Here is a 53,241-nt window from a genome sequence, read left to right on the forward strand (position 1 = left end):
ACCGACGAGAGAGGAGCAGCCGCCTCGAAACTCGACACGATGCACACGATCGTGCTGCCGTTCGTCGACGAGATCATCGCACCGATGATCTTCTCGCTGCCGGTCCAGCTTCTCGCCTACCACACCGCCGTCATCATGGGGACCGACGTCGACCAGCCGCGCAACCTCGCCAAATCGGTGACGGTCGAATGATCATTCGTCCGGACACCGAAGGCGACGACGAGGCGATCCGGCAGATTACCGAGGCGGCTTTCGCCGGTCAGCCCTATAGCAGCCAGACGGAGGCTCGGATCATCGATCGGTTGCGCTCCGAGGACGCGCTGACTCTGTCCCTCGTCGCCGAGGAAGAGGGCGAGATAATCGGCCACATCGCTTTCTCGCCGGTGACGATCGCCCCCTTTGCGGTCGGCTGGTATGGGCTTGGTCCGGTAGCGGTGCGGCCGGACCGGCAAGGACACGGCACAGGCAGTGCACTTGTGCGCCGCGGGCTCGATATGCTTCGCAAGGCGGGAGCCTCAGGCTGCGTGCTTGCGGGGGATCCGGCTTTCTATGGGAGATTCGGGTTCCGAAATGAACCTGCGCTGGTGTATGAGGGTTGTGCGCCGCAATATTTCATGGCTCTACCCTTGTCGGGAGCATTGGTTTCCGGCACCGTCACATATCATCCCGCCTTTGGAGCGGAATGACGGATCGATGGCAACGGCATGACGGACAGTTCCAAAAGCGGCATCATCGCGGCACGACTGCGCAATTACTTCTTCACGGGCCTCATAATCTGCGCGCCTCTGGCGATCACGGTATGGCTCGTCCGATCGTTCATCGAGTGGGCCGACGGCTGGGTGAAGCCGTATTTGCCGAAGTTTTATAACCCGGACAACTATCTGCCGATCGCGATCCCTGGATTCGGGCTGCTCGTTGCGGTGATCGTCATCACTCTGGTCGGCTTTCTGACCGCCAACCTTGTGGGCCGTTCGATCATCAATTTCGGCGAGTCGCTTCTTAATAGAACGCCGCTCGTCCGCTCCATCTACAAGTCGCTGAAGCAGATCTTCCAGACCGTGCTGCAGGACCAATCGTCGTCCTTCAAGAAGGCAGGGTTGATAGAATATCCCAGCCCCGGACTCTGGTCGCTCGTTTTCATCGCCACGGACGTCAAGGGCGAGATCGCAGCAAGATTCGACGAGCGCGGCATGGACATGGTGACGGTCTTCCTGCCTCCGACACCGATCCCCACTGCCGGCTTCCTGCTCTTCGTGCCGCGCGACAAGATCATTCCCTTGCAGATGAGCGCAGAAGATGCAGCAAAGCTGCTGATTTCCGGAGGCCTCGTCGCCCCCGATTACAGCCCTCTGGCCAACGCGCCGCAGCTTGCGATCAAACAGCAGGAGAGCGTTTGAGGGGCGCGCCGGATGATCAGCCGGCGCGGAGGAACCGGATCGCCTCGTCGCGACGGAAGAGATACAGAAGCATCCTGAGCGCCGCACCGCGTTCCGATGTCAGTTCCGGATCCCGATCGATCACATAGGCGGCATCCTTTCGCGCCATCTCCAGGAGGTCGCCATGCGCCTCGAGACTGGCGATCAGGAAGCCGGGGGTGCCGGATTGGCGCGTTCCGAGGAGCTCGCCTTCGCCACGCAGCCTGAGATCTTCCTCGGCGATCAGAAAGCCGTCTTCCGTCTCGCGCAGGACCGAGAGCCGAGCCCGCCCGGCTTCGCTGAGCGGGCTTTTGTAAAGCAGGATGCAGGTCGAGGCTTCGTCGCCGCGACCAACGCGCCCCCGAAGCTGATGCAGTTGCGCAAGGCCGAAGCGTTCGGCGTGTTCGATCACCATGATCGTGGCGTCCGGCACGTCGACCCCGACCTCGACGACGGTCGTTGCCACGAGCAACCGGATGTCGCCGGTCTTGAAGGCGAGCATGACGGCATCCTTTTCAGGCCCCGTCATGCGCCCGTGCACCAGGCCGACATCCTTGCCGAACCGTCGAGCAAGGCTCTGGTAGCGCTCATCGGCAGACATTGCGTCGGTTTCCTCGGACTCCTCGACGAGAGGGCAGATCCAATAGGCCTTCTTGCCTTGGCTCAGCGCCGCATCGAGCCTCTCCACGATCTCGTCGGTCCGTTCGTTCGGTATCGTGACGGTCTGGATCGGCTTGCGCCCGGCCGGCTTCTCCGTCAGCTTCGAAACGTCCATGTCGCCGAAGGCCGCAAGCACAAGTGTTCTCGGAATAGGTGTCGCGGTCATGACGAGCATGTGCGGCGAGACACCCTTGGCCGTCAGACGCAATCTCTGGTGCACGCCAAAACGATGCTGCTCATCGACCACGGCGAGGACGAGGTGGCGATAGCTCACTGCATCCTGAAAAAGTGCGTGCGTGCCGATCACCAACTGCGTTTCGCCGGAAGCGATGCGCTCCAGTACCGCGTCACGCTCCTTGCCCTTCGTCCTGCCGGTCAGGACGTCGATGGTGATACCCGCCGGTGCCGCCAACTTCGAAAGGGTGGCGTGGTGCTGGCGCGCGAGAATTTCCGTCGGCGCCATCAGCACCGCCTGGCCGCCGGCCTCCAGAGCCGCCAGAATCGCCATCAAGGCGACGGCCGTCTTGCCCGAACCTACATCACCCTGCAGCAATCGCAGCATGCGGTCTGTTCCGGACATGTCTTGAAGGATCTCGTCGACGGCGGTCGACTGGCTGCTCGTCAGCGAGAAGGGCAGGGCGGCGATGACTGGACTGCTCAATCGGCCCGTTGGATGAACAGGCGTGCCGGACACTTTGCGCAGTCGCTGGCGAACGAGCGAGAGCGAAAGCTGCCCCGCCAGGAATTCGTCGTAGGCTAGCCTGCGGCGCGCGGGAGCCTGCGCGTCGATGTCTGCGTCATCCCGTGGTTCGTGCAGGCGCTGAAGACTCTCCTTGACGCTTTGGAAACCCTGCTGGCGAAGTAGGGCCCCGTCCAGCCACTCCGGCAGGTCCGGGACGCGCGCCACCGCCGCCTCGATGGACTTGCGAAGCGGCCTGGAAGTCAGGCCCGCCGTCAGCCCGTAAACCGGTTCGACGAGCGTCATATTCTGCGATTCGGCCGCGCGGACCATGTAATCCGGGTGTACCATGGAGGCCCGCCCGTTGAACCAGTCGACCTTGCCGCTGACGATGACCGTCTCGTCGACCGGCAGGGCCTTTTCGAGCCAGTTGCCCTTCACGCGGAAGAAGGTCAGCGCGAGTTCGCCGGTATCGTCGTGAAGAAAGACGCGATATGGCACGTTCGACCTGCCGCTGGGGGCGGGCTGGTGCCGGTCGACGCGCCCGGTAATGGTGACGATCGAACCGGCTGGAGCATAGGCGATGCCGGGCTGGCGGCGGCGGTCGATCAGTGAATGGGGCGCATGGAACAGAAGATCCACGACGCGGCAGTCTTCGATCGTCTCGCGCCCGAGCAGACGGGCGTAAAGCTCGCCGGTCTTTGGTCCGATGCCGGGCAAAGTATCGAGAGGCGAAAACAGCGGGTCGAGCAGGGCAGGGCGCATGGCAATGAAATTGCGACGATAATTCCGCCTTTGGCAAGGCTGACAACCGGCTTTCCAGCGTTTATAGAGCCCAATGATCTCGATCGCCGAGGCGGCGGACGGCAGAAGGACATCCCATGACCGGCATTTCGCGCACGAGCGCCGATCTCGACCCGCGTCGGCGCAGGATTCTTTTCCGCGCATGGCACCGTGGCATCAGGGAAATGGACCTGATCCTCGGCCAGTTCGCGGAGGCGGAGCTCGCGACCTTGTCCGAAGCGGAGCTCGACGAGCTCGAAGCGATCATGGGCGAGGAGGACAACGACCTCGTCCGCTGGATCACTGGAGAAAAACCGCTGCCCGAGCGTTATGCGACCGAGCTTTTTCTCCGGATTGCTGCCTATCGCCCTGATTTCGACCCGGTTCGCCAAGACACGAAGCAGACATGACGATGATACCTGGCCTCGACCCTAGGAAGGTTCTTGCGGCGACGCGGGAAATGACAATCGGCCCGGTGCCAACGGGTGCCGAGGCGCTCGTACTTGCGGAGCTGGCGCGTGGCGGCGCACCCGTCGCCTATATTCTGTCTGACGGACAGAAGGTCTCAGACCTCGAACAGGTGCTCGGCTTCGTCGCTCCCGACATCCCGGTTCTGACGCTGCCCGGTTGGGACTGTCTTCCCTACGACCGCGTCTCCCCGAGCGCCGATACGTCGGCCCGGCGCCTGGCGGCCCTGAGCGCGCTGATTGCCCATCGACGGAAACCGCATCCGGCGATCGTGCTCGTCACCGTCAATGCGGTCCTGCAAAGGATCTCGCCGCAGGATGTGATCGAAAGCCTCGCCTTCACTGCTCGTCCCGGCAATCAGATCCGCATGGACGACCTTGCGGCCCGGCTCGAGCGAAACGGTTTCGAGCGGGTGCCGACGGTGCGCGAGATGGGCGAATTTGCCGTGCGAGGAGGCATCCTCGACGTCTATGTACCCGGCAGCGGCGAGCCTCTGCGCCTTGACTTCTTCGGCGACACGCTCGAGGCGATCCGCGCATTCGACCCGGCAAGCCAGCGCACGATCGGGCAGGTTCGATCCCTGGACCTCAATCCGATGAGCGAGGTGTCGCTGACGCCGGAAACGATAAGCCACTTCCGAAAGCAGTATCTTTCGCTCTTCGGAGCGGCGACGCGCGATGATGCGCTCTATCAGGCGGTGTCGGAGGGCCGGCGTTATGCGGGCATGGAGCATTGGCTGCCCCTCTTTTATGATCGGCTCGAAACCGTCTTCGACTATCTGAACGGTTTTCGCATCGTCACCGATCATCTGGCGCGAGAGGCCGCCGCGGAGCGCTCGAAGCTCATTCTCGACTATTACGACGCGCGTCTTGCCTCCGCTTCACCGGGCAAGTCCCAGGCCACGCAGGGCACGCCTTACAAGCCAGTGCCGCCGGACATGCTCTATCTCGCCGCGAAAGCGTTCGGGGATGCGCTGACGGAGCGCAATGCCGTCCGCCTGTCACCTTTCTCCGAACACGAGGGCGAAGCCCGACACGTTGTGCATATCGAAGCGCGCCAGGGTGTGCGTTGGGCCAAGTCCGCGAGCGAGGCCGAAAGTGACGGCACGCGCACCAACGTCTTCGATCAGGCAGTGAAGCATATCGCCGAAAAGCGCGCCAAAGGCGCCAGGGTCCTCGTATCCGGTTGGACGGAAGGTTCGCTCGACCGGCTGCTTCAGGTTCTAGGCGAGCATGGCCTGGCCAATATCCGCCCGGTCCAGGCGCTTTCGGACCTCAATTCGCTGAGGCCGGGTGAAGCGGCATCCACCGTTCTTAGCCTCGAAGCGGGTTTTGAAAGCGGCGACCTTGTCGTCATAGGCGAGCAGGACATTCTCGGAGACCGTCTGGTTCGCCGCTCCAAGCGCCGCAAGCGGGGCTCTGATTTCATTGCCGAAGTGACCGGCCTGGATGAGGGCAGCTACGTCGTTCACGCCGAGCACGGGATCGGGCGCTTTGTCGGCCTGCAGACAATCGAAGCCGCCGGTGCGCCGCATGACTGCCTCGAACTCGTCTATGCGGACGACGCCAAGCTCTTTTTGCCGGTGGAAAACATCGAGCTTCTGTCCCGCTACGGTTCGGAAGGAACCGACGCGGTTCTGGACAAGCTTGGCGGGGTCGCCTGGCAGGCGCGCAAGGCCAAGCTCAAGAAGCGCCTGCTGGACATGGCCGGGGGGCTCATTCGCATTGCGGCCGAAAGACACACGCGCCATGCGCCGGTCCTGGCGGCGCAGGATGGCGTCTACGACGAATTCGCAGCACGCTTCCCCTATGACGAGACCGAGGACCAGCTGAACTCGATCGATGCCGTTCGCGACGATCTCGGCAGCGGCAGGCCGATGGATCGCCTCGTATGCGGAGATGTCGGCTTCGGGAAGACGGAGGTGGCGCTGCGTGCCGCTTTCATCGCGGCGATGAACGGCGTGCAGGTGGCTGTGGTCGTACCCACGACACTGCTTGCGCGGCAGCACTTCAGGACCTTCTCCGAACGTTTCCGCGGTCTGCCGATACGGATTCAGCAAGCCTCCCGGCTCGTCGGCTCGAAGGAGCTGGCGCTCACCAAGAAGGAAGTTGCGGAAGGCAAGACGGACATCGTGGTCGGCACGCATGCATTGCTCGGCTCGTCGATCAAATTCGCCAATCTCGGCCTGCTGATCATCGACGAGGAGCAGCACTTCGGCGTGAAGCACAAGGAACGCCTGAAAGAGCTGAAGACCGATGTGCATGTTCTCACGCTCTCGGCGACGCCCATTCCGCGGACACTGCAGCTTGCCCTTACCGGCGTGCGTGAATTGTCGCTGATCACCACGCCGCCCGTCGATCGCATGGCGGTGCGGACCTTCATTTCGCCCTTCGACGCGCTGGTGATCCGAGAGACGCTGATGCGTGAGCACTATCGCGGGGGCCAGAGCTTCTATGTCTGTCCACGTGTAAGCGATCTTCCGGAGATTCACGATTTCCTGAAGTCCGACGTGCCGGAACTGAAGGTGGCCGTGGCGCATGGGCAAATGCCAGCAACCGAACTCGAAGACATCATGAACGCCTTCTACGAAGGTCGCTACGATGTCCTGCTCTCGACCACGATCGTCGAGTCCGGTCTCGACGTACCGACCGCCAATACCCTGATCGTGCATCGTGCGGACATGTTCGGTCTGGCCCAGCTCTATCAGCTGCGCGGCCGCGTAGGGCGCTCCAAGGTCCGCGCCTTCTCGCTCTTTACGCTTCCGGTAAACAAGACCCTGACCGGACCTGCGGAGCGGCGCCTCAAGGTCCTGCAGTCGCTTGATACGCTCGGAGCCGGGTTCCAGCTCGCCAGCCACGATCTCGATATCCGCGGCGCCGGCAACCTGCTGGGCGAGGAACAGTCGGGTCATATCAAGGAGGTCGGTTTTGAGCTCTACCAGCAGATGCTGGAGGAAGCGGTGGCCGAACTCAAGGGCGAGGAGGAGATCCGCGATACCGGCTGGTCGCCGCAGATATCGGTCGGCACACCGGTGATGATCCCCGAAGACTATGTGCCCGACCTCAACCTGCGGCTCGCGCTCTATCGGCGTCTGGGCGAGCTGACGGATCTCAAGGAGATCGACGGCTTCGGTGCGGAACTGATCGACCGTTTCGGGCCGCTTCCAACGGAGGTGCAGCACCTCCTCAAGATCGTCTACGTCAAGTCGCTCTGCCGCACCGCGAATGTCGAAAAACTCGATGCCGGGCCTAAGGGCGTCGTGGTGCAGTTCCGCAACAAGGAGTTCCCCAACGCGGCCGCTCTCGTCGGTTACATCGCCAAGCAGGGGACGATCGCCAAAATCCGCCCGGACCAGAGCATCTTCTTCCAGCGCGATCTTGCCACACCGGAAAAACGGCTCTCCGGTGCCGCAATGGTCATGACGCAGCTCGCAGCGCTCGCAAAAGCCGCATAGCGGAGTGCAGCCGAACGCGGCGGTACGCCGCTATGCGGGCTTCAGTGCGCGGGGTGCTCGGCTTTCATCTGTGCGATCTCGCGCAAAGCGCTGGACAGCACCTCGACCGACTGCGCACCCATGACCGCGTATTGCTGCTCGATGATGAAGCAGGGGACGCCGGTTACGCCGATTTCCCGCGCCATATCGATTTCCTGCTTCACCGCTTGCTTATCCGCGTCTGAAGCAAGGAGAGCGGCGATCACCGGCCTTTCGAGGCCACCCTGCTCGGCAATGTCGAGAAGGACGGTGTGCTCGCCGACATTGCGGCCTTCTTCGAAATATGCCTTGAAAAGCAGGTTTACCAGCTCAGCCTGCGCCGCTTCGCCGCTGGTCGCTGCCCAACGGATCAGCCGATGTGCATCGAGCGTATTCGGGCTGACTTTGACCGCATCGAAATTGAACGCGACGCCGTCTTCCATGCCGAGATTTTCGAGCATCCGGTGCGCGTCGTCGACGGCGGCCTGACCGCCGAGCTTTGCCGCCAGGTGCTGTTTATGGTCGACGCCCTCCGGCGGCAGGTCGGGATTGAGCTGGTAAGGACGCCACTGGACTGCAACGTTGATCTCGCCGGAGACATTGGCGATCGCCTGTGCCAGGCGATTCTTGCCGAGATAGCACCACGGGCAGACGACGTCCGAGACGATATCGATATTGACGGTTTCCATGGTGGCGGCCTTTCATATTGCCAAAACTGCCAGATAAGCCGCGCAGGCGCGTCTTTCAACGCGTTAACAAAAGGGCGCCGGCTTACTGGACCCGCTCGTCCCACCAGCTCGGCAACTGATAGCCATAGAGCGGCTCAGCCGTTGGCCGGCCGATACGCTTCCACCGGGCGATCCATTGCGCATCGAGGTGGTAAAGCGGAACCACATAGGAATTGTTGACCAGCAGCCGGTCGTGCGCGCGAACGGCGGCGGTGAAATCATCGGGGTTTCGTGCCTGGAGTATGTTGTTGATCAGTTTGTCGACGTCCTTGTCGGCGACCCCGGCGAAATTGTCGCTACCTTGCCTGTCCCGTGTTCGCGAGCTCCAGCGGTTGATCTGTTCGAGACCCGGGGAGAGCGACGACGGAAACGACTTTATGATGACGTCGTAATCGAAGGACTGGCTGCGCAACTGATATTGCGAATCATCGACCGTCCGAACCCTTGCAACAATGCCGAGCGGGGCCAGAAAGCGCTGGTAGGCGAGGGCGATCTTCTCCTGTCCGGCATTCTGGCTCATGATCTCGAAAGCAAGCGGCGTGCCGTTGCCATCGACCATCTTGCCGTCCTTGATCGAGTAGCCCGCTTCACGCAGCAGCGTCACTGCCTCCCGAAGCACGTTGCGATCGCGACCCGAGCCGTCCGTAACGGGGAGCCTATAGCTGCCGTCGAGGATCGCCGGATTGATGCGCTCCCTGACATCTCCCATGAGGTCAAGTTCACGATTGTCGGCTGCTACGCCCAGGAAGGAAAGCGACGAATTCTGCCAGTAGCTTTGCGTGCGGGTATAGGCACCGTCGAAGAGGTTCTTGTTGACCCACTCGAAGTCGAAGACGAGAGCCAGGCCCTGTCTGAGCTTGATGTTGTCGAATACAGGCCTGCGCGTGTTGAAGACAAAGCCGAGCATTCCGGAGGGCGTCTTCGGCTTGAATGTTTCCTTGATCACGTCGCCGCTGCGGACCGCGGGGAAATCATAGGCGCGAGCCCATTTGGTGGCGCTTCCTTCCGGATAGATGTCTACGACGCCCTTCTTGAAGGCTTCGAAAAGCGTGTTCTCCTGAAGAAAGTACTCAACCGAGATCTCGTCGAAATTGTCGAGACCGACCTTGGACGGCAGATCCTTGGCCCAATAATCGGGATTGCGGCGATAGACGATTCGTTCTCCGGGCCTGACTTCCGCGACGCGGTAAGGGCCGGAGCCGAGCGGCGGTTTGAGGCTCGTTCGATCGAACGCCTCGACGTCGACCGCATGTTTCGGCAGCACGGGTGAAAGCCCAAGCAAAAGCGGAACCTCTCGGTCGGCATCCTCGGTGAAAGTGAAGCGCACGCTTCGCTCCCCGACCTTTTCCATCTTCGCCACCTTGGAGAGGCGGTTGCTGAAGGGTGCGCGACCTTTGTCGCGCATCAATTCGAAGGTGAAGATCACGTCTTCTGCGGTTACCGGCTGACCGTCGGCCCAGCGCGCCTTGGGATTGAGGTTGAACTGGATGAAAGTACGGTCATCGTCCCATTCGACGGTCTCGGCGAGCAGGCCATACATGGTGAAGGGCTCGTCCTGCGAGCGCTGCATCAGGGACTCGTGGACCAGATTGCCGAAACCGGGATCCCACATGCCGCGCGCAGTCGTGCGCATGCTCTTCAGGATGAAGGGGTTGAGGTTGTCGAACGTGCCGACGACGCCATAGGCAATCCTCCCGCCTTTCTTCACCTCCGGGTTGACGTAAGGGAAGTGCTTGAAGTCGGCTGGCAAGGCTGGTTCGCCATACATGGCGATCGCATGCACGGGCGCGGCCAAAGCACCGTTGGCAAATATGCTGGCTGCCACGAGCATCACCAGGCCGGAAAGAACTGCGCGCAACTTCACCTCCCGTAGGATTCTGCAGGCCGATTCCGGGCAAGTTATCAATGCGGGCGCGCATTTCCAACCGCGGCGGGCCGGGAAAAGAACAAAGCAGGCTCCTGCCACATCGCGCAACGATACGAAAGGGCCGTTCAAAGCAAATGGTTGCAAAAAGTTGCAACAAACACTGGATAAACCGGCCAAGCCAATGTAACAGATGTTTCCGGAATCGGGGCCATTCAAATGCCTCATTTGGCCAACAGGACAACGGCGGCTGACGATACTCACTCTGCGGAACTTAAGTTCCGTGACCGGATTTCAGGAGACGGAATCACAATGATCTTCAAGTCGAACTTCACCACACGCGCGGGATTGGCAGCGCTGGCGCTTTCGTTCGCAGCCGCCGGCGCGCCGAGCGTCGCTTCCGCGCAGCAGGCGGGAGGCAAGCCGCCGCAGGGTTGGTTCAAGGTCTGCACCAAGCAGGAAGATAACGATGTCTGCATCGTCCAGAACCTGCTCACCGCCAATAACGGACAGCTTGTTACGGCAGTCGGACTCATTTCCGTCTCGGGCAAGGTAAACCGCAAGGTCATGCAGGTTTCGGTGCCGTCGGCGCGCATGATTCCGCCAGGCATCCAATTGCAGATCGACGGTGGTAAGGGCGTCAAGCTCGACTACGCGATCTGCATGCCCGACAAGTGCGTTGCCGAGGCGCCACTCTCCGACGCGCTTATCGCGCAGTTGAAGAAGGGCAATGAGGTCGTCTTCACCTCCGTCAACTTTCAGCGCGCTCCAAACCCGATCAAGATGACGCTCGAAGGCTTCACTGGCGTTTTCGACGGCGAACCGATCGAACAGTCCCAGCTCGAAGAGCGCCAGCGCCTGCTGCAGGAAGAGATGCAGAAGAAGGCCGAAGACGCCCGCAAAAAGCTGGAAGAGGCGCAGAAAGCTGCCAAGCAGCAGTAACCGTCAACTCCCTCAATGAAAAGGGCGTCCGAGTCATCGATCCGGGCGCCCTTTTTTTGTACGGGCGCCGGATCACGGTCATGCAAGTGTCGGCAAATCCCACCGCGACAACCATTCGAAAAAGCCTTGCGGCAGGCGAGCGCTCTGTGCTTTTGCGATCTCATAAGCGCCGACGATCGGCGCCAACGTTGGAGACAGAGCGAGAAGCTGCCCGCTGCGAAGCTCCCGCTCGACGAATGAGGGATTGGCCTGGCCGACGCCCAGGCCAGAGATGCAAGCGTCGATAGCGGCCTCATCCGTATCGAAAACTAGGGTCCCGCCGCGCGGCTCGAATGCAAAGCCGGCGCATTCGCACCAGCGATGCCAGGACCAGCCGTCTGCCGTGTCCAGAAGCAGAGGCAGATCAAGAACCTGCCCCGGCTCGCGACCTGCGCTGAGGCTGGAGAACAGTTGCGGCGAGGAAACAGCAATGGTCCTGTCGACCAGCGATCCTCGCGCGAATGTTTCGATCTGCGTACCACGCCGATAGGTCACCGTCACATCGGCCGTTTCTCCGGAACCAAGCGCCAGCGAGTGAATGGAAATGTCGACGGCCGGATTTTCCTGTAGATAGGAACCCAGACGCGGAATAAGCCAGCGTCGCGCCAGCGTAATCGGTGCCTGGATCACCAGTCGAGAGCGATCAGGCAATATCGCCCGGGCCCCTGTTTCGAGCGTTGAAAGAGCACTGTTGACGTGGACCAGGAAGTGACGCCCGGCCTCAGTCAATTCTATAGCATTGTGCCGGCGGCGAAACAGCATCACGCCCAACGCATGTTCGAGCGACTTGACCTGGCGGCTTACAGCTCCCGGAGTCACATGCATCTCGGCTGCCGCCGAAGTCAGACTTCCAGCCTTCGCAGCAGCGGCGAAAGCCGGCAATGCACCAAGCGGGGGAAGACGCATGTTCCTGGTTTGAGTTTTATTCATGCTGGCGTGAAAACCTTTCGCTTGCAATGGAAATGTCTATCGACTTCATAAGTCAAATTCATTTCGGGGAATATAGCGTCCACATGAGTCCTTGTTTCGAATGATTCTAAATGAGGCTTCGAGAATTACGAAGCTTTGGATCTATATAACTCACATCGTTCTCCGGTTTATGAACGAGAACTCGATGGTCATTGGCCATTCGAGCGATTTTCTGTTTTCGGCTCCAACTATTCTCGGGAGCGCTCCGGAATTTCTTGAGTGTACTAAAAAATAAACTTGAATATATTTATCATGTATGCAATTCAATCCACATAACGACGCAGGGACTGGCGGATGCGGGCAAGGAAAGTCGATGGACGCAGCGAAGACGCGCTTTGCGAGGAGGGTGGCTTGCGGCTTTCTCACGCAGAGCGCCTGCGTCCGAGCACGCATAGCAGCCACTTTTGTCCCGACGCGCCCATCATCTGCTGTCGGCGCAGTCGCGCCAGGATCCACGGATACCATCAGGAGGCTTCCCATGTTTTCCGGCCATAACCGAAATTCTCTCCGGTGGACGTGGCGCATTTGCGCAGCCGGCATAGCGGCGCTCGCGATTACGGCAAGTTCGGCCCATGCAGACGAGATCAAGACGTTGAGCGTCATCGACGATCGCGGCGTCGCGGTCGCGGTTCCGGCTCCGCCCAAAAGGATCGCCTCCGTTTCCTATTTCGCGGCAGACGTCGCACTCGCCCTCGGCATAAAGCCGGTCGCCAGCACCTACATGGTCCAGGGCCGGAATCCCGACTTCCTCGCCGACTACCTCAAGGACGTAAAGGAAATCGGCCAACGAGCCACTCCCAATCTCGAGCTGCTCGCCGAGGCAAAGCCAGACGTGACGATAGCGATCCGACGCTACACCGAAGGCAATGCCGACCAGATTGCAAATGTGGCACCCTATCTCGCCTACAATCTGGAACTCTATGCCGACAGCGACAGGACCATAAGCCAGCTCGCGGCAATCCTGGGCCAGGCAAAGCGCGGACAGGAACTGAACGCGCGCTTCAAGGCAGCGATGGAGGAATTCTCCGCCAAGGCCCCGAAGGACCGGCATCCACGCTTCGTCGTCATGTGGGGTGGCGATACGCCCTGGGTGTTTCGCTCCGAGAACATGACGGCGGCGATCCTGGTGGCGCTGGGCGGGGACAATATCGCCGGACAAAACCCGACGCCCTATCTGCCCGACAACTGGGGGATGGAGATGAGCCTTGAGACCATGCTGGAAAAGGACCCGGAAATCATCTTCGTCTATGACTACGGCCCGGACCGGCCGCATGAAAACAATCCGATCTGGCAGCAGCTTTCCGCGGTGAAGAACGGGCGTGTTCACTATGTCGGCGATCACTGGGTCGAGACTCACGGACCGATTGCCCGGGAGATCGTCCTGCGTGAAGCGGCACATCTGCTTTACCCGGAGACTTTTCCTGCGGTTGATGTCAAGGCCGAAGCGCGAAAACTCATACCGGCCTCGGTCGAGTAGCGGCAAAATCGGGAAAAGCAATGACGCCGCGTGGCCGTTGTATCGCTGCAATCCTTCTGGCAGTTTCGACGGCTGCGCTGATCGGCTTTGCGGCTCTGCTCGTCGGTGCTAAGCCCATGAGTTTGGAGGCGGCCATTCGTGCGGTTCTCGCACCCAACCAGGGTGTCGACGGAATTATCGTATGGACGCTCCGGATGCCTCGCAGCATCGCGGCTTTCCTCGCCGGTGCCGCGCTGGCGGTCGCCGGCCTGCTTTTGCAGATCATCACCCGCAATCCGCTCGCTGCACCGGACCTCACGGGCGTTTCTGCGGGCGCGGTACTGCTGATTGTCTTCACATTCGTGGCCTTCCCGGCGGTCTCCTCGGTATTCTATCCCTTCATAGGAATGTCCGGTGGGCTGCTAGCGGTTGCGCTGACGATCTGGGCAGCGCGGAGCGGGCGTGGACCAGCGCTTCATCTCGCACTCAGCGGCATCACGGTCTCGCTGTTCCTCAATGCGCTGACGGCCTACATCCTCATTCGCGGCGCGCCGCAGTCGCCTTCCATGCTGTTCTGGCTGTCGGGGGGCTTTCAGGGACGCTCGTGGCCTCAGGTAAGCTATATGCTGCCGTGGGTCGCCATCGGAATAGGTGCCGCACTTGCGTGCCACCGCGTCATCGGACTGCTCTCGCTCGGCGACGAGGCGGCCGCCGGCATGGGGCTGAACGCTGCACGGTGGAAGCTCGCGCTGCTCCTTTGTGCGGCGGGGCTGGTCGCCGGGGTCACTCCCATTGCCGGGCCGATTGCCTTTATCGGGCTTACCGTGCCGCACCTCGTTCGTCTCCTGCGGCCCGTGGATGCAGCTACGGCGATACTGCTGAATGCGTCGACCGGCGGCGCTCTGCTGCTGACAGCCGACGCGCTCGCACGTTCCGTCGCGGCGCCGAGGGAGATCCCGGTCAGCATCTTCACCGCGCTGATCGGCGGGCCGGTCTTTCTTTATCTCGTGCAGCGCCGCCAGTCTTTGCCCGGCAGGGGAACGGTGTGATGAGCCTGGCCACGCCAAGATCGGCCCGAAGGAAAGGGGTTCTGATCCTGCCGCTGACGATCTCGGCGTTGTTGCTCATTGCTTCCGTTTTTCTCGGTGTCGTCGATCTGCCGGCCAAGGATATACTGGCGGTCCTCGTCGGTGGCGGGTCGGACGATGCGGATCTCATCATCGGCACCATCCGGATACCGCGCATCGTGACCGGCATGCTCGCCGGAGCTCATTTCGCGGTTGCCGGGCTCCTGCTGCAGGCGATCACGCGCAACCCACTCGCGGATCCAACGATCCTGGGCATATCACAGGGCGCGACACTGACGGTGGCGATTTTCCTGCTTTTCACGGTCTATGGGGCGAGCGCCGACGCCCACACGCTGTACAGTCTGCCGCTACGCTGGCTGCCACTCGTGGCCAGTGTCGGCGGTATGGCGACCGGGTTTCTGGTTTTCTGGATCGCGATACGCAATCGCTTGAGCCTATTGAGGCTGACGCTTTCCGGCATTGCCATCGGAGCGACATTGCACGCGCTGGCCATGGGGATGATCGCCGGATGGGGCAGCGCCCGCTTCGAGATCGTCATGCAATGGCTGTCGGGCAGCCTTTACGCACGCAGCTGGGAGCATGTGATTTTCCTGCTGCCGTTCACGGTCGCGGCGGTGATCGCTCTACCGCTGCTGCACCGTTCGCTCGATATGCTCCGCTTCGAAGAGGACGTAGCGCGGTCCTTCGGCCTGTCCTACCGGCTGCATTTCAGCCTGGTTCTCCTTACAGCCTGCGGCCTCGCCGCAAGCGCCGTCGGAACGGTCGGGCCGCTGATCTTCGTCGGCCTCGTCGTGCCGCACCTGGCGCATTTTCTCGCCGGCCGGCGCTTCGGCATGGTCATGCCGCTCACCGTGGTCCTCGGCGCATCTCTCGTCACCGGAGCCGACCTGGCCGGACGTCTGCTCGGCCAGGCGGAGGAGATCCCAATCGGGGTGATCACCGCTCTGGCAGGTGCCCCAGCGCTCCTCATCCTTCTGCGCCGTCGTTCCTGAGGCAAGCCGATGATCCTGAAAGCAACAAATGTCGGCGTCAGATACGGTGCGCACCGCGCGCTCGATGCCTTTTCGCTTGGCTTCTCGCAGGGCGAGATCGTGGCGCTGATCGGGCCGAACGGGTCCGGCAAAAGCACGGCACTGCACGCGCTCGCGGGACTGACGAGCCCGGACGAAGGAGAAGTCGTCCTTGACGGGAGGGAGATGAGGGCGTGGAAAAGGCGGAACCTGGCCAAGCGCCTCTCGTTTCTGCCGCAAGCACCTTACGCGCCCGACGACATGAGCGTGGAAGAACTGGTCCGGCAGGGACGCTTTGCCCATGTCGGACTGTTCCAAAGCTTCCGCAGCGAAGATCGCGAGGCCGTCGAGTGGGCGCTCGAAAGCACCGGGCTCGAGACCCTTGCCGATCGCGGACTGAAGGCGTTGTCGGGTGGTGAACGCCAGCGTGCCTGGATTGCTGCCGCGCTTGCCCAGGAAAGCGGCATCCTCATTCTCGATGAACCGACGTCGTTTCTCGACATCGGCCATCAAGTCGAAATACTGGAGCTGATTTCCCGGCTCAGCCGTAAACGCGGCGTCACCGTGATCATCGCAATCCACGACCTCAATCATGCCATGGCAATTGCAGACAGGATCGCCCTTCTTTCCGCGGGAAGGCTTGTTTTTGAAGGTTCGCCCACGGCCCTAAGCGGCACCGGCCTTCTCGAAAAGACTTTCAAGGTCGAGGGCGAGTTCATCCAATCAAGCGGCGGGGAAGCGCCCTATCTGCAGGTTCGCGTTCGCCGCTAGGGCGGGAAAGCCTGCACGCGTTTCCGTTCGCCCTCGCACCAGCGTTAGGCATGATCACGATTGCCATCCGGCAAAGCGGCAGGCCCAAGCATGAAAAAGCCCGGCTTGCGCCGGGCTCAGACCGCGCGAAAAACCGCTGCGCTTGCCTGCAATCGCCCTAATGCTGATAGACCGCCTTGGGCTTATAGTGCCCGGCATCGGCCCGTTCGAACAGGGCGTCTACCTGGGGGTGGCGGACCGGCCTGTCGCTCTCGTCGGAAACGAGATTCTGTTCCGATACATAGGCGACGTACTCGCTTTCTTCGTTTTCTGCGAACAGATGATAGAAGGGCTGGTCCTTTTCGGGCCTGATCTCCTGCGGAATCGCATTCCACCATTCATCGGTGTTCGCATATTCCGGGTCGACGTCGAAGATGACGCCGCGGAACGGGAACATCCGATGGCGAACCACCTGTCCGATCTCAAATTTGGCGTTTCTTTGTTTCATGACGCAACACATCCTTTCAGACAGTTATCTGGGTTGTCGCATATGGAACATCAAGAGGGAAGCGCCCCCCGTCAGCGAGCTTCCATCGGCATTGACTGAAAAAGGCGGGCCTCGGATGAAACCCGCCTCCGTCGTTCACCTTGCATGGGCAGAACCTTCGGCAGGCCTGCCCGTTCCGTATCAGACGGAATAATACATGTCGTACTCGACGGGGTGCGGCGTCATTTCGAAGCGCATGACTTCCTGCATCTTCAGCTCGATGAAGGAGTCGATCTGATCGTCGTCGAACACGCCGCCGGCGGTCAGGAACTTGCGGTCCTTGTCGAGACTTTCAAGCGCTTCGCGCAGGCTGCCGCACACGGTCGGAATCTTCTTCAGCTCCTTCGGGGGCAGGTCATAGAGGTCCTTGTCCATAGCCTTGCCGGGGTTGAGCTTGTTCTTGATGCCGTCGAGGCCGGCCATCAGCATGGCGGCAAAGGCGAGGTAGGGGTTCGCCGTCGGATCCGGAAAACGGACTTCGACACGCTTCGACTTCGGGTTGCTGCCGAATGGAATGCGGCAAGAGGCCGAGCGATTGCGTGCCGAATAGGCCAGCAGAACCGGTGCCTCATAGCCCGGGACCAGACGCTTGTAGGAGTTCGTCGACGGATTTGTGAAGGCGTTCAGAGCCTTGGCATGCTTGATGATGCCGCCGATGAAATAGAGGCAGGTTTCAGAAAGGCCGGCATACTCGTCGCCGGCAAAGGTCGGCTTGCCATCCTTCCAAATCGAGAGATGAACGTGCATGCCCGAGCCGTTGTCGCCGAAGATCGGCTTGGGCATGAAGGTGGCAGTCTTGCCATAGGCGTTGGCTACCTGGTGTACGACATATTTGTAGATCTGCATCTTGTCGGCGTTGCGGACGAGGGCATCGAATTTTATGCCGAGCTCATGCTGCGCCGCAGCCACTTCGTGGTGGTGCTTTTCCACCGTGACGCCCATTTCGGTGAGCACGGTCAGCATTTCCGAGCGCATGTCCTGGCTGCTGTCGACCGGCGGAACGGGGAAATAGCCGCCCTTGACGCGGGGGCGGTGGCCGAGGTTGCCGGTCTCGTAGTCCGTGTCGTCATTGGAGGGCAGTTCGGAGCTGTCGAGCTTGAAGCCGGTATTGTACGGATCAGCCTTGTACTTGACGTCGTCGAAAACGAAGAACTCTGCTTCCGGGCCCACGAAAACCGTGTCGCCGATACCCGACGCCTTGAGATAGGCCTCTGCCTTCTTGGCCGTGCCGCGCGGATCGCGGTTATAGGCTTCGCCCGAAACCGGATCGAGGATATCGCAGAAGATGACCATGGTGGACTGCGCGAAGAACGGGTCCATATGGGCTGTTTCCGGATCAGGCATCAGCACCATGTCGGACTCGTTGATAGCCTTCCAGCCGCCGATCGAGGAACCATCGAACATCACGCCATCGGCGAACATGTCTTCGTCGACGCAGACGACGTCCATCGTCACGTGCTGCAGCTTGCCTTTGGGGTCGGTAAAGCGCAGGTCCACGAACTTGACGTCGTTTTCCTTGATCTGCTTCAGAACTTCACTCGCAGTCGTCATTTGTTGCAATTCCCTGTGATGACGAGGATTGGAAACGGGGCCGGATGGCCCCGGATGTGGTAACGTCGCTTGGCGACGTGATCAGATGGCGTCGATTCCGGTTTCACCGGTGCGGATGCGGATGACCTCTTCCACGTTGGATACGAATATCTTGCCGTCGCCGATCCGGCCGGTTTGTGCGGCGTTACGGATGGCTTCGATCACGGCCTCCGCATTCTCATCGGCCAGCACAACCTCGACCTTCACCTTCGGCAGGAAGTCCACGACGTATTCTGCACCCCGGTAAAGCTCCGTATGACCTTTCTGCCGCCCGAAGCCCTTGGCTTCCGTGACGGTAATCCCCTGCAAGCCGACCTCCTGAAGGGCTTCCTTCACTTCGTCGAGCTTGAAAGGCTTAATGATCGCTTCGATCTTTTTCATGAGAAAATGTCTCTCCGCTTCTCCCTTAAAGCAGGTTCTGCCCGCTTGGTTTCCCACTATGCACGTAGCGTGCCACTTTTGTAGGGGCATGACGCGCAGATTGCGAAATTTCCAGCGGTCACGCCATGGGTGCCGAGGGCACAATGGGCTTTTGCAGCAGCAATCTGCCTATTTTTTATGAAGTTCGCAGGCTTGAGCCCGCATCCGATCCAAGAAGCGCCGCCGTTTCATGCTCGGAGCACGTAATTTAAGCACCTATAGTGTGCAAATGCATAACCTTTAATCATTCTCGTTTCCTATCGACGCTACTCTTGTTTTCTCTCCTTCCGTCGCGTTTAGATCGCTTCCATGTCCCAGACACTTTCAAATATCTTTGTGACTCCGGCCGAAATGACATCGGTCGACAAGGATGCCGCCCATTCGGGAATCGACAGCTTCTCGCTCATGCGTTCAGCCGGAACGGCCGTGTCGGCCGCCGCCTTGCGACTTTACCCGGGAGCCCTGCGGTTCGTGACGCTTTGCGGCCCCGGCAACAACGGTGGCGATGGCTATGTCGCCGCAGCCGCGCTGGCGGAAAGCGGCGCATGCGTCACGGTGTTCGCGCTTGGCGAGCCGGCGAAGTTGAAGGGCGATGCCGCAAGGGCGCGCGAACGGTGCGCGCTCGCGCCTGGACCGCTCGACGGTTACGAGCCGCAACCGGGCGACGTCGTTATCGATGCGCTTTTCGGGGCAGGGCTTGCGCGTGAGGTGCCCAAGCAGGCGAGAAACGTCATCGGCCGGGTGAACGCCAGTGGAGTACCGGTAGTCGCCGTCGACCTGCCATCCGGCATAGACGGGCGGACGGGTGAGATCCGTGGCGCAAGCTTCGTTGCGGCCCACACCGTAACGTTCATGGCTCCAAAGCCCGGCCATCTGCTGATGCCGGGTCGCGCCCGTTGCGGCACAATCGAAGTCTTCGATATCGGCATCCCGGGGAGGTTCGTTGTCGGCAGGGCCGGTGATTTGCACATCAACACCCCCACGCTCTGGGAAGAGCACCTCGGCGCGCTCGATCCGGAGGCCCATAAATACAAGCGCGGTCATCTCGCAGTATTTTGCGGCGGATCGGCCTCGACCGGGGCCGCGCGATTGTCGGCGGCAGCCGGCCTGCGCGCTGGTGCCGGGCTCGTGACGCTTGCCTCTCCAGTGGAAGCGCTCGCTACGAACGCGTCGCATCTCACGGCCGTCATGCTCAAGGAGATCGACGGCACAGCCGACCTTAGCGCCTGGCTCAAGGACAAGCGGCTGAGCACTTTCGTTCTTGGCCCCGGTTTCGGGGTTGGCAAGACGGCACGGGACTTCGTGCTCATGCTTTGCGACCGGGCGCTGGTCCTCGATGCCGACGGCATCACTTCGTTCAAAGAGGCGGAAGAGCAACTCTTCGACAGGATCGCGGAGGAGGGCGGCGAAGTGGTGATGACGCCGCACGACGGTGAGTTTGGGCGTATTTTCCCCGGCATTGCTGCGGATACGGCTTTGTCAAAGATCGAGAAGGCACAGGCGGCAGCAAAACTCAGTCATTCCGTGATCGTCTACAAGGGCCCGGATACCGTCATTGCCGCGCCTTCCGGCCGGGCGGCCGTCAATGTCAATGCGCCCCCCTGGCTTGCGACGGCAGGCTCCGGCGACGTGCTTGCCGGGATCATCGGAGCGCACCTGGCACAGGGCATGCCTTCATTCGAGGCAGCGGCGGCGGCAGTCTGGCGCCACGGCGAAGCAGGTGTCGCAGCTGGCCGTACGGCGACGGCCGAAATGCTCATCGAAAGCATGCCGCCGCTTTGAGAAAATGCTCCGATCTTTCCCCGAACGTGTTCTAACCGCGTGTGCCCTTGGCGATAGGCTCCTGGTAGGTGAAGCCCAGATCCCAAGGGAAGTAGATCCAAGTATCCTGGCTGACCTCGGTAACGAAAGTATCGACCAGCGGACGCCCTTTCGGCTTTGCGTAGACGGCGGCGAAATGCGCCTTTGGCAGCATCGCGCGAACCTCGGCGGCGGTTTTGCCGGTGTCTGTCAAATCGTCGACGATGAGAACGCCTTCGCCGCCGCTCTTGGCGATCTCCGGTGAGATGCTCTTCAGCACCTTCATCTGACCTTGCGTATCGTAGTCGTGATAGGAGGCGATGCAGACCGTTTCGATCATCCGGATGTTAAGTTCCCGGCTTACGATCGCGGCCGGAACAAGGCCGCCGCGCGTGATGCAAACCATCGCGCGCCATTCCTGTCCGTTATCCGCTAGCCGCCAGGCCAGAGCGCGGGCGTCGCGATGGAATTGATCCCAGGATACGGGAAAGGCTTTCTCGGGAAGAGACATGGCGGGCTCCGGCTTCTTTCCACTGTCCGTGGCAAGCGTTGCTGCAGGTCGGCGGCCACACGGCCGACGCTTTCGTGTCTGATGCAATAACGGCAATGAAGCCGAGAGTGCAAGGGCCAGTCCCGCCTGAGTGCCGCGATCCAGCGTTTTCGGCGAACGGGCCCCTTTAACGGCCAAGATCGGCCGACTTCAGGGCTGCTTTTCCTCACGCAAGCGGCCGATCGCCTCGATCATCGAGATCACATCCGCTTCGGCTGCCGCAATGATCGCGGCGTCCCGACCGCGGATCACAATGTCGGTCGAGAAATTCTTACCGTCGAATTTCGGATAGGAGCCAATGCTCGTCTCGGGATTTTTCTTCTGCACCTCGGTGAGCGGAGCTCCGATATCGCCCTCGCCATAGGGAGAGCGAACGGTACGGGACTGGATCGGCGTGCCGGTCTCCAGGCTCGGCAGCAGCGCGTCGAGCATCGCTTGGAACACCTGGGGCACACCGGCCATGACGTAGACGTTCTCGACGGCGAAGCCGGGCGCAGTCGACACCGGATTGGGAATATGAGTCGCGCCTGCGGGCATGCGGGCCATCCGCTTGCGCGCATCGGTGAAGTCCATGCCGCGTCGCTCGTACATCGCCCCAAGCAGGTCCATTGCCTTTGGATCGTGAATGCACTCGACGCCGAAGGCCCTGGAAATCGCATCGGCGGTGATATCGTCATGGGTTGGACCTATGCCGCCCGATGTAAATACATGGTTGTAGCGGCTGCGCAGCGCATTGACCGCATCCACGATCGCTTCCTCGTCGTCGGCGACGATACGCACCTCGCGCAAATCTATGCCAACCAGCGTCAGCATATCGGCAAGATGGCCGATGTTCTTGTCCTTGGTCCGGCCGGAGAGAAGCTCGTCGCCGATGGCGAGCATGGCGGCGGTGACGATCGTGGGGCTGGTCATGGATTGCTCCGGTCGTATTCGGGCCGCGAACGCGACCTCGTCATTGTTGAAGAAAGCTGAACAGTCTGTCGACCATCCCTGCGCTGGCGGCTGCTCGCGTTTTGATAGATCCTCCCGTCCGCGGCGATCAAGCGGATTTGCCGGACATGAAGGAGTATCGCTTTGGCTAGAGTACTGGTTCTTTACTATTCGGCCTATGGCCATATCGAGACGATGGCGCACGCGGTCGCGGAAGGTGCGAAATCGGCGGGTGCCGAAGTGACCGTCAAGCGCGTTCCCGAACTCGTGCCCGAGGACGTGGCGAAAGCCTCCCATTTTAAGCTCGACCAGTCCGCACCGGTTGCAACGGTCGAGGAACTGGCGGATTACGACGCGATCATATTCGGCGCGGGCACGCGTTACGGTACCGTTGCTTCGCAGATGCGCAACTTCATCGACCAGACCGGCAGCCTTTGGGCCGGTGGAAAGCTCGTCGGTAAGGTGGGCTCCGCCTTCACCTCGTCGGCGACACAGCACGGCGGCCAGGAATCGACAATTCTGGGCCTCATTCCCACTATGATGCATCACGGCATGGTGGTCGTCGGCCTTCCCTATGCTTTCCAGGGCCAAATGGGCGTCGAGGAAGTCAAGGGCGGATCGCCCTATGGCGCTTCGACGATTACCGGCGGCGATGGCTCGCGCCAACCGTCTGCCGTGGAGCTGGAAGCGGCGCGCTTTCAGGGTGCCCATGTCGCCAAGATTGCCGCAAAACTCGCGGTCGGATGATCCGCCTTTCGACGTTTGCGCGCGGCTCCCCTTGGGCCGTGCGTTCCTCTTGGGGCGAGGGGTCGTGTCCCGCCCTTCCGTCGTGACCGCGAGGCGCAATCCCGCCTGCAGACGCTCGTAAATGTGTCCCCAAACGGCGATTTTGTGTTAACATCGCACCATCCGGATCAGAAATGCCCAACAGTGCCGTGCGGCTTTTGAGACCCGCAAGGTCGTTGCAGCGGTTTGAACGGCAGTCTTAGGAGGAACGCAGGGGCCGCGCGGCGTGGCCCTTCGGGGCAGTGGACTGTCCTTGAATATCCATGGGAGTGAAGGATGGTGCGGATCACTTATTCCATCGTTCCACACGATGGCGGCTGGGCCTACAAAGCAGCCAATGCATATTCAGAGCCCTTTCCCAGTCGCGAGATGGCCCTGGCGGCCGCCAAGGCTGCAGCGGCCGAACAGCAGGTCGGCGGCGACGACGAGGAAATCAGCTTTCAGGATGAGAAGGGAAACTGGCATTTCGAACATGCCGACGGCGGCGACCGGCCCGAAGCAACCGTAGAGGACGGCTGAATACTTGCGCTGAAGGAAGATTGCCCGGGCCAGTTGTCATCGCCATGGCCCGCTACTCGGCGACTGAAGCGACGGAGAATTTCCATGCATTACAATGTTCAGATCTTCACCTGGACTGCTCGCCTGGGCGTTCACCAGGTTGGCTCGGTCATCGAGATAGACGCGCCCAATCCAAAGGCGGCGGCGGTTTCGCTGCTTGGATTACGGTTAGACGAGACCGGCGAGTCGTCAAGATTGGCAGTCAGGGTGTGGAGAGGCGAGGACGCCACGAAAGCCGACTGCGATTGTTTCTACTATCATTAGGCCGGTTCACGGCGTGACGCATCGCCTTTGACGAGCTCCCGCTCATCGTTTGTCATGCCTGTCTCTTTTGCTGATGAGTCTGGCTTATGAAGGCTTGACCAGCTCGAAAGAGGTGCGTCTCGTCCTTTGTGCCAGCCTGATATTCCCGGATCAGCATCCTCCCGAACCGCTGAGCCTGCGCGCTCTCGCGAGGCCATCGCTGTTCGCGGCACAGGCTATCGAATACGCGCTGCAGCGCGTCGAGGTCCTCCGGCAGCAAGGCTATGCCGCCGAACGCTTGCAGTGAACGCACGCCCCCACCCTCCGTCATCGATCGAAACACTCTGTCAAGCCCTGCATTATCTTGCCATTGACACGCCGCGATTGAACCCCTGACGAATCAGGGGTTGATGAATTTCCTGGGCGAATGCCATTCGTCAAATGAGGAACCTTCAGAAATGTCCGGGGTTGAACTGGCGAAAGCCAGAAAGGACCGAGTCATGAGCAACCCCAAAGATGATGATCTGACCAATCAGCCCATGCCATCCCCCACATGGAAACCGACGCCGAAGAGCATGGACATGGACCCGCAGCCGCTTCCGGAGCAGGCGGCGGCGTCCGGCACGGAGGATGCCGATGTGCCCCCCGCCAGGAGCGGCAAATCCGAAAAGAAAGAGAAACCGGTCGAGGGAGCAGGAGCTGACAATCCGGTCCACCACACCGGCCGAATTCCACCTGGACGCTGACTGTCTCGCCGTTGGCGCCGGCCTTGCCCGCGTGCTTCAAAAGCGATCTAATCCCCGCGATTCACGAGTATCAGTTGCTCGGGATACAGGTATCCGTGTTCCCATGTCAGGCATTTATACTTTGCCTGCCTGGGAATCGTATCAGCGTTTGGAGGAAATGCATGTTCTACGCGATATTGGCTTATCACGAGGAAGAGATCGTCGAATCCTGGACCAGGGAAGCTGACGCAGAGTTGATGGACGAGTTGCTGCAAGTTAATGACCGCCTCGTCCGCGCGAAGCGTTTGGGCCCCGCCGCACGGCTCGGCTCGACAAAGAGCGCTGTGACGTTGCGCGGAGAGGGCGCCGGCATGGTCATCGACGGTCCCTTTGCCGAAACAAAGGAACAGTTGCTCGGGCTCTACGTCGTGGATTGCCCAAGCATTGAAGCCGCCGTCGAGACTGCGCGTGAGCTGCGGCGCGTCAATCCAACCGCAGTGTATGAAATCAGACCGATTTCTCTCTATCTGCCCGGTGCTACGCTTTCGGCACCTGCCGACGATCCAGCTTGAGCTGGTGAGGCGGGAAGGGGATAAAACCATCCTTGGCTGAAGTTTCGGGCGAGCCGCCGAACGGCGGCTCGCTTCGATGTTTATTGCTGTGCGCCCCCCGACGGTGCTGCCGTTCCCTCTCCGCCTGCGGGCGCCTGCGGCGCCTCGACAGGCACGTTCACATCGACGTTGGTATCTCCACCGCCACCTCCGGTTCCATCGAACAGATCGCCGCCAAACAGGAACAAGGCGCCGACAATCAGTAGAACCAGGATTACCGCGACGGCCCAACCGCCGCCACTGCCCCCCGTATTGACTACTGTTGGTCCTCTATCAGCCATTTAGGAAACTCCTTGATCAATCTTGCTCGAAGAAAACCGTCACGACAGAATTAAGTTCCAAGTAGACAAACAATAGATTCCGTAGGTCTGGCGGCGCCGGCCTTTATTATGAAACCTAGTATCTATAGTAAGTCGGCCGACCGTCGCGCTTGCGCTTGATCTCTTCCTTGTATTCGTCGTCGCCCCACTTGAGCTCGATTTTGCAGCGACCGCGACGATATTCTTCCTTGAAGGCTCTGCGCTCGGAGCGAGTCTCTCCAAAGTGGAAGCCTCCTCTCCAGCGACCGTGCCCGCTCTCATCCTTCCACGGATCGGCGTAGGCCGTACCGGTCATGACCCTGAGTAAAGCGCCAATGGCGGTTGCTATAATCGCACGCTCATCGTCCTGCTCCTACACATCGGGACCAAACGCATCCCGAAGGCCTTGGTTTCCGAGGGGACCGTTCTGCCAGCGGCAGGCAAAGTCCTATCGGACCTTAGTCCGACTTCGTGATCGCAATAGTCCTAGGCGAACGGCCTGGCGGATCCTTCGGCAAAATTTCGAGTTGTCACTCCGAGCGGCACCCTCGTCCGCCGCTCGGGTGAGTGAATGCCGCGGGACTGCCCGAGCCGAACCTTCCGGACAGCCCGAGGCGCACTCATCTGACAATGATCCACAGTCCGGAAGGAGCCTGGTCGATGCGCGATAAACACGATTTTGAATGGGCTGAGCAAAGGGCAGCTACCGGTCTGCCCGTAAGTGTAATGCTGTTATCTCTGCTGACGATTGTCGTTTATCTGATCGTCGGCAGTGCCTTCATGGAGAGCCCGAACCGGGTAGCCACGGCTTATGCTCCTCAGCCTGCCGAGGCAATTCCAGTCGCCAAGGAATAGGCGCCCCGACTGTTGAATCCCGGTTGATTCGTCAGAGAAGCCGGGCCACGTTCACCCGTCGCCGGCGCGTGGCTCAGCGGAAGCCGTGTTCTCGCAATACGAAAAAAGCATCGCTCAGGTCTTCCCAAAAGGAAGGCGCTAAGATACTGAAATCACTGATTGCGGACGTGGCGAAACTGGTAGACGCAAGGGACTTAAAATCCCTCGGCCTTAGGCTGTACGGGTTCGATTCCCGTCGTCCGCACCAAAAACAACTGGAATATCATCCGGGTCCAGGTCGATTGAGGCCACCGGTACACCGAAGCCCGCACTCTCTCAAGGGCCGCTGATTTTGAATGGTTGATCGACGCTTGCGCTCCTGCCGCTGTTGATATCGTTGAAGCGGTAGCGCAGCACATAGTCTCCGGATGGAGCCCCCGCGACGTCGATCCTCAACGTCGCATAGATTTCCTGATTGCGCTGATAGCCCTTGAAGGTGAAGTCGCCGAACGCCTTCTGGCTGGCGAGCACCTCTCCCTTCGGGTTGAGAATGTCGAAATCCACCGTGAAGCGCGTCTCAAGCTTTCCCTTATCGCTCGCCTCCTTCCATGTAAGTCCCACCGGTTCGACATAGGTTACGAGGGTTTCGCCACCTTTGAAGACCGGGTCGGGCTTGGGATCGTACATCGCGAAGCCCGCCGGCGCTGCCTCGACGAACACGGCCTTTCCGATAGCGAAGGGGAGAGTCTGGGAAAAGTCGCCCACGGCCTTGCGCAATGTTTCGTGCGCCCCCGCGACGTCGCCCGAGTTCGCCTGCTGTTCGGCCCTGGCCGCGGCATCGGCGAGTGGTCCCGCCTTTGTCTGCGTAGCGGCGAAGATAATGGTGGCGCTGGCGATTGTCGCCAGCAGGAGCAGGTGTCTCGGCATCGTGCTTCCCAGAATGCCCGATTTTTGTAAGCTTTCGGCATTTGGCACACCAAGTCAAGCAAGCGCAGCGAAGCGGCCGTTACTGCCGCCAGAAGACCGGTGTGAGCACGACGAGCACAGTCAAGACTTCAAGACGGCCGAGCAGCATCAGCAGAGACAGCAGATAAAGCTCGGCGTCTTCGAAGGTCGCGAAATTCCCCGCGGGGCCGACGAGACTCCCAAGGCCGGGACCTACGTTGGAGAGGCATGTGATTACGGACGATACGGCCGTGATGAAGTCATAGCCGAGAGCACCCATGACCAGGCTGCCGAAAACCCAGAGCAGAATATAGGTAATGAAAAACAGAAGAATCGCCCGTTGCACGTCCGCGTCGACCGTATTTTTACCGTAGCGGACCGCATAGATCGCGTTCGGGTATACGAGTTTGTTCAGGGCCGACCGAATGGCGTTGAAGAGCACGACGAATCGATATGCCTTCATGCCGCCGGCAGTGGAGCCGGAGCACCCGCCGATAAAGGTGCAGATGAAGGCGACCATGACCACGAAGGGCCCCCACAGGCTATAGTCCTCGCTGGCATAACCGGTGGTCGAAAGAAGCGATGTCACATTGAAGAAGGCATGCGTCAGCGCCAGATGGAATTCGACGCCGTTTGCAAGCCTGTGATAGGTCGCGACCGCAACCGAGAACGCCGTGAGGTAGCCCAGAAAAACGATGATTTGAGGGTCGCGAAGCGCATCCAGGCGCCCGCGAACGAAGAGCACGATCAGGATGGAGAAGGGGAGGCTGCAAAGCGCCATGAAGAAGGTGCTGGCCCAGAACAGCGGGATGCTCGCGAAATAGCCGAACGAAGCGTCGTGCGTCGAGAAGCCGCCCGTGGCGACAGTCGTCATGGCATGGTTGACCGCGTCGAACCGGCTCATTCCGAGCACGCCATAACTGATCGCGCAAAGCAGGGTGATCGATACATAGATGACGAGAAAGGCGCGGCCGAAGCTTGCCAGCCGGGCAAAGGGTTTGTCGCCCGTGTCGGATGATTCCATCTTGAAAAAGGACATGCCGCCGACGCGCAAGTAGGGGATGATGAAGAGGCCGAGAACGACGATACCGATCCCGCCCAGCCAACTGAGAAGCGAGCGCCAAAGAAGAAGACCCGGCGGGGCGTCATCGAGGCCGACGATGACGGTCGACCCGGTCGTCGTCACCGCCGATACGGACTCGAAGAAGGCCTGGGCAAAATCGAGATTGACCGAGGATAGCCAAAGTGGAATGGCGCCGACGATCGAGAAAACGAGCCACAGGACATTGACCACCAGGAAGCCGAACTTCTTCGAGAATGGCGGTGGACCTGAGCGTGTCGCCATGAAAGTCGTTGACGAAATCGCGCCGGTCATGAAAGCCGTCACGGCAAAAACCTGCCAGTCCGGATGGCCGTAATAAAGATCGACGAAGGCCGGAATAAGCATCGCGCCGGAGAGATAAAGCCCCAGAATCGCAGCGAGATGGACAGCGTGCCGGATCAGATTCGCGTTCAAAGCTCTTGATATCCTGCAAGCGGTTGTCGATGGCCGGCGATCGCCCGGAGCGGCGGCGATAGTGCCGTTGCCAACCGATTCGTGTCAAATCGATGGTTTCCGGCGAGGCAATGTGCAATAGCGACTGCCAACGGCAAACTCAACGGGTGACCACACGTGATGAAGCAGGATGTTGAAAAAGCGGCAGCGGCGATGCGCGAGATCTTTCCGCCGACGCCGCTTCAACTCAATGAGCATCTGAGCGCACGCTATGGTGCAACCGTCTTCCTGAAGCGCGAGGATCTTTCGCCGGTGCGGTCCTACAAGATCCGAGGCGCATTCAATTTCTTCCGGAAATCACTCGGCTCCGGAGCGGCAGGGAAGACGTTCGTCTGCGCTTCCGCTGGCAATCACGCGCAGGGCTTTGCTTTCGTCTGCCGGCACTTCGGCGTTGCAGGCGTGGTCTTCATGCCCGTGACGACGCCCCAGCAGAAGATCGACAAGACGCGCATTTTCGGTGGCGAGTTCATCACGATCCGCCTCGTCGGTGACATCTTCGATCAATGCTACCACGCGGCGCGCGAGCACGTGGAGGCGATCGGCGGCGTCATGGTGCCACCGTTTGACCACGGCGATATCATCGAAGGCCAGGCCACGGTCGCAGCGGAAATAGCCGAGCAGATGCCGGTGGATCTTACCGCCGACCTCGTCGTCCTTCCCGTCGGCGGCGGTGGATTGGCCGCGGGCGTTACCGGCTTTCTTGGCGACCGCCTCGCGGCCGATTGCTTTCTGTTTTGCGAGCCGGAGGGCGCGCCGAGTTTGAGGCGCAGCCTGGAATTCGGCAGCGTCGTCACTCTCGATCAGGTGGACAACTTCGTCGATGGTGCCGCCGTTGCACGGATCGGGGATCTGAACTTTGCCGCGCTGCGTGAATTTTCGCCGGAACAGGTGATGCTGCTGCCGGAAAATGCAATCTGCCTGACGATCACCGAAATGCTGAATGTCGAGGGCGTGGTGCTCGAGCCAGCGGGCGCTCTTGCAATCACCGCCCTGGAAACGCTCGGACGCGGAGGCTTGGAGGGCAAAATTGTCGTGGCGGTCGTTTCCGGGGGCAATTTCGACTTCGAGCGTCTTCCGGACGTGAAGGAGCGCGCCATGCGACACGCAGGGCTCAAGAAGTACTTCATTCTGCGCATGGCGCAGCGCCCGGGTGCGCTTCGCGATTTCCTCAGCCTGCTCGGAGAAGAGGACGACATTGCCCGTTTCGAATATCTGAAGAAGTCGGCGCGAAACTTCGGCTCCGTGCTTATTGGCATCGAGACGAAGCATGCGGAGAATTTCCCCATCCTCAAACAGCGTTTCGATGCGGCGGGGCTGCGCTACCAGGACATTACCGACAACGAAATGCTCGCCAATTTCCTCATTTGACCTCTTGCCACTGTAAGCCGATTTTCGCTTTGACAGCGCCGGCGGGCACGGCTAACTGTGAGGCATGGCATCCTTCTTTTCGAAATTATTTGGCCGCTCCAGCGGTTCTGAAACGCAGACGCAGCCTGTGGAAGGCAAAGCCGAGAACTATGCGGACTGCGTGATCCGGGCGACTCCTAAGCGCGAAGGGTCGCAGTACCGGCTTGCCGGCAGCATCGAAAAGTCGACGCCGGACGGCGCAATGAAGGTGCGCAACTTCATCCGGGCCGATCTTTTCGCCTCCGAGCAGGACGCCATCGACTCGTCGCTTCGCAAGGGGCGTCAAATCATCGACGAGCAGCGCGCGGCTCTCTTTTCAGACGACGCTCAATCCCGTTCTGTTTGATTCCAATCAGCTGCAATCGCTCATTGAAAACAGAAGCGTACGGCCGTTTCTTCATCTTTCGTGATAGCTCCTGAGGCTACGCACGTCCGGGGAAGTGATCCAGGGTCGTCGCGATCAGAGCTTGATTCTCAACCGGGCAAAGCCGTCGCTTCCATCGCCCGCATCCTCGATCTTCACAGTCTTTAGCTCAGCCAGAAACTGCCGCGCCTTTGGCCCGCTCTCGAACAGTACGCTCGTGTCCTTTTGTGGCGCAAAGCTCCAGTTCGCATCCGCCGAGGGATTGATCGTGCCCTGATCCATGATGTAGCGCACGATGACGTCGCGATTGGTGTCAGGTGCGACGAAGACGACCTTGTCGCTGGCGATGCCTGGAAAATTACCGCCACCGCCGGCCCGATAATTGTTGCTCGCAACGATGAATTTCTGCGCGGGATCGATCGGCTTGCCATCGAATTCCAGGTCACGGATGCGATTGCCCCCTGGGTTCGCCAGCTTGCCGTCCCTGTCGTATTTTGCAGGCTGCGAGAGGTCGATCCGATAGGTGACACCATCGATCACGTCGAAATTGTAGGATGGGAAGTCGCCGTTGATCAGGCTTGCGTCAACCGAGCCGGGGGCGATCCGGTTAAAGATGCCGGCGGACATTTCGAGCCAGTTCCTCACGTCGTCGCCGTTGATGACCACTGCCTGCACGGTATTCGGATAGAGATACAGGTCAGCGACGTTCTTGATGGCAATGTCGCCCGCCGGTACGTCCGTATAATATTCGGCTCCACCGCGCCCGCCGGCCTTGAACGGCGCCGCCGCGGAGAGGACCGGAAGGTCCCGGTGTTCGGTGTCCTTGAGCATGTCGCGGATATACCAGATCTGAGCCTGGCTCACGATCTGAACTGATGGATCGTCGGCGACGAGCGCGAAATAGGAGTAGAGCGGAGCCGAGGTCTTGCCCACGGGGGTGCGGACATAGGCGAGCGTCGCCTCATGGTCCTTCTGCGCGGCCGATAGAACCTCCGGCTTGTCGCCCACTCCGGCGATCACCTGCTTGTCCTCCCGGCGGAAGATCGGCCGGGCTTCGCTCGCGGAACCGATCACGCGCCATTGACCAGAATCGCGTTCAAGCAGCAGATCGATGAGACCGAGATGCGAACCCCAGAACCCGCCCATGACGCCCGGCTTTCCGGAAATCAGCCCCTTGCCGTTGTCGACGCCAGGCAAGCCGTCGAATTTCGGCCCCGGGAAATCGAGATGGCTATGCCCGGTGACGATAGCGTCGATGCCATCGACCGCCGCCAGGGGAATGGACGCGTTTTCGAGATTGTCGGCATAGGCTTGTTGCCCGATGCCGGAGTGGGAAAGGGCGATGACTATTTCGGCGCCTTCCTCACGCATCTGCGGCACCCAGGCTTCCGCGGCCTTGACGATGTCGCGCGCATTCGCCTTCCCCCCGAGATTCTCAGCATCCCAGGTCATGATCTGCGGCGGGACGAAGCCGATGAGTCCGACGCGGATCGGGTGTTCCCGGCCGGCGCCATCTTTCAGTTTCCGATCGAGGATCACGTAGGGCTTGAGAAAAAGCTCGTCCTGGCGCGGCGCGGCCGCCAGGTCGCCTTTGGTCAGATTGGCGCAGACAACCGGGAAGTTTGCGCCGTTGAGCACGTTGAACATGAAGTCCAGGCCGTAATTGAACTCGTGGTTGCCCAGCGTACCGCAATCGTAGCCGAGCACGTTCATCGCTGCGATGACAGGATGCATGTCACCGTCTTTCATCCCGCGCTTGTAAGCGATGTAGTCGCCCATCGGGTTGCCCTGAAGGAAGTCGCCATTGTCGACGAGAATCGCATTCGTAGCCTCGGCGCGTATGGCATCGACGATCGAGGCCGTGCGCGCGAGCCCGAGCGTGTCGTTCGGCTTGTCGGCATAGTAGTCGTAGGGAAAGACGTGGACGTGCAGGTCGGTGGTTTCCATGATCCGCAGATGTGCCTGATTGGCAGCCGCGCGGCTCGAGAAGGGATGAAGTACGACAAGAGCCGAAGAGGCGGCAAGGCCGCCGAGCACGGTCCGGCGCGTTACGGATTGTTGAACGGTCATCGTTTGATCTCCCCTCGAAAACGCGCTTTGACTATGGCGGAATGGACCGGCGGCGCAAAGCGGCTGATTCTTGCAGGCGCCTTTGTCGCAGAGCATGGCAACTCAGCCGACTCAGATGCCGACATTCGGCCTATCGATGATTTCGCGGAGCGAAAAACTCGAGTTGATCTTCACCACATGCGGCAGCGCCGAGAGCCAGTCGCGGTGAATGCGTTCGTAGTCCTCCAGGTCCTTCGCCGCCACACGCAGAATATAATCATATTCTCCGGACATCAGATAACATACGAGCACGTTCGGGCACAGTTTCACGGCGGCTTCGAATTCGGTTAGCGTCTTGGCAAACTGCCCCGATAGCGAGATGTGCACGATGACCATGATCTTGTAATCGAGCGCCTTGTGGGCGATGCGCGCATGGTAGCCGGCAATGGTCCCGGACTTTTCGAGTATGTCGACCCGCCGCGAACAGGCGGACGGAGAAAGGCCGACCCTCGAGGCAAGGTCGGCATTCGAGATGCGGCCATCCTGCTGCAGAATGCGCAGAATCGAACGATCGATAGCATCCAAGCCACTCATTCGCATCTTCCTTCGATTAGACGGAGCTTCACGCAAGAAACACCGAAACCAATGCATCGATAAGCGCTTCTTTGCAAGGACATTCCAGACGCCATCTGTTTTGCTGAACGCCTCATCAACGCGGCGGAAAGCCCAGATAGGAGAGGAACGCAAAGATGCGTGTCGGTTGCCCGAAGGAAATCAAAAACCATGAATACCGTGTCGGCCTGACGCCCGGATCAGTACGGGAATACGTCGCCCATGGCCACGAGGTCATCGTGGAAAGCAAAGCTGGGGCGGGAATCGGGGCGGATGACGACTCCTATCGCGCGGCAGGCGCAAGGATCGTGCCGGCAGCCAGGGACGTCTTCGAGAAGGCGGACATGGTCGTCAAGGTCAAGGAGCCGCAGCCCTCCGAATGGGCGCAGCTTCGCGAAGGCCAGATCCTCTATACCTATCTTCATCTCGCACCGGATCCCGAACAGACGCAGGGGCTCCTCAAGTCCGGCGTCACCGCCATCGCCTATGAAACCGTAACGGATGAGCGCGGCGGGTTGCCGCTGCTTGCTCCCATGTCCGAGGTCGCGGGACGGCTTGCAATTCAGGCAGGGGCCACCTCCCTGCAAAAGGCAAATGGCGGCCGCGGAATCCTGCTCGGCGGAGTGCCCGGCGTTCTGCCAGCCAAGGTCGCGATCATCGGCGGCGGCGTTGTCGGCCTGCATGCCGCCAAGATGGCTGCCGGCCTCGGAGCCGACGTCTCGATCCTCGATCGATCCCTGCCGCGGCTGCGCCAGCTCGATGACATCTTCAACGGCCGCGTCCATACACGCTACTCGACGATCGACGCGCTTGAGGAGGAGGTGTTCTCCGCCGACCTGGTGATCGGGGCCGTGCTCATTCCGGGCGCGGCTGCGCCGAAGCTCGTCACGCGCGAAATGCTGTCCGCGATGAAAAAAGGCGCTGTCATTGTCGATGTCGCGATCGATCAGGGCGGTTGTTTCGAGACGTCGCATGCGACGACGCACTCCGAGCCGACCTATGAGGTCGACGGCATTGTGCATTATTGCGTCGCGAACATGCCGGGTGCCGTGCCGATCACGTCGGCTCACGCCCTCAACAATGCGACGCTCCATTACGGTCTGCAACTCGCCGATCGCGGCCTCAAGGCCATTGCCGAAGACCGGCATCTGCGTGCCGGCCTGAACGTCCACCGCGGCCGCGTGACGAATGTTGCTGTGGCCGAAGCGCTCGGCTACGACGCCCATGCGCCCGAGGTCGTCCTCAACGTCGCCTGATCCCTGTTTGCGCCAATCGGCCTGGCGCTGTCTTGCGCCGGGCTCGCGCTCAACGTGCTTCGATGCGGCACTGATAGCAATTGTATTTTGCCGAGCGGACATGCAGGAAGGCCACATCCGGCCGTGCCAGCAATTCCTCGGCGCGCTGTTCGATTTGCTCGGCGTCGACGGCACCGCCGGTGCCGTAGACGATGCGCTCATCACTCCCGTAGCCGCGTAGAAGATAGCTCTTGCTGGATGCGAGTATCGGCGGCAGCGTTCGTCCGTCGTGAACCGTACAATATTCCGCATGCATGAAGATCGGGCCCGTTTCGGAATAGGCCTGAACCGACGAAAACGGCCGGTAAGCCAAAGTGAGGTAGGGCTTGCCTTCATCGACGTTGCGTAGGCAGTGCCGGCACGGAACGCCGTCTCCGTCCGAAATGCGGCGCTCGGGCGGAGCACCGTAGGCGTCGCGGCCGCCTTGCCTTAGCCGTTCCGCCTCTTGTACAGACATTGCGATATAATGCAGATTCATGGCGCTTCTCCCGGCTGACTGAATTCAGGAGAAGAATGCGCGCTGGCCTCACGGGGTGACACCCGATACTTGCCGGGCTTGCCGCCCGCGGCGAGACTAAAATCGTGATGCGGTTCAGAGCGCTTTCGCGAAGGCGAGAAGTTCCTCGTCGCTCAGCGGCACGACCACCGCTTCATGCGTCGCGACCGGCGAGAAGCCGAACTGCTGGTAAAGCTGCAACGCCCGAGGATGATCGAGATTGTTCGTCGTGACCGTGACCTTGTGCGGGTTCAATGCCCAGACTGCGAACAATGTCTGCAGCAAGAACCATTTGCCCAGCCCAAGGCCGAGCGCGTGCTCCATCAGTCCGAAATGCATGAGGTCGATGACGTCGTCGTCTCCCTGATGGAATTCGAAGAACCCGGCCGGCGCCCCGTCGACATAGAGCACCATGACCGTGGTTCGCTTGTCGTGAAGAATAGCCGCAAGATCGTCGTCGCTCATGCGCAGACGCTCCGCCCAATGCCAGCGCTTGCCCACGCGCAGATAGAGAAAACGGTAATAGGCAAGCGGGATGTCCGATACGCGCAGGATCGCCGTATGGATATTGATAGGCATGGGAAGGCTTTGCTTTGGCGGCGACGTCATTTCGAGTTCCGTCACGTGTGCCGTGATCGCGGGAGGCTTCGACCTTTGCATGGCTCTCACTCTTTACCGGTTGCAACCGGAGTGTCGGGACGGCTGCCCCATTCCGACCAGGAGCCATCATAAAGCGTGTTGTCCTTATGTCCCAAGGACTGAAGCGCAAGCGTAATGATGGCGGCGGTTACGCCGGAGCCGCAGGTCGTGACGACCGGTTTTGACAGATCGATGCCGGCATCTGCAAAAGTCCGGCTGAGTTGATCCAGATCCTTGAACTTGCCCCCCTCCGAGAACACGCCTGAGGGCAGGCTCCTTGCACCCGGCATATGGCCGGACCGCATGCCTGCCCTGGGTTCCGGTTCCTCACCGGAGAAGCGTCCGGCGCTCCGCGCATCGGCAATCTGGGCGAGCCGGTTTTCGACGACGTCCTTCATGCGCTCGAACGAGGTAACCGCACGGCGGTCGATCGAAGCCTTGAACACACGCGGCTCGGGATTGGGTAACTGTGCCGTGACCGGCCGTCCCTCCGCTTTCCAGCCGTCCATGCCGCCATCGAGAACGAAGACATTCCTGGCACCCATGACGCGGAGCATCCACCAGACCCTCGGCGCTGTGAAAATACCCGGACCGTCATAAACGACGATGACGTCGTTCTCGCCGATTCCCATTGCACCCACAGCCTTGGCGAATGCTTCGGGAGAGGGCAGGGTGTGCGGCAGCACGCTCGTCTGATCCGCAATCGCGTCTTGATCGAAGAAGACCGCCCCGGGAATATGCGCGGCCGCATACTCGGCTTTCGGATCGCGGTTCTGCGCCGGCAGGTACCAGGAGGCGTCGACGATTCTCACTGCCGGATCGGAGAGGCGCTGCTCAAGCCAGTCTGCAGAAACGACAAAGTCGCTCCTGTTAGCGTTTTCAACGTTCATCGTTCTACTCCACTGGCATGGTCATAAAAAGCGCTCAGGCGAAGGCCCGATCCTCGGGCGCCGCGAATCGTATTCGGAAACGCCGGTTTTCTTTACCTTTCTTTTCGATTTTCGCGATGTGGATCGCGCCCACTTCCTGTGTCTCCGAAACATGCGTTCCGCCGCACGGCTGGCTGTCTACCGATGAATTCTCGCCGATGCAGACGAGACTGACGCGGCCAAGCCCCATTGGCGGGCGGACATTCTTAGACTTGACTATGGCCGGATTGGCGGCCAGCTCCTCGTCGGTGATCCACTGCACATAGACCGGATGGTTCTCATGGACGAGCTTCATCAGCGCTGCCGTGACCTGGTCCTTGTCGATCAATTCGCTCATGTCGAAGTCGACCCGGCTTTCTTCTTCTCCGACTGCTGCGCCGGTGATCGGGAAAGGGCAGACGACTGAAAGAAGATGGCAAGCCGTATGCATGCGCATCAGCCGGTAGCGGCGCGGCCAGTCTATGTGCAGCACCAGCTTTTCGCCGACATCAGGCATGCGCGCTCCTTCTGCGGGAATGTGCAAGATGATGTCCTTGGTCGCACCATGCCGCGTATCGATGATGTCTATGCGGCTCCCGTCTTCGCGCTCGAGAAAGCCCTTGTCACCCGGTTGCCCGCCGGAGGTCGCATAGAAGCAGGTCTGATCGAGCTCGATGCCGCCGTCTTCCAGGATTGCCGTCACGCTTGCTTCGCAGGTCGAAAGATAGAAATCTTCTCGGAAGAGGGCGGTGACAGATCTGGTCATGGCAATCCTATCCAGCGGGTTCGTATGGCACTGCAATGTTCGAAGCCGTCTTCAGCCAGGCCGGGACAGGCAGACCCTTGGAGGCCAGGAAGTCCGGATTGAAGAGCTTCGACTGATAGCGGTTACCATAGTCACAGAGGATCGTCACGATCGTGTGTCCCGGACCGAGCTCACGAGCAAGCCGCACGGCTCCGGCGACGTTGATGCCGGTCGATCCGCCGATGCAGATGCCTTCTTTTTCAATGAGCTCGAAGACGTAGGGAACCGCCTCGGCGTCTGGAATCTGGTAGGCGAAGTCCGGCGTGAAACCTTCGAGATTGGCGGTGATTCGCCCCTGACCGATTCCTTCGGTGATCGAGCTTCCACTCGACTTGAGCTCGCCATGGGCATAGAAATTGTAGAGTGCCGCGCCTTCCGGATCGGCGATGCCGATCTTGATCCCCGCCTTGCGGGCGCGCAAGCCTTCCGCCACACCGGCAAGAGTGCCGCCGGAGCCGACGGCGCAAATGAACCCGTCGACCTTTCCATCGGTGTCGCGCCATATCTCGGGCGCGGTCGTGTCGATATGGGCCTGCCGATTGGCGACATTGTCGAACTGGTTTGCCCAGATCGCGCCATTCGGCTCGGTTTCGGCAAGTCGGGCGGCCAGACGGCCGGAGATCTTCACGTAATTATTCGGATTCCTGTACGGTACCGCCGGAACTTCGACCAGCTCGGCGCCAAGCAGGCGCAGTGCGTCCTTCTTCTCCTGGCTCTGTGTCTCGGGGATAACGATGACGGTGCGGTATCCGAGCGCGCTGGCGACAACGGCAAGGCCAATGCCGGTATTGCCCGCGGTGCCTTCGACGATCACACCGCCCGGTCGCAATTGGCCGGCCTTTTCAGCCTGGCGGATGATCCAGAGCGCCGCCCTATCCTTTACCGACTGCCCAGGGTTGAGAAACTCCGCTTTGCCGAGGATGTTGCAGCCGGTCGCTTCGGACACGGCCTTGAGCCGGATCAGCGGCGTATTGCCGATTGCTTCGAGCACGGACGGAAGAACTGGCATATTGAGACCCTCGCACTGACGGAACGGATGCCGGCTTTAGCCAAGCATTTACCTCGGTCGATCGCAAGCCGATAAACATTTGGTTTCTTGAGCAGGATCGCCGAAATATTGGCGTGTTTTCGGCTCAGTCTGTTCTGCAGGCAAGGAATAGCGTTTCGCAGCTTTCCTGTCCCGGGCAAAAAACGTCTCTGCCGTCAATCGACGGGCGGGAAGCGGAGATTGCGGGGCAGGCGTTTGCCGTCCGGAGAGGTGTGGAGGCGGCCGCTGAGGCGGCAGCCCCGATGACAACCGCCGTCGACGCGCGAGGAAAAGATGACAGCTATATTCACCGCCCGCCCCGAAAATGGATTAGCATGGATCACCGGAGCAAGCTCCGGGATCGGTCGCGCCTTGGCGCTTCGATTGGTCGAAGAAGGGTATTCCGTGGTCGTCACCGCGCGAAGTCACGACAAGCTGGTCGACCTTCAGCACGAGGCCGCGGGAACGGGGCGTATCATTGTTCTCGATGGAGACGTCACCGATCCGCAGGACATGGAGAGGTTGCTGACCGCGATCGAATACGAGCACGGGCAGGTGGCGCTCGCAATCCTCAACGCCGGGGTTGTCCTGCCGGTCCGTGGCGACGACCTGCGCCGCGAGGCCTTCGACAGGAGCTTCGCCGTCAATCTCAACGGCGTCGTGAACTGTCTCGTACCTCTCATCGAACATATGAAGGCCAAGGGGCATGGCCAGATCGCGGTGATGTCGTCTGTGGCCGGCTACGGCGGCGTGCCTACGAGTGCGGCCTACGGCGCGAGCAAGGCCGCACTCATCAACATGGCGGAGAGCCTCAAATTCGACCTCGACCGAATCGGGATCCGCCTGCAAGTCATCTGTCCCGGATTTGTGGGCACGCCAGGCTCGGCGAAAGGTGGGTTCCCGAGACCCGCTCTGGTGAGCACCGAAGAGGCGGCAGCTCGGATTTGCGCTGGCCTTAAATCCTCGCGTTTCGAGATCACCTTCCCAAGACGGTTCACCTATCTGGTAAAATTGCTGCGAATATTGCCATATGGCATCTATTTCGCGCTTCTCGACCGGCTGGTGCCGCGGGGGGCGACCGTCGCTTCGGCCTCGAAGAGAAAACCCACGGGCTCCGACGGAAAACCGCGTCAGGCCGTGTGAAGCACCAGCACCGCGCCGAAAATCAACGACAAGCCTATCCAGCCGGTTGGTTTGAGCCTCTGGCCGAAGAAAAGACGGCCGCAGATAGCCGTACCGAAGATACCTGTTGCGCCGAGAACGGCATAGGCCACGGCGAGATCCATTTCCTCGATCGCTTCTGCCAGCAACGCGAAGGCCGCAAGCACCAGAACGATCGAAAGGGCACCCCATCCGCGACGGGCGAAGCCGTGCGATTTGGTCGAGGCGAGATTCGCGGCCACGTCGAGAACGCCCGCCGCCACCGCGAAGGCAAAAGAGAGACCCGACGCGCTCATGCGTCTGTTTCCTCACCCTTGCCCTTACCCGCATTGACGAGGAGGATTCCGGCGACGGCCATCGCGAGGCCGAGCATCTCACGGCCGGAGAGGGCGCGGCCGAAAGCGAAAACAGAAACGAGCGTTATCACAGCAACACCGGACCCTTCCCACACGGCATAGGCGACACCGACCGGAATAACCTTAACTGCTCGTGCCAGGAAGACGTAGGAGAGCGCGATCGAGGCATACATAATGATATGCCCCCAATAGGTGCCGGAACCGGACGCAGCCTTCATTACCGTCAGGCCGACGACTTCGGTCACAATCGCGAGTACCAGGAAAAACCATGCAAGGCGCATGAAAACCTACGAGAATAAGGCCGAGAAGCGGTCCAGCAGCGGTTGCACGATCGGGTCACGACGGTCGACGTGTTCGGCGCAAACTAGCAGCATCTTCTCGATGCGTTCCAGCGAAATTTCGCCACCTGGGTTGGAAGCGTTCGCCTGCTCCCCTCCATTTCCTGGCAGTCGAACTTAAGTCCGCCGTTGTGGCCGATCTTGGCGCGTTTCGACTGACGCCAGCGGCAGGACCGTCGAGAGGGTCGACAACCGGCCAGGGCGGACAGCCGCGATAAAGGCACTAGTAAGGGTGCTGTGAAGAAGCCAGAGGCATGGGGGCCCGCTCGGCGGTCTCCTGTCGGCCGCTGGCGCACTGTTCGCCGGGAACGGTCCTGTTCAGTGGGCGCTTGCCGCTGCAAGGGTCGCGGCTGTGCTCGTCGGGCTCTGGTGCTTCGTTCGCCGGGTTCGAGAGGCTGGGTGGTGCTCGTCCCCTCATCGCGGCTGCTGCAGTTCTCGCCATCGTCGTCGTCATTGTTGCCTTGATCCACCGGCAGGGCGGCGACGACGTTCGTCAATCCATAGAAAGGCAGAACAATGAAGCTGGCGCACTGCGGACGATGTCCGCTCTCGCGTTGACCTTCGCCCTAACGGGATGTGGCACTTTGGCGCCGGCAAGTGCTGACGGTCTCCGCCGCGTGGTGGGCACTGGTCGGCGCGCGCTACGCCGCCGGCGGATCAGCGGACGATCTACCGGACCGTCTTCGGCATCTGCGCCGCGGCGGTCTGGACGAAAGGGGGTGCGCTAGACACGGGGAAGGGACCTGAATGTCGCAGAGATATTTTTCTCCGATCGAAATTCTCAATGCCTACGGGCCTTCGTAGCGGGTGGCGTCGTCCTGAAACAGTTCAGGCTTTGGCAGGGCCTCGCGCTTCTTCGTGCCCGGCAGAACCTCGAACCAGTTGTCAAACATGACCATCGTCGAGCCAAGTTGTGCGAGCACCTGCGGATTGCCCTCCATTTTGGCTTTACCGGACGATACTTTATCGGAAAGTGTCGCAGTGCCGATCATGACATCCTCCAGTTCGCGGCGGTCAATCGTGACGGTCAGGTCGGCGTCTTCGGCCTGATACCCGGCGATAGTTGTCAGCGTGGCATTGCTCATTTCGAGGACAAATTTCTCGCCGTTATCTGGCGTCGAAAGATTGATCTTGAAAGTCATGCCCTCCGCCTTACCGCTTTCCATCTGGATACCAAGGTAGTTGAGGAATAGTTCGGTGCTCGTGCCGCGCACGAAGTCAGGACTGCCCGCCTTTGCAGCCTTTACGGCGACGACGCCGTCACGTAGCTCCTTCGCGCCAGCCAGGAAACTGTGACGGAGACTGGGGCTTTCGAATTGGTAGCCCATCTGCTCATAAGTATCGGCGAGCAAGTCTTTTGCCTCCTGGTTGTCCGGTTCAGCATAGACGAGCTTGTTCAGAATCTCGGTTGCAAGGCGGTATTTGCCCTCAGCATAAAGATCACGGCCTTTCGCCATCACCTTGGATCCGCCGCCCATCATTTCCACATAAAGAGGCGCAGACTCCTCCGGCGATAGCGGCACCAATGTCGCTGGATTCAAATCCCAGAACCCGAGGTATCGCTGAATGACAGCTCGGCTGTTGTGCAGATAGGAGCCGTGGTAGCCCCGTGAATGCCATTGTTGCTGCAGACTCTTCGGCGGCTCGTAAACATTATGGATCTGGTTGATGGTGACGCCTTTGTTCGCCAGGTGCAGGACCTGGTTGTTCAAGTTCGCGTACATGTCGCGTTGACCGCGCATCACTTCGGTGATCCGCTCTTTGCCCCAACGCGGCCAGCTATGGGAGGCGAACATCACGTCCGCTTGGTTGCCAAACTGGTATAGCGCGAGGTTGATGTACTGTGACCATGCGAGAGCGTCGCGTACAGGTGCCCCTCGCAGCGTCAAAATATTGTGGAGGCTGCCCACGATGTTCTCGGCCGCCCAGAATGCTTTGAAATCCGGAAACCAGGTATTCATTTCCGCTGGCGCTTCGGTGCCCGGCGTGTTCTGGAAGACCATCCTCACGCCGTCGATGGTGAGTTCCTGAATGGGCTGATCAATGCTGATGGTCGGCGGTAGAATCCCCACGTCGCCGCTGGCCACCGCCTTGCCGATCGAAGCGTCGACATGTCCATAGGGGCTGGGTGGCACGAGGTCGCCGTAGGTGTAGGACTTGCGACGGGTCATCACATTACCGGCGTAGAGGTTTTCCGCGATCGCCTCATTCAAGAAACCCTTGGGAGCAATAATCTGAACCTTTTCTGCGGCGAGCGCGGCATCATCGACGACGCCGCGAATACCGCCGAAGTGGTCGCCGTGGGAATGAGAAATGATGACGGCGACGACGGGCCGCTCGCCAAGCTTCTCATTGATGAATTTAAGCGCGGCACGTGCCGTTTCCTTGACCGTCAGTGGATCGATCACGATCCAACCTGTATCGCCCTTGATGAAGGATATGTTCGCGAGATCGAAGCCGCGAATCTGATAGATGCCCGGAACAACCTCGAACAGGCCGTACTCCATGTTGAGCAGAGCCTGACGCTGCAGGGATGGGTGGATGCTGTCGAACTCCATCCCCTTAAGCAGGAAGTCCCAGTTGTCCATGTTCCAGGCCACATCGCCTTTATCATTCATGATCTGACGGAAAGGCGGGGCAGCGATGAAGCCGCGCTTGGCTTCCTCAAAGTCCCGCTTGTCAGCGAAGGGCAGAAGCTGGCGCTGCTGTTGCTGCGCCTCGATCGTGTATTGCGAAGGCATCTTTCCCTTCGGACTGAAATGCTGTGGCTCCTGCGCGACCGCCGTGCCTCCAAGCCCTCCAGCGAAAACTGCACCAATCACGAGTGACAGTAGCTTAAGCAAACCGTTCATGGCCTGTCTCCCCCGCCAGTTTATGGGCGTGCAACGCGCCCCGGCGCGTGGAGTATGGCACGCGGGTCACTGGCTGACTATCGCCCCTTAGGGAACGTCGATTGTGGTCAAGCGGCCAGGGGCGGTGGTGGCACGTCGCTGATCGGCGCCCGAAGACTCCATCCCGGCTCAATGCAGGACAAGATCGACGAACAGTCGCAGGGCTGTGCGGCGCCTGCGCCTGGACCGAGAGCGAATGCGCCAGCCACGACGCGGCGCAGCAGTAATCAACCAAGCGAAATCGCATTGCATACGAGGAGCATCGACGGGAAGATCAAGGATGAAGCTATGGAATTGCCGAGGCGTGCTCAAAGGCTCGAATGGAACCTAAATTCAACCCTGAACCTGCTCACCCTCATCGGCTGATCGGCGGCGGCGGATGGATCTGGGCGAACACCAAAGAAAAAGCCCCGCACCGTGAGGTGCAGGGCTTTGGAAACTGGCTCCCCGGGCCGGATTCGAACCGGCGACCTATCGATTAACAGTCGAGTGCTCTACCGCTGAGCTACCAGGGATCATCTGCGCCGCAGAAGTGAGGCTGCTAATACAAATGCTTTTCCGATTTGCCAAGCGGTTTTTAAAAAAAAATGACGGCAGCCGGTTGCCCCCCTGTGGAGAAGGCACCAACTGTGGGTCATCAATACGAAAGCAGAATGATGGCGACCGAAGGCAAGAAGAAGCATTTTGGCATCGATTCCAGGACGCGCGAGATCGTTCTGGGCAAGTGGCGAATGAGACTGCCCAACTCGCCGGTACTGCGTGTGCTCATCGGCGTGCTGCTCGTTTGTGGGGGTCTGGTCGGCTTTCTACCCGTCCTCGGCTTCTGGATGGTTCCGCTCGGCCTGCTGGTCCTTTCGCATGATATTCCTTCGATGCGCAGGAGGCGCCGCAAACTGGCCGTATGGTGGGCGCGGTGGCGCAGCAAGCCGAATTCGTCCGACAAACCCTGAAACGGCTTTGGAAGCGTCACAGCGACGAGAAGGTCTCAATCGTCGGAGTGGTTCGATTTTCTCGACCGGCTCCTCTTTGGCAGGAGAGCGAAGATGACGCCGGCGAGAATCAAGGCGGTCGGCCAGAAGTCTGTCGCCTGATCCCAGCTCCATTTCCAAATTTCATAGCCTTCAAGATGCGGCGGCGGCAGCTTTGCGGCAACCTCGAAATCACGTTTCTCGCGGCCGTGGAAGTGCCCGGCGGCAAATGCGAGACCAATGATAAGCGCCAACTTTCTGGGCGCGACCGCCATGAACAGCAGAGCGACGACTGCTGCGATGCAAAAACCCTCGACCACGTGACCAAGCCAATCGAAGTGTCGCTGAATGTAACCCCAGGGAATGTCCATCACGTCGCGCCATCAGTAACGCCGACGATGCCGGCGGACGCAACCCTTACCATGACCGCCAAGCCGGATGCCACATGGCGCTCCGGTCCTTCTTCTTGCCAGGTTCCGATTTTTGCCTGTCGCGTCGCAGTCATTACAACTTTTAGTAACCCGAACTGGTGAATTTACAGCCGCATCACGTTCGGCAAGATTACCCGCTCTCAGCGGCCGTCTCCGTTTCCAGGAGGAGCATCGGCCAATTTCAGCATTGGAGAGAAAAAATGGCGCATCTGATCGGTGGCATCGTCCCTTGGCTCGGGCTCGATAACCAAATCTTCGGTACGAACGATCCGGACGTAATCTTCGGAGACCCGTTCACAACCGGCAATACACTCGATGTCCTCGAGATCGGCGGATCCCTGTCTTCGGGGCAGGGCGGCCGCGACCGCCTCGACGGCCGCGCAGGCAGCGACACCATTTTCGGGGACGCGTGGGCGATCGCCGATGAGGGGCGCGGCGGCGACGACGAGCTCTATGGCGGCATAGGTAACGACACGCTCTACGGTGATGCCTTTTCGATCGATGTGAGTGACTCCCTAGCCGTAGCGGGAGGGAATGACCGCCTCGACGGAGGCAAGGGCAACGACACGCTCTACGGCGACGGATACAATTGCCTTAGCGGGCGCGGTGGCGACGACATGCTCGACGGCGGCGCCGGAGACGACGTACTCTCTGGTGACGCCTTCTCGTTGGGCGACTTCTTCACCGGCGGAAACGATAGGCTCCAAGGCGGGGAGGGCAGCGACCACCTTTACGGCGATGGCCTGGATCAGGGTGTCGTGGAGTCCGGGATTGGCGGCAACGACCAGCTCTATGGCGGCGCCGGCAACGACTTCATCGTCGGCGATGTCCTTTTCTCACGCGGCGGCAGTGGCGGCGACGACCTTCTCGACGGCGGCAGGGGCGACGACATACTTTACGGCGATGCGGAAGTCGGCGTCGACACAGCGGGGGGAGACGACCTCTTGGTCGGCGGCGTCGGCAACGATCAGCTCTGGGGCGACGGCCGACTTACCGCAGCCTTCGCGGTGGAGACGGGTGCCGACCAGTTCCTTTTTGCACGGCACAGTGGCCGCGATGAGATCTTTGATTTCGAACTCGGCAAGGACGTCATCCATATCGCCGGCTATGGCTACGCTGATCTTGCCGACTTGCTGCCCAACATCAGTGACGATGCCAGCGGTAACGCTGTTCTGAACCTGAATGGCACGGTAGACCAGGTCACGCTGATCGGCGTCCAAACCGCCGATCTCAGCGCGCACAACTTCGTCTTCGCGAATGCGGATCTGGCGTTCGTCTGACAAGCAGCATCACGCCCGCGGCCGACGTGATAAACGGCCCGCGGGCACCGTCCCTGCCGGCTCCGTGATCACTGCAACCTTCCGCATCCCAGAGTCGGGTGCGTCCAAAGAGTAGCACGGTCGGCTGTTTCTTCAGGGGATTGAGAGCGTCCTTTGGCAAACGCTTGACACATTGTGGCTTTGGAGGCCTCGCCCGGAATTGAACCGGGGTACAAGGATTTGCAGTCCTCTGCGTCACCACTCCGCCACGAGGCCTCTACGATCTGATCTTTTCAAATCGTGGCGCGGATTTAGAATGATTGATCGGAATCCGCAAGAGGGTTCATTCGCTATGCGAACCTTTTTATTGTGAATACCTTGAACGGTCCTAGTGGTAACGCCGGATGAGGCCAACAAGCTTACCCTGGATCTTGACCCGGTCCGGACCGAAAATGCGGGTTTCATAGGCAGGATTGGCGGCCTCGAGCGCGATAGAGGCGCCCTTGCGGCGGAACCTCTTCAGGGTGGCTTCCTCGTCGTCGATCAGGGCGACGACGATATCTCCGATACTGGCGGTGCTCGCGTTGCGAATGATCACAGTATCGCCGTCGAGGATACCGGCTTCGATCATCGAGTCGCCTTTGATTTCCAGCGCGTAATGTTCGCCACTGCCGATCATTTCGATCGGCACCGAAATATCATGCATGTTGTTCTGGATCGCCGAAATGGGCACGCCCGCGGCAATGCGGCCCATGACCGGAACGACAACCGATGCGTTCTCGGCCGGTGGCGCCGGTTTCGGGGCTGGAGCCGGTGCGGCTGGTTTTCCGAGACTGCCCTCGATGACGCTTGGCGAAAAACCGCGCCGGACTTGCGGGTTGCCGGCATAGGCCTCCGGCAGCTTGATAACCTCAAGAGCCCTGGCGCGATTCGGTAGCCGGCGAATGAAGCCGCGCTCCTCCAAAGCGGTGATCAAACGATGGATCCCGGATTTTGAAGCAAGATCCAGGGCATCCTTCATCTCGTCGAAGGAAGGAGGCACCCCGGACTCCTTCATTCGTTCGTGAATGAACAAAAGCAATTCCTGTTGCTTGCGGGTCAGCATGGCGCGTCACTCCAGAATCGCGAAACAAATCAAGAACAGAGCCTATCTGTTCCATATGTGTTCCGCAAGTGCCTAAGATTCCGTGAATTTTGCCTGCTGTGGAATACTGCTCCGCTCGAAGCTGCAGCATGCCGAGGACGATCGCCCGAGGCTTCAGGCGAGGGGTCGATACAGTCGTGCCAGTCGCATGGCCCGTCGCGGCATCCGCCGTACCGGTCGCACATCGAACTCGTCAGTAGGCAAGACGTGGCCCGCCCGGCGTAAGGACATCGAATTGCGGCTCTGGATAGGGCCCGTACCACTGGGTGTAGGTTGTGTTCGTCGAACCGGTGCTTGCGCATCCGGAAAGTGCGAATAAGACGAAAAATACTGCTGTCAGCAAAGACTTAACAGGCATATTTCTTCTCCACTCGCGGAGGCACCAGACCTCGAAAGGGTCAGACAAAAACTCTCTCTCAAATCGTGCTTTATGGCAAGCGTGGGCAGAGTCAGCGGCAGGCGTTGCCGCCTTCGACTCGTGCGAACCGGTTGTCGCGCATGTCTTGATTTAGGTACGAACTGTTACCTTTGTCTCCGGGTCGGACAGGAAGAGGGTGGTGGAGTCGAAGGGAGTCGAACCCTCGACCTCCGCAGTGCGATTGCGGCGCTCTCCCAACTGAGCTACGACCCCACTACGGCCGATTTTATAAGTCTTTTCGGTCGCGCGCACCAGGGGTATTCCTTCCCGACGCGCTGCCGCTGGTCCGCGCCGGCGCTGCATTTCGCCAACCACGACGGCCTACGATCGTCGCGCTCATCTCTCAAGCTTTCAGAAAATCGAACCGTTCATCGGTACGGCCCGGCGAACTGACGAGGATTTCCGCGTCGACCACGCCCTCGGCGACGAAGGGGTCCTCCTGCACACGTACCTCGATCTCCTCTGGCGACGCATTGTGCGCAAGGATTGCACCGCCCGCATTCGGCTGGAGGCTTCCGACCAGTAGAAACACACCGTCGTCGAAACCGCGCTTGATCCAGGCATTGTGCCCGTCCATGAACTGCGGGGCTTTGGTCTTGTCGGCGAAGCGAAGGGTAATGACGAACATGATTGCTCCATCAGGCGGGTTGGCGGGATTGAGGTGGTGGTTCGACCGGGCATTGAGCCTGCAGCCACGCTTCCATGTCGGCGACTTCGGATGAAGTCCTCGTCGCGGAAGGCGTTCACGAGCGGTTGCAACGCCTTGGCTGCGCATCAGGACGTGGAGAGCCAGCGCCTCCGCATCCGTTTCGCGTCCAAGCCCGCAAACTGCCGGGCGAGCCAATCGCGGAACAGGGTGAACAGGCTCACCGCGTCATTCTTCGCCAATGAATCGAGCTTCGCCAGTTCGTTGCAGAGCGTACCGACCGAGCAGCCATGTGCCATGATCTTTGCCCCGAGGCGAGGATGACGTCATTTGACACGTCATGGCCACGCTGCCGTGCGGCTCGTACAGATCAACGCGGCGATGGACCGGAAATGCCGTCGGACGCTGCTCGCAGCAGTGCGAGCATCCGCCGCCGCCAAGTTGACGACGGTGTATTTGGCTCGTCAGCTTCATGCATTATGATCTGGGATATATCGACCTGGAGCAGAGGACTTTGCAAACCATCGACAATCCGTTCGGAACGAGATTGTCACCTATGTCTCAGGAATAAACCGTAACCTATGTGTCCAGAATGGACCAAAGGCAAATGGCGGAAGAGGTGGGATTCGAACCCACGGTACGCTTTCACGCACGCCGGTTTTCAAGACCGGTGCCTTAAACCGCTCGGCCACTCTTCCATCTATTTGATATCATTGGAGCATAGCCTTTGACATCAAAGCCCGAAATCGCCGTTTGCTACGCACTTTGCAACTATTTCGATTTCTGATTTGCGCTTATAGCGGCTTGCAGCGCTGCGTCAACTTGTTCGGCAGCATCGGCTTGCATTCCTGGCATGACATGGGAGTACAGATCGAGCGTAATGCCGATAGTCGAGTGTCCCAGACGCTCGCTCGCCACCTTCGGGTGAACGCCGGCCGCCAGCATCTGCGATGCATGAGTGTGCCGGAGGTCATGGAACCGGATGCGGGGCAGGGACGTCTTCGCTAAGAGCCTCGTCCATTCGTGGGTAAGCGATACCGGCTTCAGGGGTCGGCCATCAATCTGCGCCACTACGAACGAATCATCATCCGGCCGGATGCCGATCTTCAATTGTTCCTCAGCCTGTCGTGCACGGTGTGCTTTGAGCTCGGCGAGCATCATCGACGACAAGGCCACGGTGCGAGACTTGCCAGCCTTCGGCTCTTTGTATCGCACGCCTTCTTTCGTCTGCTCCGCGCTCTCTCTGATGGATAGCATCCGCCTATTGGCGCTCAGGTCGACGTGACGCCAGCGCAGCGCCAGTATTTCACCCCGCCTCAGGCCGCACATGACCGCCAACATCATCGGGATAAACATTCGGGTAGGGCGGAAGGCCTCTAAGAGGATCGCCGTCTGATCGGGGTCGTATGCCAGCATCTTCGTCCGCTCGATCTTTGGCGGTGTCGTTGCGGCCGCTGGGTTCTTCACAAGCCTATCCCAGGTCACAGCTTGATTGAGAGCTTTGATCAGCACTCGGCGCATGTGATGCACCGTTCGCGGCGAAAGGCCACCGCCTCTCCGATGACCTTCTGTCAGCGCTTTGGCGAACGCGGCGTCAATCTTGTCTGTCTTGAGCTTCGCAAGCGTGACGTCGCCGATTAGCGGCCCAAGATTCTTTTCACAGATCTCGGCGTATCGCTCGTGCGTCTTCGGCGTAACCGTAGGTTTGATGAAGGTCAGCCACTCGGTCAGAAACTCCGAGACCGTCTGCTTCGTCGGTTCGACGTAACCGCCGCTCTTGATCTCAGCGATCAGCCTTGCGCACTCCGATTGCGCCTGTCGCTTCGTGCCAGTGAAGGAGTGCCATTTCCGCTTCTTCTTGCCCGTCTTAGGGTCAATTTCTCCCACGTCCAGGACGATGGCCCAGTGGCCGGGTGAGCGTTCCCGAATATGCCCCTTCATCGATTTTCGTCCTTCTTCGCGCTTCGTGCCTTTTCTGCTGCTTGAGCAATCACGTCCATTGCCTCAGGAGACTTGCGCAACCCTTCGAATAGCGACTTCCCTTTGAGGTAGTCGGCGGCGCGTCCCTCCCAGTCTAGCGCTTCACTCAAGTTCGTATCACCGTTTGACAGACCATCGAGGCGAACGGTCTGCTCGACGAGTTTGTCGTAGAGGCTGTAGCAATACTTGAAGACGTCCGATGCAATCGCGCGTAGTTCGTCGAGCTCCTCCGGCGTCCTCGGCCTATCTTGAAGCGTTTCATCCCCGAGTAAAATAACTGCGTCGATCAACCCCTTCATGTTTTCGTGGAGCGACGGTGCAAGCTCTTGTTGAATCAATGCGATACGGCAAAGTCTTCTGACTGCCTCAGAACGTGAGGGCACACGGTTTGCAAAACGCCAATCATCAATAGCGGCGATTTCTGCGGTGGTGATTTTCAGCTGCATTCGTTCCGTTTCGGTTTCACCAAGCTTTGGACGGGCCATAACGTGTCTCCTTGTTTTCGTGTGTACATAACTCACAAAAAGGTTGCAAGGAGGTTAAGTCGTGATAAAGTACCAAACGTACACACTTTACTAACCAAACTGGAGCTTAAACATGACACTTGAGGAAGCACTCAGCCTGCCCACCATCTCGGTGCCTGATGCAGGAAAGCTGTTTTTTGGCCTTGCTCGCAACAGCGCGTACGAAGCGGCACACCGCGGCGACTTCGAAACGATCAAGGTGGGGGGGCGCATTGTCGTTCCGGTTGCACCGCTCGCTGCAAAGCTCGGCCTGCGCGCCAAGATCGGAACAGCGGCATGATCGACCGTCGGGTTCCTTATGAAGGAAGAAGCTCTATCAGGGTAGTCAGGGTCGATTGGAGCGGGAAAGACGCAGCCGGAGAGGACTATCGCCTTCACGCCGCCCCAGAGTTGGTCTCGCGGGGCCTCATGGTCAACGTTCCAACGTTGATCCAGTACCCCGACGGCAGGATCGAAACGGGCAATCAGGTGAAGATCACCCCTTCTGGCCTGGCATTCCTCAAGCGCGAAGCGCCCGTCGAACTCCGTGAAACGGAGGGACGAGCATGACCAATGAAGCAAAAGGCCCGGCAGAGGCGGCAACCTCTCCGAGCCATGGTTCTACCAATCCCGAGAAGGATAAGGAAATGAACGAGGTACACGCTATCACATCGGCTAACGCTGATCTAGCCCATCGCGATCTCATGTCCTGCGAAGTCGACATGACGAAATTGCGCAGCATGAGCATGAAGCAACTGCACGATTTCCGAAATGTGTTGCACACGATCGGAGAAGTCACCGCAGCATTCGCTTGCCAGCCGCGCTTCTCGAATGAGCGAAGCAACACCTACAACGCTGCCGGCGATTTGGTTGAGGACCTATGCCAATTCTTGGGCATGTACGAGCACGCTCTCGTCAGTGTCGCGCGGGAAGCGACACCTTGGCCATCAAGCGAGGTCGAATGGCGTGCCTGGACGATCTTGAGGTACGAGGCCGACTGTGCCGACGAGCTTATTCCGTTCGCGGTCCACGCAGCCGAGGCAGTGCGGGACGAGGCTGAGGCCAAGTGCATGGAGCGCTACGCTGCGATCGGAGCTGCGAAATGACGGTCAAAGTCGCCTCACACCACATCGACGCCGTATATGATGCCACCCAAATTATGAGCCTGTTCGCAGGGGTACTTGCGGACGGCGATGTCGATGACAAAAAGGCCGGCGAGATGTCTTGGCTGCTCGGCAGCGCAAAGAAGGCCCTCGACCCTATAATCGACTTGCTCGAAAAGCTTCAGGCAGAACAGAACCCCTCGCACGCGTATGCGCGTGAGGAGGTGCCGGCATGACCGTCATCAAATTCTTCGAGAAGCGGGATGTCACCGCAGAGGACGCCTGGAAGACCTATGTCAGGCTTGCCACAAAGGCCAACGAGACCATGCGCTTCGAGGATGGCATCGCCGCCGGAAAGGCGTGGGGTCGCTTCGTTACCCGCTTCGTTCATGACGACAGCCCGGGTGGGCCCGCCGCATGAAGCTGCCGTTTATCACCATCAACCTTGAAACCTGCGGGTTTGTGATCGAGCTCGAGCAGGAGGTTCTGGGGGCGCTACTCGTCTCAGGGCAACATGCTGCTGTTCGGGGCCTCGTGCGCGCCGACCATTTCATCGAGCCGATCCATCGTCGGATCTTCGAAGTGATCGAGATCGCGGCCGAGCGCTACAATTCTTCTCGTGTGGATCTGGTAGCCAAGATGTTCCCGCCGGATGAGGTCAAGGCCTGGTCCGACGGACTGAAGACGCCCCTCCACTCGTACCTGGCCGCTCTGGCCGCTAACACGGTGTATGGCGCCGGAGGCCTGAATAAGGTCAGCGTTCCGAACCTGATCCAGCAATGGGCGAGGATATCAGTAGGCGTGGAAGCAGAGCGCGTCCGCTTGGCGTCCATCGACCCGGGCGTCGATCCTTCCGAATTGATCCGTGCTGCTACTCGGTCGCTCGACGATGTTGCTACCGGACTCAGCGTAGGTGCCAGGGGGAAAACCCGGTTTTCCCTCTCTGAGGCTGCCGACGCGGCACTGGAGGAGGTGCAAGCCGCAATTGAACATGGCGGCGGTCTCACCGGGATCACCTGGGGGCTCACGGACGTGAACAACGCCACCGGCGGCATCCACCGCGGCGAGATGGTCGTTCTTGGCGCACGGCCGTCGATGGGCAAGACAGCGGTCGGCCTGGGAATTGGCATCAAGGCTGCGCAGTCCGGCGCCGGCGTAGGGTTCATCTCGCTGGAAATGGGTTCTAACCGCCTTGCCATGCGAGCGCTGACGGACATCGCCTATGACTGGAACGTCAAGGTCCCATACAGCGACTTGATCACTGGAAAGGTGGCGGAGAAGGACTTCGAAAGCATCTGCGAGGCGAAGCAGAAGCTCAACAGCCTACCGCTTTGGATAGAGGAGCAATCCGGCCTCTCGGTTTCAGACCTTCGCGTCAAGGTTGGCCGCATGCAGGACGTGGCGGATCAGTCTGGCAAGAAGATTGATCTGCTCATCGTCGACTATCTGCAGCTGATCGCGGCCTCGTCGCGATATTCGGGGAACCGGAACAGCGAGGTCTCTGAAATTTCGGCAGGACTGCGCCAGATCGCGCGCGAGAACGATCTCGCGATGATCGCTCTATCCCAGTTGAGCCGAGGAGTGGAAAGCCGCGAGGACAAGCGCCCAATGCTGTCCGACCTGCGGGACTCCGGTTCGCTTGAGCAGGATGCCGACACCGTCGTGTTCCTCTTCCGTGAGGCCTATTACCTCGAGAAGGCCAAGGGCAATGATGCGGATGCTGAG

The 53,241-nt window shown here is 60.1% G+C and carries 58 protein-coding genes, 5 tRNA genes and 3 pseudogenes (1 of these 66 only partly in view); 32 read left to right on the top strand and 34 right to left on the bottom strand.

Annotated elements, in window-relative coordinates; all coding sequences use genetic code 11:
* The 3 genes and pseudogenes from FB009_RS27195 to FB009_RS27205 form a co-directional block, all read left to right on the top strand.
* Positions 1 to 192: pseudogene (locus FB009_RS27195) on the top strand (SIS domain-containing protein); the annotation flags it as partial.
* Positions 189 to 686 (top strand): GNAT family N-acetyltransferase, encoded by a 498-nt coding sequence (locus FB009_RS27200; protein WP_011975559.1) that lies wholly within the window; start codon positions 189 to 191, stop codon positions 684 to 686. The pseudogene FB009_RS27195 and the gene FB009_RS27200, both read left to right, overlap by 4 nt.
* A gap of 18 nt (positions 687 to 704) precedes the next feature.
* Positions 705 to 1,397: a DUF502 domain-containing protein gene (locus tag FB009_RS27205; RefSeq protein WP_011975558.1), complete on the top strand. Its 693-nt coding sequence runs from the start codon at positions 705 to 707 to the stop codon at positions 1,395 to 1,397.
* A 16-nt stretch (positions 1,398 to 1,413) separates the two neighbouring features.
* On the opposite strand, the gene recG is transcribed toward FB009_RS27205, so the two are convergent.
* Positions 1,414 to 3,519, bottom strand: a complete 2,106-nt coding sequence (gene recG / locus FB009_RS27210; protein ID WP_011975557.1) for an ATP-dependent DNA helicase RecG — start codon at positions 3,517 to 3,519, stop codon at positions 1,414 to 1,416.
* Between the two features lie 116 nt (positions 3,520 to 3,635).
* Between recG and FB009_RS27215 the strand changes: the two genes are divergently transcribed.
* On the top strand, positions 3,636 to 3,947 hold the full coding sequence (locus FB009_RS27215; protein WP_011975556.1) for an FAD assembly factor SdhE: 312 nt from the start codon (positions 3,636 to 3,638) through the stop codon (positions 3,945 to 3,947).
* Positions 3,944 to 7,459 (top strand): transcription-repair coupling factor, encoded by a 3,516-nt coding sequence (mfd, locus tag FB009_RS27220; protein WP_011975555.1) that lies wholly within the window; start codon positions 3,944 to 3,946, stop codon positions 7,457 to 7,459. The genes FB009_RS27215 and mfd overlap by 4 nt, the downstream gene beginning before the upstream one ends.
* 41 nt (positions 7,460 to 7,500) lie before the next feature.
* Here mfd and FB009_RS27225 read toward each other — a convergent pair whose 3' ends face one another.
* Both FB009_RS27225 and FB009_RS27230 read right to left on the bottom strand, forming a co-directional pair.
* Positions 7,501 to 8,166: a DsbA family oxidoreductase gene (locus tag FB009_RS27225; protein ID WP_011975554.1), complete on the bottom strand. Its 666-nt coding sequence runs from the start codon at positions 8,164 to 8,166 to the stop codon at positions 7,501 to 7,503.
* A gap of 82 nt (positions 8,167 to 8,248) precedes the next feature.
* Positions 8,249 to 10,063 (bottom strand): extracellular solute-binding protein, encoded by a 1,815-nt coding sequence (locus FB009_RS27230; protein ID WP_024312260.1) that lies wholly within the window; start codon positions 10,061 to 10,063, stop codon positions 8,249 to 8,251.
* Positions 10,064 to 10,381: 318 nt separating this feature from the next.
* Between FB009_RS27230 and FB009_RS27235 the strand changes: the two genes are divergently transcribed.
* Positions 10,382 to 11,011: an invasion associated locus B family protein gene (locus FB009_RS27235; protein ID WP_011975552.1), complete on the top strand. Its 630-nt coding sequence runs from the start codon at positions 10,382 to 10,384 to the stop codon at positions 11,009 to 11,011.
* 78 nt (positions 11,012 to 11,089) lie between these two features.
* Here FB009_RS27235 and FB009_RS27240 read toward each other — a convergent pair whose 3' ends face one another.
* Positions 11,090 to 11,980, bottom strand: coding sequence for a LysR family transcriptional regulator (locus FB009_RS27240; RefSeq protein ID WP_024312259.1), 891 nt, complete (start codon positions 11,978 to 11,980; stop codon positions 11,090 to 11,092).
* A 517-nt stretch (positions 11,981 to 12,497) separates the two neighbouring features.
* On the opposite strand from FB009_RS27240, the gene FB009_RS27245 reads away from it, so the two are divergent.
* From FB009_RS27245 to FB009_RS27260, 4 genes are read left to right on the top strand one after another with little or no spacing between them, the layout of a single operon-like run.
* On the top strand, positions 12,498 to 13,496 hold the full coding sequence (locus FB009_RS27245; protein WP_011975550.1) for an ABC transporter substrate-binding protein: 999 nt from the start codon (positions 12,498 to 12,500) through the stop codon (positions 13,494 to 13,496).
* Between the two features lie 20 nt (positions 13,497 to 13,516).
* Positions 13,517 to 14,524, top strand: coding sequence for a FecCD family ABC transporter permease (locus FB009_RS27250; RefSeq protein ID WP_011975549.1), 1,008 nt, complete (start codon positions 13,517 to 13,519; stop codon positions 14,522 to 14,524).
* Positions 14,524 to 15,555: a FecCD family ABC transporter permease gene (locus tag FB009_RS27255; RefSeq protein ID WP_011975548.1), complete on the top strand. Its 1,032-nt coding sequence runs from the start codon at positions 14,524 to 14,526 to the stop codon at positions 15,553 to 15,555. The genes FB009_RS27250 and FB009_RS27255 overlap by 1 nt, the downstream gene beginning before the upstream one ends.
* Before the next feature lie 9 nt (positions 15,556 to 15,564).
* The gene (locus tag FB009_RS27260) at positions 15,565 to 16,344 is read left to right on the top strand and encodes an ABC transporter ATP-binding protein (RefSeq protein ID WP_011975547.1); all 780 of its coding nucleotides are present in this window, start codon (positions 15,565 to 15,567) and stop codon (positions 16,342 to 16,344) included.
* 157 nt (positions 16,345 to 16,501) lie between these two features.
* Here the strand turns inward: FB009_RS27260 and hspQ are convergent, their stop codons facing one another.
* The 3 genes from hspQ to FB009_RS27275 form a co-directional block, all read right to left on the bottom strand.
* Positions 16,502 to 16,831, bottom strand: coding sequence for a heat shock protein HspQ (hspQ, locus tag FB009_RS27265; protein WP_011975546.1), 330 nt, complete (start codon positions 16,829 to 16,831; stop codon positions 16,502 to 16,504).
* Positions 16,832 to 17,011: 180 nt separating this feature from the next.
* Entirely contained in the window at positions 17,012 to 18,421 is a 1,410-nt protein-coding gene (gene glnA, locus FB009_RS27270) for a type I glutamate--ammonia ligase (protein WP_011975545.1), read from the bottom strand.
* Between the two features lie 81 nt (positions 18,422 to 18,502).
* Positions 18,503 to 18,841 carry a P-II family nitrogen regulator gene (locus tag FB009_RS27275; protein WP_011975544.1) on the bottom strand — a complete coding sequence of 113 codons (339 nt, stop codon included), beginning with the start codon at positions 18,839 to 18,841 and terminating at the stop codon, positions 18,503 to 18,505.
* 348 nt (positions 18,842 to 19,189) lie between these two features.
* Between FB009_RS27275 and FB009_RS27280 the strand changes: the two genes are divergently transcribed.
* Positions 19,190 to 20,662 carry a bifunctional ADP-dependent NAD(P)H-hydrate dehydratase/NAD(P)H-hydrate epimerase gene (locus tag FB009_RS27280; protein WP_011975543.1) on the top strand — a complete coding sequence of 491 codons (1,473 nt, stop codon included), beginning with the start codon at positions 19,190 to 19,192 and terminating at the stop codon, positions 20,660 to 20,662.
* A 31-nt stretch (positions 20,663 to 20,693) separates the two neighbouring features.
* Here the strand turns inward: FB009_RS27280 and gpt are convergent, their stop codons facing one another.
* Together gpt and FB009_RS27290 are read right to left on the bottom strand one after the other, a co-directional pair.
* Complete coding sequence (gene gpt / locus FB009_RS27285) at positions 20,694 to 21,191, bottom strand: xanthine phosphoribosyltransferase (protein WP_011975542.1); 498 nt, start codon at positions 21,189 to 21,191, stop codon at positions 20,694 to 20,696.
* Positions 21,192 to 21,380: 189 nt separating this feature from the next.
* Positions 21,381 to 22,142, bottom strand: a complete 762-nt coding sequence (locus FB009_RS27290) for a competence/damage-inducible protein A (protein ID WP_011975541.1) — start codon at positions 22,140 to 22,142, stop codon at positions 21,381 to 21,383.
* Between the two features lie 162 nt (positions 22,143 to 22,304).
* On the opposite strand from FB009_RS27290, the gene wrbA reads away from it, so the two are divergent.
* The 3 genes from wrbA (at position 22,305) to FB009_RS27305 (ending at position 23,768) form a co-directional block, all read left to right on the top strand.
* Positions 22,305 to 22,907 carry an NAD(P)H:quinone oxidoreductase type IV gene (gene wrbA, locus FB009_RS27295; protein WP_011975540.1) on the top strand — a complete coding sequence of 201 codons (603 nt, stop codon included), beginning with the start codon at positions 22,305 to 22,307 and terminating at the stop codon, positions 22,905 to 22,907.
* A gap of 315 nt (positions 22,908 to 23,222) precedes the next feature.
* The gene (locus FB009_RS27300) at positions 23,223 to 23,465 is read left to right on the top strand and encodes a DUF2188 domain-containing protein (RefSeq protein ID WP_011975539.1); all 243 of its coding nucleotides are present in this window, start codon (positions 23,223 to 23,225) and stop codon (positions 23,463 to 23,465) included.
* 84 nt (positions 23,466 to 23,549) lie between these two features.
* Positions 23,550 to 23,768, top strand: coding sequence for a hypothetical protein (locus FB009_RS27305; RefSeq protein WP_011975538.1), 219 nt, complete (start codon positions 23,550 to 23,552; stop codon positions 23,766 to 23,768).
* A 52-nt stretch (positions 23,769 to 23,820) separates the two neighbouring features.
* Here FB009_RS27305 and FB009_RS33800 read toward each other — a convergent pair whose 3' ends face one another.
* Entirely contained in the window at positions 23,821 to 24,060 is a 240-nt protein-coding gene (locus FB009_RS33800) for a hypothetical protein (protein ID WP_028054113.1), read from the bottom strand.
* 187 nt (positions 24,061 to 24,247) lie between these two features.
* Here FB009_RS33800 and FB009_RS27315 point away from each other — a divergent pair, with 187 nt between their 5' ends.
* Together FB009_RS27315 and FB009_RS27320 are read left to right on the top strand one after the other, a co-directional pair.
* Entirely contained in the window at positions 24,248 to 24,493 is a 246-nt protein-coding gene (locus FB009_RS27315) for a hypothetical protein (protein WP_024312258.1), read from the top strand.
* Between the two features lie 161 nt (positions 24,494 to 24,654).
* Positions 24,655 to 25,044 carry a YciI family protein gene (locus FB009_RS27320; protein WP_011975535.1) on the top strand — a complete coding sequence of 130 codons (390 nt, stop codon included), beginning with the start codon at positions 24,655 to 24,657 and terminating at the stop codon, positions 25,042 to 25,044.
* 80 nt (positions 25,045 to 25,124) lie between these two features.
* Here the strand turns inward: FB009_RS27320 and FB009_RS27325 are convergent, their stop codons facing one another.
* Both FB009_RS27325 and FB009_RS27330 read right to left on the bottom strand, forming a co-directional pair.
* On the bottom strand, positions 25,125 to 25,364 hold the full coding sequence (locus FB009_RS27325) for a hypothetical protein (RefSeq protein WP_011975534.1): 240 nt from the start codon (positions 25,362 to 25,364) through the stop codon (positions 25,125 to 25,127).
* Between the two features lie 115 nt (positions 25,365 to 25,479).
* Positions 25,480 to 25,698 carry a hypothetical protein gene (locus tag FB009_RS27330; protein ID WP_011975533.1) on the bottom strand — a complete coding sequence of 73 codons (219 nt, stop codon included), beginning with the start codon at positions 25,696 to 25,698 and terminating at the stop codon, positions 25,480 to 25,482.
* 344 nt (positions 25,699 to 26,042) lie between these two features.
* On the opposite strand from FB009_RS27330, the gene FB009_RS27335 reads away from it, so the two are divergent.
* Together FB009_RS27335 and FB009_RS27340 are read left to right on the top strand one after the other, a co-directional pair.
* A complete protein-coding gene (locus FB009_RS27335) occupies positions 26,043 to 26,237 on the top strand; it encodes a hypothetical protein (RefSeq protein WP_011975532.1) in 195 nt (64 codons plus the stop codon).
* A gap of 161 nt (positions 26,238 to 26,398) precedes the next feature.
* Positions 26,399 to 26,484, top strand: a tRNA-Leu gene (locus FB009_RS27340).
* 68 nt (positions 26,485 to 26,552) lie between these two features.
* Here the strand turns inward: FB009_RS27340 and FB009_RS27345 are convergent.
* A complete protein-coding gene (locus tag FB009_RS27345) occupies positions 26,553 to 27,143 on the bottom strand; it encodes a hypothetical protein (RefSeq protein WP_011975531.1) in 591 nt (196 codons plus the stop codon).
* Between the two features lie 79 nt (positions 27,144 to 27,222).
* Complete coding sequence (locus FB009_RS27350) at positions 27,223 to 28,677, bottom strand: TrkH family potassium uptake protein (RefSeq protein WP_011975530.1); 1,455 nt, start codon at positions 28,675 to 28,677, stop codon at positions 27,223 to 27,225.
* A 159-nt stretch (positions 28,678 to 28,836) separates the two neighbouring features.
* On the opposite strand from FB009_RS27350, the gene ilvA reads away from it, so the two are divergent.
* A complete protein-coding gene (ilvA, locus tag FB009_RS27355) occupies positions 28,837 to 30,084 on the top strand; it encodes a threonine ammonia-lyase (RefSeq protein WP_011975529.1) in 1,248 nt (415 codons plus the stop codon).
* A 64-nt stretch (positions 30,085 to 30,148) separates the two neighbouring features.
* On the top strand, positions 30,149 to 30,469 hold the full coding sequence (locus FB009_RS27360) for an HlyU family transcriptional regulator (RefSeq protein WP_011975528.1): 321 nt from the start codon (positions 30,149 to 30,151) through the stop codon (positions 30,467 to 30,469).
* Between the two features lie 114 nt (positions 30,470 to 30,583).
* On the opposite strand, the gene FB009_RS27365 is transcribed toward FB009_RS27360, so the two are convergent.
* Positions 30,584 to 32,557, bottom strand: coding sequence for a bifunctional 2',3'-cyclic-nucleotide 2'-phosphodiesterase/3'-nucleotidase (locus FB009_RS27365; RefSeq protein ID WP_028054101.1), 1,974 nt, complete (start codon positions 32,555 to 32,557; stop codon positions 30,584 to 30,586).
* 111 nt (positions 32,558 to 32,668) lie between these two features.
* The gene (locus FB009_RS27370; RefSeq protein ID WP_011975527.1) at positions 32,669 to 33,130 is read right to left on the bottom strand and encodes an Lrp/AsnC family transcriptional regulator; all 462 of its coding nucleotides are present in this window, start codon (positions 33,128 to 33,130) and stop codon (positions 32,669 to 32,671) included.
* Positions 33,131 to 33,285: 155 nt separating this feature from the next.
* Between FB009_RS27370 and ald the strand changes: the two genes are divergently transcribed.
* Complete coding sequence (gene ald, locus FB009_RS27375) at positions 33,286 to 34,404, top strand: alanine dehydrogenase (protein WP_011975526.1); 1,119 nt, start codon at positions 33,286 to 33,288, stop codon at positions 34,402 to 34,404.
* A gap of 49 nt (positions 34,405 to 34,453) precedes the next feature.
* On the opposite strand, the gene FB009_RS27380 is transcribed toward ald, so the two are convergent.
* The 5 genes from FB009_RS27380 to FB009_RS27400 form a co-directional block, all read right to left on the bottom strand.
* Complete coding sequence (locus FB009_RS27380; RefSeq protein ID WP_011975525.1) at positions 34,454 to 34,921, bottom strand: DUF1203 domain-containing protein; 468 nt, start codon at positions 34,919 to 34,921, stop codon at positions 34,454 to 34,456.
* Between the two features lie 114 nt (positions 34,922 to 35,035).
* A complete protein-coding gene (locus FB009_RS27385; protein WP_011975524.1) occupies positions 35,036 to 35,599 on the bottom strand; it encodes a GNAT family N-acetyltransferase in 564 nt (187 codons plus the stop codon).
* Positions 35,600 to 35,604: 5 nt separating this feature from the next.
* Positions 35,605 to 36,468, bottom strand: a complete 864-nt coding sequence (sseA, locus tag FB009_RS27390) for a 3-mercaptopyruvate sulfurtransferase (RefSeq protein ID WP_101799126.1) — start codon at positions 36,466 to 36,468, stop codon at positions 35,605 to 35,607.
* A gap of 34 nt (positions 36,469 to 36,502) precedes the next feature.
* Positions 36,503 to 37,252 carry an alanyl-tRNA editing protein gene (locus FB009_RS27395; RefSeq protein ID WP_011975522.1) on the bottom strand — a complete coding sequence of 250 codons (750 nt, stop codon included), beginning with the start codon at positions 37,250 to 37,252 and terminating at the stop codon, positions 36,503 to 36,505.
* A gap of 7 nt (positions 37,253 to 37,259) precedes the next feature.
* Positions 37,260 to 38,300 carry a cysteine synthase A gene (locus FB009_RS27400; protein WP_011975521.1) on the bottom strand — a complete coding sequence of 347 codons (1,041 nt, stop codon included), beginning with the start codon at positions 38,298 to 38,300 and terminating at the stop codon, positions 37,260 to 37,262.
* 312 nt (positions 38,301 to 38,612) lie between these two features.
* Here FB009_RS27400 and FB009_RS27410 point away from each other — a divergent pair, with 312 nt between their 5' ends.
* Positions 38,613 to 39,461: an SDR family NAD(P)-dependent oxidoreductase gene (locus FB009_RS27410; protein WP_011975520.1), complete on the top strand. Its 849-nt coding sequence runs from the start codon at positions 38,613 to 38,615 to the stop codon at positions 39,459 to 39,461.
* Here the strand turns inward: FB009_RS27410 and FB009_RS27415 are convergent.
* A complete protein-coding gene (locus FB009_RS27415; protein WP_011975519.1) occupies positions 39,449 to 39,775 on the bottom strand; it encodes an SMR family transporter in 327 nt (108 codons plus the stop codon). The genes FB009_RS27410 and FB009_RS27415 overlap by 13 nt on opposite strands.
* Positions 39,772 to 40,116, bottom strand: a complete 345-nt coding sequence (locus tag FB009_RS27420; protein WP_011975518.1) for a multidrug transporter subunit MdtJ — start codon at positions 40,114 to 40,116, stop codon at positions 39,772 to 39,774. The genes FB009_RS27415 and FB009_RS27420 overlap by 4 nt, the downstream gene beginning before the upstream one ends.
* Before the next feature lie 573 nt (positions 40,117 to 40,689).
* On the opposite strand from FB009_RS27420, the pseudogene FB009_RS33405 reads away from it, so the two are divergent.
* A pseudogene (locus FB009_RS33405) lies at positions 40,690 to 40,920 on the top strand (hypothetical protein).
* 41 nt (positions 40,921 to 40,961) lie between these two features.
* On the opposite strand, the gene FB009_RS27430 reads toward FB009_RS33405, so the two are convergent.
* Together FB009_RS27430 and FB009_RS27440 are read right to left on the bottom strand one after the other, a co-directional pair.
* Positions 40,962 to 43,025 carry an alkyl/aryl-sulfatase gene (locus tag FB009_RS27430; protein WP_011975516.1) on the bottom strand — a complete coding sequence of 688 codons (2,064 nt, stop codon included), beginning with the start codon at positions 43,023 to 43,025 and terminating at the stop codon, positions 40,962 to 40,964.
* 479 nt (positions 43,026 to 43,504) lie between these two features.
* Positions 43,505 to 43,579: transfer RNA gene (locus FB009_RS27440), tRNA-Asn, on the bottom strand.
* Between the two features lie 141 nt (positions 43,580 to 43,720).
* Between FB009_RS27440 and FB009_RS27445 the strand changes: the two genes are divergently transcribed.
* Positions 43,721 to 44,014: a hypothetical protein gene (locus FB009_RS27445; RefSeq protein ID WP_024312250.1), complete on the top strand. Its 294-nt coding sequence runs from the start codon at positions 43,721 to 43,723 to the stop codon at positions 44,012 to 44,014.
* A gap of 35 nt (positions 44,015 to 44,049) precedes the next feature.
* Here FB009_RS27445 and FB009_RS33810 read toward each other — a convergent pair whose 3' ends face one another.
* The gene (locus tag FB009_RS33810; RefSeq protein ID WP_011975513.1) at positions 44,050 to 44,403 is read right to left on the bottom strand and encodes a membrane protein; all 354 of its coding nucleotides are present in this window, start codon (positions 44,401 to 44,403) and stop codon (positions 44,050 to 44,052) included.
* A 260-nt stretch (positions 44,404 to 44,663) separates the two neighbouring features.
* On the opposite strand from FB009_RS33810, the gene FB009_RS27455 reads away from it, so the two are divergent.
* Entirely contained in the window at positions 44,664 to 45,743 is a 1,080-nt protein-coding gene (locus FB009_RS27455) for a calcium-binding protein (RefSeq protein ID WP_011975512.1), read from the top strand.
* Positions 45,744 to 45,924: 181 nt separating this feature from the next.
* On the opposite strand, the gene FB009_RS27460 is transcribed toward FB009_RS27455, so the two are convergent.
* The 5 genes from FB009_RS27460 to FB009_RS33815 form a co-directional block, all read right to left on the bottom strand.
* A tRNA-Cys gene (locus tag FB009_RS27460) sits at positions 45,925 to 45,998 on the bottom strand.
* A 112-nt stretch (positions 45,999 to 46,110) separates the two neighbouring features.
* Positions 46,111 to 46,827 (bottom strand): transcriptional repressor LexA, encoded by a 717-nt coding sequence (gene lexA / locus FB009_RS27465; RefSeq protein ID WP_011975511.1) that lies wholly within the window; start codon positions 46,825 to 46,827, stop codon positions 46,111 to 46,113.
* A 594-nt stretch (positions 46,828 to 47,421) separates the two neighbouring features.
* Positions 47,422 to 47,497: transfer RNA gene (locus FB009_RS27475), tRNA-Ala, on the bottom strand.
* Positions 47,498 to 47,627: 130 nt separating this feature from the next.
* Positions 47,628 to 47,912: a YciI family protein gene (locus FB009_RS27480; protein ID WP_011975509.1), complete on the bottom strand. Its 285-nt coding sequence runs from the start codon at positions 47,910 to 47,912 to the stop codon at positions 47,628 to 47,630.
* Positions 47,913 to 48,058: 146 nt separating this feature from the next.
* Positions 48,059 to 48,229 carry a hypothetical protein gene (locus tag FB009_RS33815; RefSeq protein WP_308417439.1) on the bottom strand — a complete coding sequence of 57 codons (171 nt, stop codon included), beginning with the start codon at positions 48,227 to 48,229 and terminating at the stop codon, positions 48,059 to 48,061.
* A gap of 31 nt (positions 48,230 to 48,260) precedes the next feature.
* Here FB009_RS33815 and FB009_RS34090 point away from each other — a divergent pair.
* A pseudogene (locus tag FB009_RS34090) lies at positions 48,261 to 48,371 on the top strand (type II toxin-antitoxin system prevent-host-death family antitoxin); the annotation flags it as partial.
* A gap of 167 nt (positions 48,372 to 48,538) precedes the next feature.
* On the opposite strand, the gene FB009_RS27490 reads toward FB009_RS34090, so the two are convergent.
* The 3 genes from FB009_RS27490 to FB009_RS27500 form a co-directional block, all read right to left on the bottom strand.
* Positions 48,539 to 48,628 (bottom strand) — tRNA-Ser (locus FB009_RS27490).
* A gap of 73 nt (positions 48,629 to 48,701) precedes the next feature.
* Positions 48,702 to 49,871, bottom strand: a complete 1,170-nt coding sequence (locus FB009_RS27495; protein WP_145162350.1) for a tyrosine-type recombinase/integrase — start codon at positions 49,869 to 49,871, stop codon at positions 48,702 to 48,704.
* Complete coding sequence (locus tag FB009_RS27500) at positions 49,868 to 50,395, bottom strand: hypothetical protein (RefSeq protein ID WP_145162353.1); 528 nt, start codon at positions 50,393 to 50,395, stop codon at positions 49,868 to 49,870. The genes FB009_RS27495 and FB009_RS27500 overlap by 4 nt, the downstream gene beginning before the upstream one ends.
* A 112-nt stretch (positions 50,396 to 50,507) precedes the next feature.
* Between FB009_RS27500 and FB009_RS27505 the strand changes: the two genes are divergently transcribed.
* The 6 genes in view from FB009_RS27505 to FB009_RS27530 are tightly spaced (each overlapping or abutting the next) and all read left to right on the top strand, a layout consistent with a single transcriptional unit that may run on beyond the window.
* Positions 50,508 to 50,714, top strand: coding sequence for a DNA-binding protein (locus FB009_RS27505; protein WP_145162356.1), 207 nt, complete (start codon positions 50,508 to 50,510; stop codon positions 50,712 to 50,714).
* Positions 50,711 to 50,983 (top strand): hypothetical protein, encoded by a 273-nt coding sequence (locus FB009_RS27510; protein WP_145162359.1) that lies wholly within the window; start codon positions 50,711 to 50,713, stop codon positions 50,981 to 50,983. The genes FB009_RS27505 and FB009_RS27510 overlap by 4 nt, the downstream gene beginning before the upstream one ends.
* Positions 50,980 to 51,519 carry a hypothetical protein gene (locus FB009_RS27515; protein ID WP_145162362.1) on the top strand — a complete coding sequence of 180 codons (540 nt, stop codon included), beginning with the start codon at positions 50,980 to 50,982 and terminating at the stop codon, positions 51,517 to 51,519. The genes FB009_RS27510 and FB009_RS27515 overlap by 4 nt, the downstream gene beginning before the upstream one ends.
* Positions 51,516 to 51,752 (top strand): hypothetical protein, encoded by a 237-nt coding sequence (locus FB009_RS27520; RefSeq protein WP_145162365.1) that lies wholly within the window; start codon positions 51,516 to 51,518, stop codon positions 51,750 to 51,752. The genes FB009_RS27515 and FB009_RS27520 overlap by 4 nt, the downstream gene beginning before the upstream one ends.
* The gene (locus FB009_RS27525) at positions 51,749 to 51,937 is read left to right on the top strand and encodes a hypothetical protein (RefSeq protein WP_145162368.1); all 189 of its coding nucleotides are present in this window, start codon (positions 51,749 to 51,751) and stop codon (positions 51,935 to 51,937) included. Before FB009_RS27520 ends, FB009_RS27525 begins: the two co-directional genes overlap by 4 nt.
* Positions 51,934 to 53,241 carry the 5' portion of a replicative DNA helicase gene (locus tag FB009_RS27530; protein WP_145162371.1) on the top strand. The gene runs 144 nt beyond the window's last position, so only the first 1,308 of its 1,452 coding nucleotides appear in the window; the start codon lies at positions 51,934 to 51,936; its stop codon lies off the right edge, out of view. Before FB009_RS27525 ends, FB009_RS27530 begins: the two co-directional genes overlap by 4 nt.

It is taken from the genome of Sinorhizobium medicae (genome assembly GCF_007827695.1).
GTDB lineage: Bacteria > Pseudomonadota > Alphaproteobacteria > Rhizobiales > Rhizobiaceae > Sinorhizobium > Sinorhizobium medicae.

Excerpts from the sequence above, each read along its gene's own strand:
- FB009_RS27200 (WP_011975559.1), top strand. The coding sequence starts at position 189 with ATGATCATTCGTCCGGACACCGAAGGCGACGACGAGGCGATCCGGCAG.
- FB009_RS27205 (WP_011975558.1), top strand. The coding sequence starts at position 705 with ATGACGGACAGTTCCAAAAGCGGCATCATCGCGGCACGACTGCGCAAT.
- recG (WP_011975557.1), bottom strand. The coding sequence starts at position 3,519 with ATGCGCCCTGCCCTGCTCGACCCGCTGTTTTCGCCTCTCGATACTTTG.
- FB009_RS27215 (WP_011975556.1), top strand. The coding sequence starts at position 3,636 with ATGACCGGCATTTCGCGCACGAGCGCCGATCTCGACCCGCGTCGGCGC.
- mfd (WP_011975555.1), top strand. The coding sequence starts at position 3,944 with ATGACGATGATACCTGGCCTCGACCCTAGGAAGGTTCTTGCGGCGACG.
- FB009_RS27225 (WP_011975554.1), bottom strand. The coding sequence starts at position 8,166 with ATGGAAACCGTCAATATCGATATCGTCTCGGACGTCGTCTGCCCGTGG.
- FB009_RS27235 (WP_011975552.1), top strand. The coding sequence starts at position 10,382 with ATGATCTTCAAGTCGAACTTCACCACACGCGCGGGATTGGCAGCGCTG.
- FB009_RS27240 (WP_024312259.1), bottom strand. The coding sequence starts at position 11,980 with ATGAATAAAACTCAAACCAGGAACATGCGTCTTCCCCCGCTTGGTGCA.
- FB009_RS27245 (WP_011975550.1), top strand. The coding sequence starts at position 12,498 with ATGTTTTCCGGCCATAACCGAAATTCTCTCCGGTGGACGTGGCGCATT.
- FB009_RS27250 (WP_011975549.1), top strand. The coding sequence starts at position 13,517 with ATGACGCCGCGTGGCCGTTGTATCGCTGCAATCCTTCTGGCAGTTTCG.
- FB009_RS27255 (WP_011975548.1), top strand. The coding sequence starts at position 14,524 with ATGAGCCTGGCCACGCCAAGATCGGCCCGAAGGAAAGGGGTTCTGATC.
- FB009_RS27260 (WP_011975547.1), top strand. The coding sequence starts at position 15,565 with ATGATCCTGAAAGCAACAAATGTCGGCGTCAGATACGGTGCGCACCGC.
- hspQ (WP_011975546.1), bottom strand. The coding sequence starts at position 16,831 with ATGAAACAAAGAAACGCCAAATTTGAGATCGGACAGGTGGTTCGCCAT.
- glnA (WP_011975545.1), bottom strand. The coding sequence starts at position 18,421 with ATGACGACTGCGAGTGAAGTTCTGAAGCAGATCAAGGAAAACGACGTC.
- FB009_RS27275 (WP_011975544.1), bottom strand. The coding sequence starts at position 18,841 with ATGAAAAAGATCGAAGCGATCATTAAGCCTTTCAAGCTCGACGAAGTG.
- FB009_RS27280 (WP_011975543.1), top strand. The coding sequence starts at position 19,190 with ATGTCCCAGACACTTTCAAATATCTTTGTGACTCCGGCCGAAATGACA.
- gpt (WP_011975542.1), bottom strand. The coding sequence starts at position 21,191 with ATGTCTCTTCCCGAGAAAGCCTTTCCCGTATCCTGGGATCAATTCCAT.
- FB009_RS27290 (WP_011975541.1), bottom strand. The coding sequence starts at position 22,142 with ATGACCAGCCCCACGATCGTCACCGCCGCCATGCTCGCCATCGGCGAC.
- FB009_RS27300 (WP_011975539.1), top strand. The coding sequence starts at position 23,223 with ATGGTGCGGATCACTTATTCCATCGTTCCACACGATGGCGGCTGGGCC.
- FB009_RS27305 (WP_011975538.1), top strand. The coding sequence starts at position 23,550 with ATGCATTACAATGTTCAGATCTTCACCTGGACTGCTCGCCTGGGCGTT.
- FB009_RS27315 (WP_024312258.1), top strand. The coding sequence starts at position 24,248 with ATGAGCAACCCCAAAGATGATGATCTGACCAATCAGCCCATGCCATCC.
- FB009_RS27320 (WP_011975535.1), top strand. The coding sequence starts at position 24,655 with ATGTTCTACGCGATATTGGCTTATCACGAGGAAGAGATCGTCGAATCC.
- FB009_RS27325 (WP_011975534.1), bottom strand. The coding sequence starts at position 25,364 with ATGGCTGATAGAGGACCAACAGTAGTCAATACGGGGGGCAGTGGCGGC.
- FB009_RS27330 (WP_011975533.1), bottom strand. The coding sequence starts at position 25,698 with ATGACCGGTACGGCCTACGCCGATCCGTGGAAGGATGAGAGCGGGCAC.
- FB009_RS27335 (WP_011975532.1), top strand. The coding sequence starts at position 26,043 with ATGCGCGATAAACACGATTTTGAATGGGCTGAGCAAAGGGCAGCTACC.
- FB009_RS27345 (WP_011975531.1), bottom strand. The coding sequence starts at position 27,143 with ATGCCGAGACACCTGCTCCTGCTGGCGACAATCGCCAGCGCCACCATT.
- ilvA (WP_011975529.1), top strand. The coding sequence starts at position 28,837 with ATGAAGCAGGATGTTGAAAAAGCGGCAGCGGCGATGCGCGAGATCTTT.
- FB009_RS27360 (WP_011975528.1), top strand. The coding sequence starts at position 30,149 with ATGGCATCCTTCTTTTCGAAATTATTTGGCCGCTCCAGCGGTTCTGAA.
- FB009_RS27365 (WP_028054101.1), bottom strand. The coding sequence starts at position 32,557 with ATGACCGTTCAACAATCCGTAACGCGCCGGACCGTGCTCGGCGGCCTT.
- FB009_RS27370 (WP_011975527.1), bottom strand. The coding sequence starts at position 33,130 with ATGAGTGGCTTGGATGCTATCGATCGTTCGATTCTGCGCATTCTGCAG.
- ald (WP_011975526.1), top strand. The coding sequence starts at position 33,286 with ATGCGTGTCGGTTGCCCGAAGGAAATCAAAAACCATGAATACCGTGTC.
- FB009_RS27380 (WP_011975525.1), bottom strand. The coding sequence starts at position 34,921 with ATGAATCTGCATTATATCGCAATGTCTGTACAAGAGGCGGAACGGCTA.
- FB009_RS27385 (WP_011975524.1), bottom strand. The coding sequence starts at position 35,599 with ATGCAAAGGTCGAAGCCTCCCGCGATCACGGCACACGTGACGGAACTC.
- sseA (WP_101799126.1), bottom strand. The coding sequence starts at position 36,468 with ATGAACGTTGAAAACGCTAACAGGAGCGACTTTGTCGTTTCTGCAGAC.
- FB009_RS27395 (WP_011975522.1), bottom strand. The coding sequence starts at position 37,252 with ATGACCAGATCTGTCACCGCCCTCTTCCGAGAAGATTTCTATCTTTCG.
- FB009_RS27400 (WP_011975521.1), bottom strand. The coding sequence starts at position 38,300 with ATGCCAGTTCTTCCGTCCGTGCTCGAAGCAATCGGCAATACGCCGCTG.
- FB009_RS27410 (WP_011975520.1), top strand. The coding sequence starts at position 38,613 with ATGACAGCTATATTCACCGCCCGCCCCGAAAATGGATTAGCATGGATC.
- FB009_RS27415 (WP_011975519.1), bottom strand. The coding sequence starts at position 39,775 with ATGAGCGCGTCGGGTCTCTCTTTTGCCTTCGCGGTGGCGGCGGGCGTT.
- FB009_RS27420 (WP_011975518.1), bottom strand. The coding sequence starts at position 40,116 with ATGCGCCTTGCATGGTTTTTCCTGGTACTCGCGATTGTGACCGAAGTC.
- FB009_RS27430 (WP_011975516.1), bottom strand. The coding sequence starts at position 43,025 with ATGAACGGTTTGCTTAAGCTACTGTCACTCGTGATTGGTGCAGTTTTC.
- FB009_RS27445 (WP_024312250.1), top strand. The coding sequence starts at position 43,721 with ATGGCGACCGAAGGCAAGAAGAAGCATTTTGGCATCGATTCCAGGACG.
- FB009_RS33810 (WP_011975513.1), bottom strand. The coding sequence starts at position 44,403 with ATGGACATTCCCTGGGGTTACATTCAGCGACACTTCGATTGGCTTGGT.
- FB009_RS27455 (WP_011975512.1), top strand. The coding sequence starts at position 44,664 with ATGGCGCATCTGATCGGTGGCATCGTCCCTTGGCTCGGGCTCGATAAC.
- lexA (WP_011975511.1), bottom strand. The coding sequence starts at position 46,827 with ATGCTGACCCGCAAGCAACAGGAATTGCTTTTGTTCATTCACGAACGA.
- FB009_RS27480 (WP_011975509.1), bottom strand. The coding sequence starts at position 47,912 with ATGTTCGTCATTACCCTTCGCTTCGCCGACAAGACCAAAGCCCCGCAG.
- FB009_RS33815 (WP_308417439.1), bottom strand. The coding sequence starts at position 48,229 with ATGGCACATGGCTGCTCGGTCGGTACGCTCTGCAACGAACTGGCGAAG.
- FB009_RS27495 (WP_145162350.1), bottom strand. The coding sequence starts at position 49,871 with ATGAAGGGGCATATTCGGGAACGCTCACCCGGCCACTGGGCCATCGTC.
- FB009_RS27500 (WP_145162353.1), bottom strand. The coding sequence starts at position 50,395 with ATGGCCCGTCCAAAGCTTGGTGAAACCGAAACGGAACGAATGCAGCTG.
- FB009_RS27505 (WP_145162356.1), top strand. The coding sequence starts at position 50,508 with ATGACACTTGAGGAAGCACTCAGCCTGCCCACCATCTCGGTGCCTGAT.
- FB009_RS27510 (WP_145162359.1), top strand. The coding sequence starts at position 50,711 with ATGATCGACCGTCGGGTTCCTTATGAAGGAAGAAGCTCTATCAGGGTA.
- FB009_RS27515 (WP_145162362.1), top strand. The coding sequence starts at position 50,980 with ATGACCAATGAAGCAAAAGGCCCGGCAGAGGCGGCAACCTCTCCGAGC.
- FB009_RS27520 (WP_145162365.1), top strand. The coding sequence starts at position 51,516 with ATGACGGTCAAAGTCGCCTCACACCACATCGACGCCGTATATGATGCC.
- FB009_RS27525 (WP_145162368.1), top strand. The coding sequence starts at position 51,749 with ATGACCGTCATCAAATTCTTCGAGAAGCGGGATGTCACCGCAGAGGAC.